This window comes from Pedobacter changchengzhani, from assembly GCF_004354365.1.
GTDB classification, from domain to species: domain Bacteria; phylum Bacteroidota; class Bacteroidia; order Sphingobacteriales; family Sphingobacteriaceae; genus Pedobacter; species Pedobacter changchengzhani.
This window is the reverse complement of the sequence record NZ_SJCY01000006.1, coordinates 1-57,671: the sequence shown is the minus strand read 5'-3', so window position 1 is coordinate 57,671 and position 57,671 is coordinate 1. Positions and strand designations below refer to the sequence as shown.

Below are 57,671 nucleotides of genomic sequence, written 5' to 3'. Positions count from 1 at the left end.
GTCTTTCGCTCTAAATGCCTTCCTACCAGGAGGCATTTAATTTTAGAAGCTGAATAAGCTTCTTTAAGGCTCGGATGGTGGAACTGGTAGACACGCAGGACTTAAAATCCTGTGCCCTCAACAGGCGTGCGGGTTCGATTCCCGCTCCGAGTACAGAAAAAATCGAAATTAGAAGCTACCCAAAAAGGTAGCTTTTTTTTTGCCACAAATTTTGGGTTTTTGGGGGCGAAAAAAAGGGATCAAGCAAAAAAGTTGGGGAGGAAAAAGATTTGATTTTTTTGTAGAAACAATAAGCTTTGGAATCTATCTTATTATCCTTGAACTGCCCGAAGGCTTGAGTAACTATTGCCAAAAATAACGCAACCCAACTTAAAAAAAAAAAGGCCTCTAGTTATAAACTAAAGACCTTTAAATGGTACCCCGGAAGGGACTCGAACCCCTGACCCTCGGTTTAGAAAACCGACGCTCTATCCAGCTGAGCTACCGAGGCTCATTTTTTAATGAGTTGCAAATATAGAAGTTCTATTGAATAAGAAAAAATATATTTCAACTATTTTAGCGTAGAAACGTAACCCATTTACAATCAATTATTTAATAACTTCATTGTAGTTTTTAAGGGTAAATTTCATCCAATTGTAAGCCCAAATTACGCATCTTCACCATTCCATTCGTCGTCATCTGCGTGTTTTACCTCGTCATGTACCGATGTTAAATTTTTAAATTCATCATGGTGGTAATTTCTTTCCGGATTTTCGGGCTGTCTATCGGCCACTACATTATCTCTACTATGGTGCTGGTGCGGTGGCGCAGGTAAGTCATCGTGAATAACCGATGGCTTTAGTATTGTCTTGCTTTTAGTCGGTTCATCTTCCATCATAATAAATTAACAAGTGGTATGGCAATCGGTTTTTAATTTGATGTTTAAAGCAAAATTCAAAATTACATCGGTAAATAAATTCAACACTAATAATTCCCTGTAACGCCAAGTTCTAACCCCCTAAGCTCGGCTAAACCCCTTAACCTGCCAATTGCAGAATACCCTGGGTTAGACTGCTTTTGAATATCATCGAGCATTTGGTGGCCATGATCTGGACGGAAAGGAATAGCGATAGTACGCGTGGCGTTTTCTTCGGATAAAGCCTTCATAATTTCATACATATTTACATCACCACCTAAATGATCGGCTTCGTAAAAACTGCCATCTTCATCTTTAGCTACGTTGCGCAAATGAGCAAAATATACCCGACTTTTTACAGCCTCAAAAATCTCTAAAGCATCGTTATTAACGCCAGCACCTAAAGAACCTGTACAAAAACAAACGCCATTAAAAGGCTGGTCAACTGCTAAAAGTAGATCATTAAAATCTGCTAAAGAACTTGCTATTCTTGGTAAACCTAAAATTGGGTAAGGTGGATCATCCGGGTGAATGGTCATTTTGATGCCTTCTTTTGTGCATACATCTGCAATAGCCGATAAAAAATAAAACAAATTCTCTTTTAAGCCCTGCGTACCGATTATTTTGTACTCTTTTATACTATTGCGCAAGGTTTCTAACTCTATTTCCTTTTCGTTAGGGATGCCCATTAATACGTTAATTCTTAAATCATCAAGCTGAGATTGGTTTAAGGTTACAAATTTATCTTCGGCACGTTTTAATATCGAAGCTGAATAATCTGCCTTGGCATCATCACGTTTCAAAATATAAATATCGAAAATAGCTAGATCTATCCAATTAAAATATAAGGCCTTAGATCCGTCAGTCATTTCCAAATCCAACTGGGTACGCGTCCAATCTAAAACAGGCATAAAGTTATAGCAAATGGTTTTAATGCCTGCCTGCGCTAAGTTTTTTAAAGATGTTTTATAGTTTTCGATAAATTGATCGGCATCTGCCCTTCTGGTTTTTATGGCTTCGTGCACGGGAACGCTTTCTACTACCGACCAAGTTAATCCGGCGTTTTCTATTATTGCTTTCCGCTCTAAAATATCAGCCAAAGGCCAAATATCGCCATGCGCAATATGATGGAGGGCGGTTACAATACCAGTTGCGCCCGCTTGCTTTACATCTTGTAAACTTACCGGATCGTTAGGCCCGTACCAGCGCCAAGTTTGTTCTAATTTATTATATTTTGTGTTCATATCGGTATAATCAATTATATGGTTTAATTTTTACTGAACGAATTTAATGATATACAATCAGTTTTAATGCTTATTTTTCTCTCAACTGATAAATTATTTCAAAAAGCGATTTCAATCGTTTGAAATTATTCATGTTTTTTTGGTAAAATTGCGTAGAGATGGAAAAGTTAAATAAGCATGTACCGATAACCCTAAAATTTTTGGCCGAAAAACTAAAAATGTCGGTTTCTACCGTATCAAAAGCTTTAAACAACTACCCTAGCATTAACGATTATACCAAGAAAAGAGTGCTGGAGTTGGCAAAAGAATTAAATTTTACGCCAAACAAATCTGCAATAAACTTAAAGGATCGAAAAACCAGAATTATTGGCATTATTTTGCCTAATCTGTTGGATTATTTTTTCAATCGAAGTATTTATGGTATTGAGCAGTTTGCCATGAAGCATGGTTATAACGTTATTATCAGTCAATCTCACGATGAGTTTGAAAAGGAAGTGACACTGGCTAATATGCTGTTAAAAACATGTGTTGATGGATTAATTGTAGCCATATCGCAACACACGCAAAATTTTGATCACCTAGATCAATTTGAAAGAATGGGTACACCTGTTGTTTATTACACACGAAACCCGAGTTTTAATTTGAATTGCCACAAAGTTTTTGGAAACGGTTTTCAAGGCTCTTATTTAGCTACAAAGTTTTTAATAGATAGAGGCCATAAAAAAATAGCGTATTTGGGTGGACCAAAAATGATAAATTTTACCCACGATCGTTTTAAAGGTTATATAAATGCATTGAATGATGCTGGGATTTCGTTTGAACAGAACCTAGTGGCTTACACAAATTTTGATAACGAACATACTATTGAAGCGATTAAAAGCCTTTTTGTTGACACCAACGAAATGCCCACGGCGCTTGTTGCTTATAAGGAGCCAATACTTTTCGATGCGCTAAAGTACCTAAAGCAAATTGGCCACCCGCGGTTTAGTGAAATAGAATCGGTAGGTTTTGGAAATACACCGTTAATTAATTATTTGGCTGATCCGCCAATTGCATCTATCGAAGAAAATCCGGAAGGCGTTGGTGAAAAAGCGATTGAATTGCTGTTAAAATTAATTGGTAAAGAAATTGAAATGGAAGATTACCAAAAAGTAATGGTTAATTGCAAATTAGTAATTCATTGATATACAAAACATTGATTAAAGTTATTAACATAAATTTTTAACGGAGGTTTTTAACGGGATTAAATAAGCGCTATCTTTGATTTCAGCATGGCACTTTATTTTTCATCTATAAATTCGGGCAGTAACGGCAATTGTTATTATGTAGGTAACGATACAGATGCGGTGCTGATCGATGTAGGTATTTCCTGTAAGGAAGTTGAAAAAAGGATGAATCGTTTAGGTTTATCCATAGATAAAGTAAAAGCAATTTTCATTTCGCACGAGCACAGCGACCACATTAAGGGTTTAGAAGTTTTTGCAAATAAATATAATTTACCAGTTTACATTAACAACGCCACTTTAAAAAATAGCCGTTTAAGTTTAAGTAAAGATTTTACGTTTTCTTTTAACGAAAGCATTATAGAAATTGGCAATTTAAAAGTGCACGCATTCTCTAAATTTCATGATGCCGCCGATCCATATAGCTTTGTGGTAGAATATCAAGATTATCGCGTTGGTGTTTTTACAGATATTGGCTCAGTTTGCCACAAATTAATTAAACACTTTAAAATTTGCCACGCAGCCTTTTTAGAAGCCAATTACGACACTAAAATGCTTGAAGAAGGGCGATATCCTTATTTTTTAAAACATAGAATTACTGGTGGGAAAGGTCATTTATCAAATGATGAGGCTTTACAACTTTTCAGAAACCACAGCGCTTCTTACATGAGTCATTTGCTGTTAAGTCATTTATCGAAAGATAACAACGAACCTACATTGGCAGAAAACATGTTTAAATGCGTAGCCGGCAATACCATGGTTAGCGTTGCTTCGCGATTTAAAGAAAGTCCTTTATATTTTTTAGGCGTACAGGAAAATCATTTTCTGGCAGTGGCTCAACAAGAAGTTATTCAACTTAATTTATTTTAGAAATGAGGCTGTCTCAAAACAACAAATTGAGAACACATAATGGAATTAAATTTGGCGTTATCGTCATGCTCAGCTTGTTCAGATAGCTATCGGAAGGGTAGCCTAATGCTTCAGCAGGAAGCTATTTCGTAGCCTTTCCACAGCATTACGATTCCCGTTTTCACCTGCTTGCAGCAGGCAAGCGGGAATGACGGTTTCGCAAAATATTATTCTGAGAATGAGATTCCAAAAATGATTATGAGACAGCCTCATTGGTTTCACAACCTAATTTTTTGACTTTTATAATGCCTTAACTGAAATTAACGGCAACGATTTTATTTAATGGTGCTTAAAAGAGCTTTTATCTGAAAAGATTAAGCTCTTTTTTTATATTTCTTACTTTTTTAGAACAAGCGGAGTCTTTCGCTGAAGTTTAGCGTTGTATTTCCCGAGAAGTCAGGACGTGCTGTTCCTCGCCAAGACGACCGATTAGACCATCCTCGCGAGGAAGATTGACGAAGCAATCTCATTCAGGAAGGCGTTTAATCAAGTTTAATTATCGAGATTAGGTTTTAAGCAACGTTTTGTCGAAGAATCTAAGCAATAAATTTTACTACCCATTTCTTCTAAACTTAATTTAGATCGCAATTGAATAATAAACACGCTAAATATCGAAGCAAAATCACACCGCAATTTTAAATAAAATAAAATATTTATAATAAAATTACACCAATAAAAAAGCCTATTTTTGATTACCCTAAGATTTAAAAATTTGACAAAGACAAGCGTCTAAACCAAATTATTCAAAAAAATTATATAATCTTATCGAATTTTTCGTCCGTCGAAATTAGTGCTAAAATCAGATTCTTCTCGGAATCAAAAAAAAATATTTCAAAGCAAAATCTAATCTTCACTAAAAAAAACATCATGAAAATTCTTTTTATTCCGCTTATTATATGCGTTATAAGCGCATGCAATCAAAGCAAATCGACCAACCAAGCACAAAGTGAAAAAGAAAATATAGGCAATTTAAAGCACGTTACACAGCAGTTAGTTGCCCCGCCCTATTTACCAAAATATGATCAAATTGCTTCTGGAGATCCTGTAGTGGTAGATGTGAAGTTGACTATAGCGGAGAAGAAATTAGAAATTGCACCCGGTGTTAAAATATGGGCACTTACGTTTAATGGTTCTGTTCCCGGCCCTATGATTGTTGTTCATCAAAATGATTATGTGCAACTCACACTTATTAATCCTTCAACCAATTCACTTACACACAATATCGATTTTCATGCGGCAACAGGTGCAATGGGTGGTGGAGATTTATCTTTAGTTAATCCCGGACAACAGGTTACCATAAGATTTAAAGCGACAAAAGCAGGCGTTTTCATCTATCATTGTGCTCCGGGAGGAATTATGGTGCCTTTACACGTAACCTCTGGCATGAATGGCGCAATTATGGTTTTACCCCGTGAAGGATTAAAAGATGAAAAAGGTAATGCTGTACACTATGACAAAGCTTTCTACATTGCCGAGCAAGATTATTATGTACCCAAAGATGCTAATGGAAAATATAAAGAATACGAAACACCCGGTGCTGGTTTCGATGATATGACGAAAGTGTTTAAAACCTTAACCCCAACGCATTTGGTATTTAACGGTGTAACAGGTGCGTTAACGGGAAAAAATGCGCTTACCGCAAATGTAGGCGATAAAGTATTATTTATTACCTCACAAGCAAACAGAGATACCCGTATTCATTTAATTGGCGGACATGCAGATTTAGTTTGGCTAGGCGGTTCCTTTAATGATAAACCTGCAACAAATTACGAATCTTGGCCAGTTGTTGCAGGATCTGCCGTAGCTGCACTTTACCAATTCAAAGAACCAGGAATGTATGCCTACCTAAATCATAATTTAATCGAAGCGTTTGCTTTTGGGGCTGTCGCTCAAATAAAAGTGAAAGGGAATTGGGATGATAATTTGATGAAACAGATTACTAAACCTGAAAAGATAAATTAGTTTTTGATTGGATGCTTCTATCTATAGTCACTTCTACGGCTACCAAAGGATACTTTTGGCATAACAAACAAATCTCTTAATTTGAGTAATTAACGATAATCAATTACCCAATGCTCCTTAATAAACTACACCCAGAGGCTGCCTTTTTAATGCAGCCTCCTCTTTTTTGTTAACGAATTTGACTAACGCATATTTACTATTTTACAAAAATACTATTTGCCAACTTTTCAGATACCGTACATTCTTTATCATCGATTAAAATAATTAAAGAATTATCAAACGAAATAATTTCCTTAATATAAATTTTCGATCCTATAACGATGGAAAGTTGATTTAGATATTTTAAAAATGCTGGAGAAGTGTCTTTAACAGATACAACTTTACAAGTATCACCTTGTTTTTTATCGGCTAACAGAATTTTTGAAACCTCAGGAATATTTCCATTAGCTTTTGGAATTGGATCTCCGTGTGGATCGAATTGCGGAAATTCTAAAAATTTATCCAATCGATCTGCCAATTCGGGGTTTTTGATGTGCTCTAACTGCTCCGCCATTTCATGCACTTCATCCCAAGTATATTTTAACTTTTCAAAAAGAAAAACTTCCCACAACCTATGTTTCCGAACAATGTTTATAGCTAGTTTATTTCCTTGTGGCGCTAATTTAGCGCCAATTTTCTTATCGTAGCTGATTAATTTCTTCTCTTTCAGCTTTTTAAGCATATCAATAACAGAAGCTGCATTCACTTCCATTTCATCGGCAATTGCCGTAGCAGAAATTTTATCCAAATTATTTTGAGCTAGTTTGAATATTGCTTTTAAGTAATTTTCTTCTGTAAGTGTTTGCACTATTTTATCGTTTCCACAAACATAATCAATTACTTTGTGTTTAAAAATTAGACTAGCCTAATTTTAAATGTATTATTAATAAAATTAAATATATACATTTGACAAAATTTAAAAACTTATATGAAACAAATACTTATACTTTTATCACTATCATTAGTAACGCTCACCTCCATGGCACAAACCGGAAATTTATCTGGCCATGTTAGTGCTGGAGAAATCATGTTGCCTTCTGCCACTATCGCCATCCAAAAAACTAAAATGAAAACTTCTTCGGATAGTTTAGGTCATTACGATTTTTATAAAATCCCTGTGGGCACTTATAAAATTTCGGTATCAACTGTGGGCTACAGAAGAGCCGAGCAAACTATAACCGTTAAAGAAGGTGAAAACAACATTTTAGATTTCAACCTTATTTCCAATGATAATTCCTTAGATCAGGTGGTTGTAACCGGAACGAGAACACCAAAAAGAAGAACAAATTCGCCTGTTATTGTAAACTTAATTAACAGTAAAACTTTAGATCAAGTGGTTGCAACCAGTTTATCTGAAGGATTGCGGTTTCAACCTGGATTACGTGTTGAAACCGATTGCCAAACTTGTAATTACTCACAATTAAGAATAAATGGTTTACAAGGGGGTTATTCTCAAATCTTAATTAATAGTAGAGCGATTTTTAGTCCCTTAATGGGTCTTTACGGAATGGAGCAAATCCCTACAAACATGATCGATCGAATTGAAGTTGTACGTGGCGGGGTTTCTGCACTATATGGCTCAAGCGCAATTGGTGGCACTGTAAACGTGATTACTAAAATCCCTACTTCAAATACGTATGAGTTTACAAATACCTACCAACTTATTGATGGACAGGCATCAGACAATTTAATTACCGGAAACTTATCGTTGGTTAACGAAGCTAGAAATGCAGGCGTAAGTGTATTTGTGAACAATAGAAACCGAGATCATTATGATGCCAATGGCGATAATTTCTCGGAACTGCCTCAATTAAAAGACAATACTTTTGGCGCAAATTTTTTCTTCAAACCAGCAAAAAACCAAAAACTCGAACTGAGTTTGAGTAGTATTTACGAATACCGTTTTGGCGGCGAAAATGTGAAAAAAGCAGCCTATTTAGCACAACAATCTGAAGAAAGAATGCACAACATTTTAATGGGGAGTGCTGATTATTCGATAAGTTTTAACGATGATAAAAACTCGCTAAGTTTCTATTACGGCGGTCAAAAAACCGATAGAAAGCACTATACAGGAATTATCCCTGATGGTGATATTGAGAAACAAGCATTTTTCGCTAATCCGCCTTATGGTACTTCAGATGTAATTACACACCAAGGTGGCGTACAGTTTAATAATAAATTTAAAAGGTTTTTAGGTGGCGAAGCAACCCTTACCGCTGGTACGGAATATGTGTACGATGCCGTATTCGACGAAATTGAAGCCTATCACTATGAGATAGACCAAAAAACAAAAAATATTGGTGCTTTTGTTCAAAATGATTGGGACATCACACCAAAATTAAATTTTTTAGCAGGGTTTAGAGTAGATAAACACAACTTAGTAGATCATGCAATTGTAAGTCCGAGGTTATCATTGCTTTATAAATTTAAAGAAAACACTCAATTTCGATTAGGTTGGGGAACCGGATTTAGAGCGCCACAAGCTTTCGATACCGATTTACACATTGCTTTTGCAGCAGGTGGGGTTTCTCGTATTTCGTTAGCGCCTGGCTTAAAAGAAGAAAAATCGAACAGCTTTACAGGTTCTGTTAATTATGATAAAGCATCAGAACATTTTATTGCAGGGTTTACCTTAGAAGGATTTTACACAAAATTGAAAGATGCTTTTTTCCAATTCCCTTTGGGTGAAGATCAATTTGGAAAGATTTTCGAAAAAAGAAATGGCGATGGCGCAACTGTTAAAGGGATAACGATTGAAACTAGAGCAAATTTTGATTATGTGGTTCAAGTTGATGCAGGCTTTACCATTCAATCTAGCCAATTTAACACGCCGGTAGTAAACATTGAGGGCTTAGAAGCAAAAAAAGAATTTTTGCGTGCGCCTAACCATTATGGTTATGCAACCGTAGCCTATACACCCACAAAAAATTGGAGCATAAGTGCTAATGCAGTTTACACAGGTACGATGTTACTCTCTCACTTTGCTGGCGTAGGCACAGGCCAAAATGTGGATGAATATTTTACTACACCAACTTTTACAGATTTAAGCTTAAGAGTAGGACACACATTTAACTTAACCAAAATTGAAAGCGGTATTGAGGTTTTTACAGGCATGAAAAACATTTTTAATTCGTACGAAAAAAACTTTGATTTAGGAAAAAATAGAGATAGTAATTTTATTTACGGTCCGAATTTACCCCGAACAGTTTTCATCGGATTAAGATTGAAATCAATTTAATAATATAAGTTATGAGAAATTTATGCAGCTTATTTTTTCTGTTTATCTGTGCTTTAGTCGTGAATATTAATCATGTAAATGCACAAACTATAAAAGAGATTAATTGGATAAATTTCTCACAACTTAATGATTCGTTAAAAGTTAAACCCAAAAAAGTTTTTATAGATTTTTATGCCGATTGGTGTACGTATTGTAAAGAAATGGATAAGACTACCTTCAAAAAAGATGAAGTAATCGATTTGTTGAATCGAGAATATTATGCGGTAAAAATGAATGTTGAAACCCGAGACACGATAGTTTTTGGCGACCAAATGTTCGTGAATAAAAGACAACATAAAATTAATCCCATACACGAAATTGCACAACTGATGGCTGGTAGAAGCGACAAACCATTTTCTTTACCTGCTTATGTGGTGTTGGATAAGGATTTTGTTGCACAAGCAAGGTATTTTCAGTTTTTAGACGATAAAGCATTGGTAAATATTTTATCCGATTCGAACAAAAAATATTTAGGAAGTAAATAAAAAAACAAATATGTCGTATTCAGAATTTAAAAATACAGAAAGAAATTGGAGTAATTTAACTGAGAAAGGTAATTTGCTCTATCAACAGGGCGAACATAACGCTGCCTTGCAGTTTTATCAACAAGCACTTTTTTTTAGCGAAAGCATGATTAGAAATGTAGAAGATGCAGAAAATCTGAATATCCAGATTGCTTCGCCATTTTTTGTTTCTTGCTTAAATATTGCCAACAACTATTGGATAATTGGCGATTTAAAAAAGGCGGGAGAATATTTCTTCTACAATGTTTGGCATTTAAAAATGCTGAGTATGAGAGATGGTATTTCACCAGCAATGTACCAGCAAGCCATTAAAAATTGGGAGAAGGCGATATTAACCTTGGTAGATTTTCATGATAAAACCAATCAACCACTAAAAGTTGATTTTTTAAAAGATGAAACTTATGAAATGATTAAGCAAACTAGCGCAAAATTAGTGAATAAACAAATCCATTTAAATTAAAATGGGTCAATTTGCAAATAAGCCTATTTTAAAGGTTTCAATCTGGTTAATATCTGCAATTATTTTGGTGTTGAATCTATACTTACTATACGATACGTTTTTTTAATAAACACAATAAATAATCTAGATGGTTTTATTGGGAATAAATTGGTTACTAAGTACTTAACTAATCTATTCCCTATTCTCCGCTCTTGTTCTTTTTAGAAATCTCTTTTGGTGTTTTATTATACTGCTCCTTAAAACATTTCCTAAAATAATCAGTATCACTAAAGCCAACCATATAGCCAACTTCGCTAACGCTATAATTTCCAGTTTCTAAATATTGGTGTGCTTTTTTAAGTCTTACCGACCGTATAAATTCTATTGTAGTTTGATTGGTTAAGGCCTTAATTTTTCGGTATAAAGTTACCCGGCTCATAAAAACTTCTTTACCTAGTTCTTCTACACTTAGCGTAGGTTCGGCCATGTTGTTTTCTATGTATGCCATCACTTTGTCTAAAAAAAGCTCATCGGGCAACGTAATTGCCATATTTGTTGGTTGCAACGTAACCTCACGTTTATATCTTTCTCTAAGCTGTTGGCGCGAAGCCAATAAATTCCACACCCTTGCTTCTACCACTTTAATACTAAAGGGCTTAGTTATATAATCATCTGCCCCGGTTTCTAAACCTTCTATTTTGTACACTAAAGGCGTTCTGGCAGTGAGTAAAATGATCGGAATGTGACTTGTGCGGTTATCACGCTTTAAAGTGCTGCACAAAATGGTGCCACTCACTTCGGGCATCATCACATCACTAATAATAATATCCGGTAAACTTAAAATCGCTTTCTCAATTCCTTCCTTCCCATTAACGGCAGTCAAAACCGAAAATCTATCTTCAAAATGCGAAGTTAAGAAACGCATCACTTCATGGTTATCCTCAACAATTAACAAAATCGGTACCTCACCGTTTCTGGCTGAAATAACTTCTTCTCGCGTTGCATCCAATAAGGCTGAAGAAATTGGCGCGTCATCCGCTAACTGATAAGCCTCAATGTTTTCGCTATCTTTATAGTCGGCAATAATTTCATCCTCCCGAAGGTGATTTTTACCCAATGGTACTTTAATGGTAAAACGTGTTAATCCTGCTCCGCTCCCATTTTCTTCTGTACTTTCTGCCGTAATACTACCGTGATGTAATTCTACTAATGCTTTGGTAAAAGTTAATCCGATGCCAGAACCATACCTATTATATCCATCTTTGTCATAATGGCTAAACTGATCGAAAATTTTATCGATATTCTCTTTAGGTATGCCTAAACCATTATCTTCAACAATTATAGATACGAAGCCAACGTTACTATCTAGTTTATCTTCCTCAATATAAATGGTAATCGCACCACCCGGTTTAGTAAACTTTAAAGCATTTGAAAGCAAGTTATAGGTTATTTTTTCAAACTTATCCCTATCAAACCAAAGCCTCACACTTTTTTGAGTAGATTTTGCCGTCAATTTTATTTTTAAATGGGTTGCGTACGAATCGAAAGCAAAAGCAACTTCTCTTACAAAGCGTACAATATTTCCCTCTGAGGCTTGAAGAAGCATTTTACCACTCTCAAATTTTCTAAAATCCAACAACTGATTAATTAACCGCACCAAATGCTCGCCATTTCGCTTCATCAGCATCAGCTGATTTTGCATTCTATTGTTACCTGTATTGCTATCTAACAATTTTTCTAGCGGAGAGAGAATAAGTGTTAATGGCGTTTTAATTTCGTGAGATATATTGGTAAAAAAGTTAAGCTTCCGTTGGTATAAATCCAAGTCATTTTCCCGTATTCGAGATTCTAAAACCAGCTCATTTTTCAGCGATGCTGTTTTTAAAGAGTAAGAATAATAGAGATAAAGTAGGCCAACGATAACGATTGCATAAGCCAAATACGCCCACCAACTTTCGAACCACGGTGGCAACACCACAATTTCTAATGTTGTTGGGGTTTCATTCCATACGCCATCATTGTTGGCAGATTTTACTTTGAAAACGTATTTTCCCGCGTTTAAGTTGGTGTAGGTCGCAATCCGCTGATTATCTACATAATGCCAATCATCATCTTCAAACCCCTCTAATTTATACGCATAGCTATTTTTGCTTGGGTTGATGAAGTTTAAGGATGCAAACTTTAAACTAAAGAAAGCTTGATCGCTCGACAAGGTTATTTTCTTTGTTTCTCCAATAGTTTCTGTAAGTGGTGAGTCTTCGGTTAATTGATTTACAATTTTATTTTTGATTAACAATTCGGTAAGCACAACCTTTGGCTTATAGGTGTTTTTTATAATTTTGGAGGGAAAGAAAGTTGTCAACCCGTTAATTCCTCCAAAAATTATTTCTCCGTTTTTGGTTACTGCAACAGCATTAGCTGAAAATTGATTGCCTTGCAAACCGTCTGAAATGGCATAATTTTTTACTGAATACATTTTCGGCGATAGCGGAAAAGCAAAGTTTTGTAGTGCAACCTCCGACAGACCTCGGTTGGTGCTTACCCAAATATTACCAGCTTTATCTTCTGTTATTGCATGTATAAAATCGTTAGATAATCCATTTTTTGCAGAGATTGAATAGAATTTGTTGGTTTTTTGATCCAAAATATTGAGACCACCACCTTTAGTACCCAGCCAAAGTCGGTTTTTCGAATCCCTAAAAATTGCATTTACCGCATTATTGTTAATACTAAAAGGGTTATTGCCATCATACTCAAAGTGCCTAAAATCACCAGCATTGGATAAAAAATTTAATCCATTTTCGGTACCAATCCACAATTCATTATTGGCGGTGCTTAGTAAACTAAAAATGGTATTACCGCTTAATTTACCTTTTTGTTTCACATAATTGGTTGAGCCGCCATTTTTATCTAGCAAGACCAAACCTTGTCCATCGGTTCCCACCCACAACCCTTTTTCGTTTCTGGTAATCGCAAAAATTTGTCGATTTGCGGTTTTGCTAATTCGAACTAAATTTATTTCTTTTGTTGCGCCAGTAGCAATATTTAAAGCCACCAAACCATCATAAGTACCTATCCAAATGGTATTTTCGCCATCTTTAAAAAGAGATTTTATAATATTATGTTTACCGCCAGCAATATTAATTTTTTTGTAAATACCAGCTTTTCGATCGATAAAATTTAAACCGCCACCTTCTGTTCCCACCCAAATTTTCCCATCATTAGTTGCTATAACTGCGCCAACAACAGGAAAATTTAAGCCTGGATTATCTGCGAGTTGCTCACTTATCGTGGTAAAATTTACGTTTTGTGGACTATACATATTCAAGCCGCCAGAAAAAGTACCCAACCAAAAATTGCCAGCATTATCGCTCATAATATGCCGAATGGAATTATGACTTAGGGAATTATCATCATACTTATTATATTGATAATTGGTAACGGTTTGGGTATTGGTTTGTAGTACACTTAATCCATCTCTGGTGCCAATCCAAAGTTCTTGATCTGATTTAAAGAACAAATCTCTAATTACGTTCCCAGCTATACTATTTTTTTGTAAAGGATCGTACCTATAATTTATAAATTGCTGGTTGTTAACATTATAACGAAATAAACCTTCGCCATCGGTACCGAAATAATAGTTACCACTTTTATCTTGTTTTATTACTTTAACGGATCCATTACGCAACTGCAAATTTGCTTCTATTGCAGGTGGTAGGCTTAAATACGTTTTCTTTACGGGATCAAAAAGCCTCAAATCGTTGCCAATACTAATCCATAAATGATGTGCTGTGTCTTCGAAAATTGTTCTAACTTTATTTAAATCGGCAGGGTTTTGAATATTGTTGCTGTAGAAATTGGTTAGCCTTTTCGAGGTTCTATCATAAAGCTTAAAACCACCTAAAGTACCAATCCAAAAATTACCTTTAAAATCTTCTAATAATGAAGTTACAAAATAATCTAATTCGCCACTTTTACCGCCAACCACCGGCACCCGAACAAAACGATTTTTACTTTTATCGTAAAAATTTAATCCATTAGCAGTACCAACCCAAATAGTGCCAAATTTATCTTCCAATAAAACGTTTATTTTACTGCTATTTAAGCTATATTCATTATTATTTTCGTGCTTATAAATCGTAAAATCATAACCATCGAATTTATTTAAACCATCTTCCGTCCCGACCCAAAGAAACCCTTGCCGATCTTGAATGATAGAAAAAACGGTATTTTGAGATAAACCATCGTTTGTGCTATAGTGTTTAAAAGCCAACTTATTTTGTTGGGCAAAAACATTAAAGTTTAACAATAGTAATCCTATAAAAAAGTAGAAAAACTGATAACGAAAAAGTTTCATAAATAGGCCAATCTTAATTTAGATTGCGATTAATTAACAAAAGCCTACAATTTAAGTATTTTGTGAGTTAAAACTAATAAAGACTGGGTTTAATTAGATTTTGTTATCAATATGTTACCCAACCAACTCTCTGCTAGTTTTGGCCATGCTTCTGCTGCAGGGTTTCCTTTTCTTAAACCATAACCATGGCCACCTTTTGGCACTACATGAAATTCGAACGGCAGTTTTAAATCTATCAAAGCTTGGCCCAAAGGGAACGGCGCTTTAAATTGATCGTCGGCCGCTGCAAAAATAAAAACTGGTGGTGTTTTTTCAGTAGGCACCACCTCTGGAATTAATGCGCCCGTTTGCGTTTTCATAGAACCCGGGTAAATTAGCAGGGAAAAATCTGGGCGACAAGACACAGAATCCACCAAATCTATATGTGGGTACGAAACTTTATTATACCCTGTTGTGGCACGCGTAGCCAAATTACCTCCCGCCGAAAAACCCATCACACCAATTTTATTTGAATCTATTTCAAGTTTTGAAGCCATACTTCGCACCAATCTTACGGCACGCTGCACATCTTGAAAAGACCCTAAAGTTTTCATAGGTACACGATATTGTAAAACCAAAGTTAAGTAACCCCGATCGGCAAAATAATGCGCAACTTCTTCACCTTCTATATCAAGCGCTAAATATTTATTACCACCGCCCGGACAGATAATAATTGCTGCACCATTTGCCTTAACGGTTGGTTTAAAAACTTGCAATAATGGGTCGGTAATATTGCTAATTCGGTGCACATTGCCATTTTTATTTGCTAAATATTCTTCAGCAGCATGTTTAGGCTGTGTTTCGCCTGGTACTTCATTTGGCCATAGTTTTATAACTTGTGTTTGTTGCGCAAAACCGTAAAGAAAACTTGCGTTGAGTAGGATAAGGAAAAGAAATTTTTTCATAATTTTTACCAATTGTCTGTTCTAAAAGATGAAGCCGGAAGACCGTCGTTATTGAAGATTTCGGCTACTGCCCAATCTTTAAACGCATAACGTACCGCTACTGGGTTTTTAACAGTTTCATTGCTTACCGTTATTTTATTTGCCAAAATTACAGCTTGCGCAGGATAGAATTTTTGATCCTCGCCAGCAATTTCCATTTGCGTAATTGGCTTACGATAAGAAGTGAGGTAGTTGCCATTTCCAAATGTTAAAATCGCTTTATTGCCCTCTATTTTCATAGATTTGTAGGCTGGTGAGCGGAAGTTTATGCCTTTAATATCATAAGTTTTTCCCAATGCCCAATACGCTGTGCGCAAAGCCAAAGTTGTTTTATCCATGTAATGAATATCGTTTTCCATGCCCACATCCATAGCCACTATTAAACCAGAATTGGCCACCTCATTACTTGTATTTAATTGTGCTTCTCTAATTTTTGTGCCACTTCTGGTCACGTCTGATGAGCCAAATGGTGCAATCTGCACAATATAAAATGGTAAATCGCCCATGCCCCAAGCCGATCGCCATTGTTTAATCAATACTGGTAATAGTTTGGCATATAATTCTGGCTCATGCCTGTTCGATTCTCCTTGCAACCATACAAAACCTTTAATATTTAAGCCAGCAATCGGCGCAATCATTCCGTTATATAAAGTTGTTGGCATTTTTGCTGTTGGTTTTTCGGCATCCGCTCCCATCGGAAGTTTTACTTCTGGAAAAGGCTTCAAACTTTCTGCGTCCATCCAGCTCTCTATCATGGTACCTCCAACCGACGAAACAATTATACCAACAGGAACTTTTAATTTCTTTTGTAGAATATCTCCAAATTGATATGCCAAAGCACTAAAATTACGTGCACTTTCGGAGTTAGATGGCAACCACGCGCTTTTAGAATCGGCAACCGGTGTTAAACTTACAGCTTTTGCAACATTGTATAACCTTAACTTATCATTATCAGCATTGAGAATTATTTGTGCTGCATTTAATATTGGCGAAGAATTGCCACGCAAAGCCATTTCCATATTGGATTGACCTGAACAAACCCAAACCTCCCCTATCAATACATCGTTTAAAGTTAGTTTTTCGCCATCGTTAATCACTATATTAAAAGGGCCGCCAGCTTTGGGCGTGCTCACCTTAGTTTTAAAAATACCCTTTTGGTCGGTTTTAAATGTATAAGTTTTTCCGTTCCACGATGTTGTTAAACTAACCGCAGCACTAATTTTTGCAGTGCCCCAAATCCAAACGTCAGCTTGTTGTTGCAAAACCATGTGGTCGGCAAAAATGCCGGGGAGCACTATTTTCGCATCGCAACTTAAGGCAATACAAATTGAAAGTACAATTGTGTAAATAAATTTATGAATTCTCATTTCCTTATGGCAATTAATCAATAACTAAAATTAAAAAAATCTAAGTGTTTAAAACACGGCAATTGAAACATTTTTACTTGATAGATGTAACAGCAATTTTAATAAAAACGCATAGAAAGCTTTGTAATGGATATTCTAATCAAATGCAATGTATAAATGCTTTATCTGTCGTGTATTTAAGTAGTGCCTTAAAAGTATTTTGCAACATCAAATATCACTCAAAATTATGAAGTTCAAACACTTTCTGCTCTCCATAGCAATCAGTTTTACTTGTAGCAATATTTATGCCCAAGAAACAGTTTCGGTACGAACTCAATTTTCGCTAAACGACAATTGGAAATTCAGTCCAAAGGGATTGGAGTTTGCAAGTACAATTACGGCAAATGATAAATATTGGAAGAGAGTAGATTTACCTCATACGTGGAATGCTACCGATCCTTTTAATGACGATGCAACGTATGTGCGTGGCATTAGTTGGTATAGAAAAAGCTTGGTACTTAATGAATCATTAAAAAATAAGCGTCTTTTTATTTATTTTGAAGGCGCGAACCAAGTTACAGATGTATATGTAAATAATAATTTTGTAGGACAGCACAAAGGTGGTTACACGGCCTTTAATTTCGATATCAGTAAATATGTGAAGTTTGATGGATCGGAAAATGTGATTGCCGTGCAGGTTAACAATGCTGCCGATTTTTCCATTCCGCCACTTTCTGTTGGCTATGCAATGTATGGTGGTATTTATCGCGATGTTTGGTTAATTGCAAACGAGCAGGTTCATTTTAATTTCGCTGATCATGGCAGTACCGGCCTTTTTGTTGCTACGCCAAAGGTTAATAAAGATATGGCTTTGGTAGAAGTAAAGGGTACTGTTCAAAATCAAAGTAATGCAAATGCTGATTTTGAAATTGCAAATACACTTTACGATGCCAATGGAAATGTAGTCGGCAAGCAGAAAAGCACATCCGAAGTAGTAAGAAATAGTAGTTCAACCTTCTCAGTTACGTTGCCAACAATTAGTAATCCCAAACTTTGGAGTCCAGAAACACCCTATTTATACACTTTAATTACTCAAATTTTAGTAAATGGAAAAGTAACCGACCAATTGTCCAACAAAGTAGGTTTTAGGTGGTTTAGTTTCGATGCGAATACTGGCTTCTCATTGAATGGCGCAAAATATATTTTAAAAGGCACCAATAGGCATCAAGATTTGAAAGGAAAAGGTTCGGCATTAACCAATGAGGACCATTACCGCGATTTGAAAATTATAAAAGACATGGGTTGCAACTTTTTACGGTTGGCGCATTACCCACAAGACCCCGAAGTGTTGCGTTTAGCAGATCAAATGGGTTTACTTATTTGGGAGGAAATACCGGTAGTTAACAACATGAACCCAACGCCAGAATTTACTGCAAATGCGCAATATATGGCTAAAGAGATGATTAGACAACATTACAATCATCCCTCAATTATTCTATGGGGATCAATGAATGAGGTTTTATTGTGGAGTCAGGGCAATGAGCGTATCCAAGTGCAAGAAGATACAGTTTACCTTAACCAAGTGCATAAATTTGCCGTTACGATGGATAGCACGGTTAGAAAAGAAGATGCTAGCAGATATAGTACAATGGCGATGCACATGAGTGGCGATTATGATAAAATTAAGCTTCCGCAGATACCACAGGTTGCTTCGTGGAATATTTACAATGGTTGGTACGGTGGTAAAGTAGAAGAATTTGGCCCTACTTTTGATCAAAAACATAAAGATAATCCAAATGAAATTTTATTCGTGAGCGAATACGGCGCCGAAAGTGATTTACAAATTAATGCCGAAAAACCGCAACGACTTGATTTTTCTGGTGCTTACCAACGCTATTTTCACGAATCTTATTTGGCACAAATTAAACAGCGCCCCTATTTAGCGGGCACTGCAATCTGGAATCAATTCGATTTCTCTCAACCCAATGTTGGCGGCACAATGTCGCACCTAAACCACAAGGGCATGGTAACTTGGGATAGAATTAAGAAAGACGTTTATTACCTATACAAAGCAAATTGGAACCCCGAACCGATGGTTTATATCGCGACAAGAGATTGGTTATCTCGTGGTGGAAAACCAAATGCAACATCGACAATTGATGTGTATTCGAACTTAAAAAATGTGGTATTAACGGTAAATGGCAAGAAATATCCAGCCCAAAATGGCAATGAAGTAAATAAAATAAGCTGGCAAGTTGCATTAAAAAACGGTGAAAATGTTATCCATGCAAGCGGGAATTTAAACGGTGTAAATTATTCCGATCAAGTGATAATAAAATATAAAATCTTTAACAATACGTTTGATGATGGATTTACCAATATGGCTATAAACGTGGGCAGCAACACACAATATTTTGATGATAGTGAGCAAATTTGGATTAACGATCAACCCTATACTAAAGGCAGTTATGGTTACATTAAAGGCAATCCTTCAAATTTGAGTATTAAATCTTTAATTACCCATACAAATGATACCCCATTGTATTACAGTTATTTAAATAATTTAAGTGGTTACCGTTTAGATGTTAAGCCTGGAAGATATGAAGTTGAACTTTGCTTTGCCGAGCCGAATAAAATTAAGCGGGGAGAAAGAGTTTTTAACGTATCCATTAATGGAAAACAAGTAGAACTGGAATTTGATCTCGCTAATGAAAGTGGATTTGCCGTTGCCATCAATAAAAAATATATTGTAGATACGAATGGGCCAATCGATATCGTTTTTACACCAATTAAAGGTGAGCCGATTTTAAATGGTTTAAGAATAGTGAAATTATAATTGAAATACCTACTTAAAGAATTAACATGAAGAATATATTTTTAATTGCGCTAATTTTATGCAGCAATATATTATTTGCCCAAGATAAAAATTTAGCTTTAGGAGGAAACGTAACTGCTAATTCTGAAAATCCATTATTCCCAGCGAAGAATGCAGTTGATGGCATTATAAACAGAAATTCTAAATGGATGTCGGCAGATGTTAAACCACCACATATTTTAGAGATCAGTTTTCCAAATTATTGCAACATCAACGAAATTATTATTTATACTGGCATCCCCGAAAATGAAAAATTGCCTGCAGAAATGGGTAAGGCAGCTGGGTTTTGGTCGGCAAAGAATTTTAAAATACAATATTGGGACGATGCCAACTGGACCGATATTCCTAATGCAGAAGTGCATGAAAATAGGTTGAACGAAGTAAAGTTTAAGTTTCCATCTCCGTTAAATACGTTTAGAGTGCGTATGGTTTGCGATGATGGTGAACCGATAAGCATTATGGAATTTATGGTGATGGGTACTGAAACCAAAAACGTCGCTCCAGTTTTAAATACAGACCTTTTAGCAAAGAAAGAAATTAGAACTGAAGACCAGCAAATTAATGTAAAAGTTGATTCAAAAGTTATCGGTAAAACCATGAAATATGTGGGTTATAACCAAGGATATTATATGCCAGGCAGCAACGCATCTGGCTGGATTGAATATTCTGGTGTAAACAGCTTACGTATTTGGACAACTCTAAATACTTATGTGCCTGTTACTGCTGTAGAAGTTGATAAAACCTTAAATTCGGTAATTGAGTTTGACCAACGAAAAAACGAGTTGAGGAAAAGCCCTGAAGCAAACAAATATTTGAAATGGGATGCTTTATTACCAATTTATAGTCAACCCGAAAAAAACAGCACCAATCCGATGGTTTTTAATTATGCGCTAACGGAGCTTAAAAGACTTAAAATTGATCCAGTAATTCAAATTGGCAACATTGATTTTAATGATACTTGGAGCAATAAATGGCAACAATGGCAACGTTTTTATGCATTGGCTTACTACGCCGCTAAAACGGGCGATGTAACGATGTTCGCCATGCAAAATGAGCCTAATCACCGTTTATCTGGAATGACGTTAAGTCAATGGATTTCGGGAATGAAAATTGTATCGGATGCCATTCATTGTGCCATTGCCGATGTAAATTTAAAATACAATAAGAATTTAAAAGCCGAAATGGTTGGCCCCGTTACCGCTGGCAATAACCCCGAATGGTGGAGAGCTGTGATGCAAGCAATTAAAACTGATTATCATGGCAAAAAAGTAAAGGATGATTTAATTGAAATTTTTTCTACTCACTCATATAATTCTCCGGCCGGAGGTTATACAAATCGCGTGAACGACATTAGAAAAATTATCGAAGACAGCCATCCAGACCACAAAGCTTTACCAATTGTTTTTACCGAGCTTGGCCGATGGATGAACTCATATTTAATCGATAAGGAAGAAACGATGGATTCGCCTTCTTTATTTACCGAATGGGCAGGAATTTATACCAATAATACACTTAACCAAGCGTATGGAATGTGGGCCTTTAAATTTTCGAATACCACTTCTGATGCATACAGCGAAGGTGTAAAATCTGGTCACCATTTTACGTGGCAAGGAAAACGCGTTGTAGAAGATGGTATGGTTAATTTAGCCGCCAATATGCCTGTAACTACTTTTAACGGAACAAACGGTAAATTTATTACCGATGGCGTAAAAACCGATAGCGCTGCGTGGACATCCGACGGAAATGAAAAAGAAAAATGGCTAGAAATTAATTTAAAACAAAGTAAAAACATCGGTAGTGCAATTGTATATACGGGTAGTGATGGAGGTGTTTACACTGCGCCAGACCGTATTAGAAATTTTAAACTACAATATGACGATAATGGAACTTGGGTTGATATAAAAGGTGGCACAGCAAAAGAAAATAAATTTGCGCAGCTTTACATGTTATTTAAAAGTACAGTTAAAACTTCGAAAATTAGATTTATAACAGCCGAAGCTGGACCAATAAAAGTTAGAGAAATTAAACTTTTTGATCCTAAATATAATCCTGATCCGAAACAAAAGGACTTCGACATATCTGGAATTCAGCGTACCGGAGAAGTTGTTCGGCTTTTTGCAAAAGGTTTCAAAAATGAACGCCCACTTTTTAAAACGAAATCGAACGTTGTTGATGAAAATTTCGATTCCATCACTTCGTTTGATGAACAAACCGGCAATTACTATATGTGGTTGGTGCAACGTGGAGAATATAAAGATCAGCTAACGATTGATTTATCAGCATTAAATATTGATGTAAATACTCCAATTAGTGCCGAAACCGTTAGTCCGACGGAATATGGATCGGTTACTGAAATGCCAACTTTGGATGCGAATGGAAGATTGAAAATCACTCTAGGAAACCAAAGTGTAACGTTACTTACCATCCCAACAAAGAAATTAACCAAAACTACACTTAGTGCAAACGCAGATGCTACGGTTATTGCAGATAAGTTTATCAACAAAAATTACGGAACCCAAAAAACATTAAATGTTCAGCTAAATGCTGGCTCACCAGAAAAGAATGAGGTTAGTTACATCCAATTTATCGGAAAAGATTTCGACCATACAAAGCGTGCTTTCTTAACCGTAAACGGATCTGTAAGTATTTTAGATAGACCTTTTAGGATTCATGTGTATGCAATTCCGAATACAAATTGGAAAGAAAATGAACTTACTTGGCTAAATGCACCTCTTTTGGATGGAAAGGAAGCTTTATTGAAAGCCGTTGGTACGAAAGCGTTTGTTGCAGGAGAACTGGCTTTCACTAAAACAAAAGAAAATCAGACTTTGGACGTAACCGATATTCTTAAAAAACATGTGAATACTTCAGTTACTTTTGTTTTAATTAGAGAAACTAGGCAAATGGGCGATGATGAGGATAAAGGAAGAGAACTGTCAATATCCTCAAAAGAAGGTCAAAATCCTCCGAAATTAGAAATCTGGAAATAGGGATTTTTCGGTAATTCGTCATTTCGACATTAGGAGAAATCTCTGAATTGGAATGCTCACGTGAAATAACCACCCCTCCCGACGCTAAACCCAACACACCCCCTCCTTGAAAATAAGGAGGGGAGTAAAAACAAAAATGACAATCTTTAGGTAATTCGTCATTTTGACATTAGGAGAAATCTCTGAATTGGAATGCTCACGCGAAATAACCACCCCTCCCAACGCTAAACCCAACACACCCCCTCCTTGAAAATAAGGAGGGGAGTAAAAAACAAAATCGACAATCTTTAGGTAATTTGTCATTTCGACAGTAAGAGAAATCTCTGAATTGGTTGTGCACGCGAAATAACCACCCCTCCCAACGCTAAATCCAACACACCCCCTCCTTGAAAATAAGTAGGGGAGTAAAAAGCAAAATCGACAATCTTTAGGGAATTTGTCATTTCGACATTAGGAGAAATCTCTGAATTGGTTGTGCACGCGAAATAACCACCCCTCCCAACGCTCCAAACCTACACACCCCTTCCTTGACAATAAGGAGGAGAGTAAAAAAGCGCGAGAAAAAATTATAATTCTCGTTCAGTTAGTACTTTCCCTTCAAATGTAATTCCCGCCCATCCATTCACCATAAACTGCCTAATGTTCTGGTGATCTGTTCCATCGGGATTAGCAAGAACTGCTTGATAGTGCTCGCCAAATAAACTCAAAGTATCATCAACGTTTAAGTGATTTATTTTAGCAAATGCAAAAACCTTGGCGCTACCTTGATTTTGGGAAGATTCATTATAAACATTACCATTTCGAAATGCTGTGGGTTGGTGTTCGTAATACTTTTCGATGTGTGCAACTACGTCCGAAAATGTAGAAGTTTGCAACTTCAACGAAGCTAATAAGGTTTCTAATTTATTTTTCATTAGTTATCATTATGATTAGCGAAAGTAATACAACTGTATCATTAACCAAATTTAACCTTCAATTATTTAATAATTATAGTAACAAACACCGCAGAAATTTTAATTTTTACTTTAAATTTGATTATGACTTTCGAAAATACATTCCCAATACTTAACAGGTTTACCTATTTAAACACTGCATATTCCGGACTGCTATCTATCGAAACCGCAAAATGGAGGCATGACCATGATGCGCTTTTTTTAAACGGAGCAAGTAACTTCAGAATTGAAAATGGTTCTATTCTCGATGAATTAAGGTCTACACTTGCTCGATTTTTTATTACTGAACCAGCGCAAGTATATTTAGTACCAAATTTTTCATTCGGTTTTAATACTTTAATTGGAGGATTAACCAATTCGCACAGGTTTTTATTATTGAAAGAAGATTACCCAAATATCAACAACGAGGTAATAAGTAATGGTTTTCCGTATTTCGAAGTCGAAATAAATGACGAATTAGAGGCCGAAATTATCGATGCCATTCATCACTTTAAACCAACCATTTTTGCGCTGAGTTTAGTCCAATACATTAGCGGTTTCAAAATCAATTTAGAATTTATTAAAAAGCTAAAATCAACTTACCCCGATTTATTAATTGTTGCTGATGGAACACAATTTTGCGGTACCGAAAAGTTTTCTTTCGAAAATTCTGGTTTAGATGCGCTAGTCGGTTCGGGTTATAAATGGTTGTTAGGCGGTTATGGAAATGGTTATGTACTTTTATCAAACCAAATGAAAAAAGCACTTTACGAAGCGCGCGCTAAAGTTGTCATTTTAAACAACCTTTACGGCAAAGACTATCTTTCGATGCGTTTTGAACCCGGCCATTTAGATACTTTAAATTTCGGGACACTAAACGAAGGCATTAAATATCTAGAGTCAATCGGCATAGATTATATAGAAAAGCGCATTCAAGAGTTGTCTCAAAAAGCAAGAATGGAATTCTGCACTCGAGGGTTACTCACCGAAAAAAATTCAGATGCAGATACACAATCACCTATCATAAATTTGCCAATTAGTAAACTGACCGATGCAATAGAAAACGAAAAAATCCTGTGCTCGCAAAGAGGAACAGGATTAAGGTTTGCCTTTCATTTCTATAATACCGAAAAGGATTTAACAAAACTTTTAAGCGTTATAGATCAATATTTATAACTACTCACTTACCTTCCAAATGGTATCTACAAAATAATTTTGATCGTCAAGGAAATTCTGAGTCATATTAAAACCAGAAAATTTAGCCAATTTTTCAACCTCTGCTAAAGCATATTTTTGAGAAATTTCCATGAAAATATATTCGTTTTCTTGGAAATGGATTACTTTATCATTTATTGTTACAGTTTGTGCTGCTAAACTAATCAAGTAACTTTTACAAGCGCCTGATTGCGGATCGTAACACGCATAATGATCAAAATTATCGACTTCAAAATCGGCTTGCAATTCTCTATTCATCCGTGCCAATAAATTTAAATTGAACGATTTGGTTATCCCATTTTTATCATTGTAGGCAGCTAATATTTGCGAAGGATTTTTCTTTAAATCGAAACCTACGAGCAGTAAATCATCTTTAGATAAATTTTTGCGAAGTTTTTCGCAAAAAAGCTGTGCATCTTCCACACTCATGTTCCCAATATTCGCACCCATAAAGAGCACAACTTTTCGTCTGTTAGAATATTTATTTGCTTGAGATAGCATTTCGAAATAATCTCCATTAAAGCCCTTTATTTTGAGTTTTGGAAGTTGTAAAGGCAAATTTGCTTCTAAATCTTCAATAACATGCGCAGAAATATCAATAGGAAGGTAACTAAAATCCAAATCTCTGTTTATCAATGCTTTTAAAAGGTGGATAGATTTTGTCGCATCGCCTGCACCAAGTTCAATCAAATCAAAGGCTTCATCGCCTTTAGCAATCGCTTCGCAAATTGCAGCCGATTGGCTAACGAATATTTCCATCTCTGCATTTGTAAGATAATACTCCTCCATTTCCATAATCTGTTGAAAAATGGCATCACCCCTTTCATCATAAAAATATTTCGAACTTAGCGATTTCGGTTCAGCAGTTAATCCAACAATTACATCATTAAAAAACTGTGTATTAACCGCCGTCGGCTTTTCTTGTATCAATGTATTCATAAAATAAAATTATCTAGCCAATCTAATTCCTGTAAACTGCCATCTTAAATGTGGATGAAAAAAGTTTCTATACGTTGGGCGACTGTGGTTTTTTGGCGTAGCAATTGATGCGCCACGCAGTACTTTTTGGTTAACCATAAATTTGCCATTGTATTCGCCAATTGCGCCGGGTGCTTTAGAAAAACCAGGATATGGCAAATATGCACTTTCGGTCCACTCCCATCTTTCGCCCCACTTAAACAGATTAGAAGCTACTTCCCATTCAAATTCTGTCGGCAAACGCAAGCCTTTCCAACTTGCAAACGCATACGCCTCGTAGTAACTCACGTGCGTTAATGGATCGTCCATTTTTAAAGGAACTAATCCGTTTAAAGTATATTGAAACCAGTTTCCATCAATTAAATACCAATACATTGGCGCATTAATATGATTGGTTTTTACCCACGCCAAACCTTCTGTATGCCAATGATTAAAATTTTGATAACCACCGTCGTTCATAAAAGCTAAAAAATCTGCATTAGAAACTAAAGCCGAACTTATAGCAAATTCGCTTAAATAAACTTTGTGCCTATTCAGTTCGTTATCAAAACAGAAAGCTGTGCCATTGTATCCAATTTCGTAAACCCCTTCTTTTATAGAAATCATTTCATTAGGTAAATCATTTTTTAGATAAACCTCTTCGTGATTTTCTGAATATATCGGGAACAAAGGGTTGTTGCCCAAAATATACTTTATATCGGTAAGTAAAAGCTCTTGATGTTGCTGTTCGTGATTAAAACCTAACATTAAAAGTTCCAAAACCTCGTTAGAAATTTCAGAACTTAACAAAGTAACCATCGCTTCATCAACGTAATTTCGGTATTTGTAAACGTCTGCAACGCTCGGGCGACTTAAATTTCCTCGATCTGTTCTTACAACTCTATTGCCAATGGTTTCGTAATAACTGTTAAAAACGTAGTTGTACTGATCGTTAAAAACTGCATAATTAAAAGCGAACGGTTTTAATATAAAGGTTTCGAAAAACCAAGTGGTGTGCCCCAAATGCCATTTCGGCGGACTTACATCATCAATTGGTTGCACCACATAATCTTCTGTTTGTAGTGGTTCACAAATTGCTTCTGAATGTTTTCGTATTTTTAAGTAATCTTCAACCAAATTCATTAATTTCTATCTAAATATTTTTTCAAATCAGTAATCGTATTAACATTTATTTCGCCTGATTGTTTCCTGCGCATCATTAATGCATACGTATTATTAAAGCCGATGGGTTTTAGCCATTTAATTTTAAACTGTTTTTCAAACGCGCTACTCACATAATTATAGGTTAATTCTTTATCGCGCCCCACTTTTTCGATGGTTTTTGCATCTGGTTTTAAAATTGCCAATAATCCCGTTCCGGTATATTCTGGATAAAAATCTATTTGATCATTCATCAGTGCATCGAAACAAATTTTGGTACCGCCCAAGCCTGTTTTTGTCGAAACATCATAAGCCGTGTTACCTTTAATAAGCATCGAATACATTTCGGCTAAAATGTATTGTTCGCCAAAAATTTTAGACCCAATTTTTACTACGCCTAATTTTACATCTCTTGATGGTTTGTATAAGCCAATCTTCACTAAAAAATCTTTTGCCACTTTCTCTGGTGTTTGATGGAGATAATCGGTTTTATAATTCAAATCCGTCATAACAGAATCGGTAATTTTACCAGCCAATAAATTAAGCGTACTTTCTAATTGAGGAAATTTTGTTAACGCTTTTTCACTCACAATCGGCGCCGCGTAATACGGAGGAAAAATGCCCTTATCATCATTTAAAATCTTCAAACCGAATGCCTTGAGCCGTCCATCGGTAGAATAACCGCTTATTACATCAATTTCTTTTTCGAAAGCGGCTTTATACATTACCGCATCGCTGATGACAATGGTGTGGATTTTTAGGCCATATTTAGATCGTAAACCTAAATCTCCATCTTGTCTGCCCATAAATTCAGGTGTAAACCCAGCCGTTAAAACAGTGCCATAAGCTGATGGAAGTGCGTAAAAAGACGCTAATAAAACAATGATTATTGGAAAAATATAGAGTACTTTTTTAAGCTTTTTGAAATTCATTTTCTGCAATAGTGCAAGTAGATTATCTAACAAAATAGCCAACATAGCAGCCGGAATTGCGCCTGCTAAAATCATGTTAGTGTTATTCAGAGAAATCCCTCCGAAAATAAATTCGCCCAACCCACCTGCGGCGATATAAGATGCCAACGTTGCTACGCCTACGTTAATAACCGTGGCAGTTCTAATCCCCGCAAAAATTACAGGCATAGCCAATGGCAGTTGTACTTTAAATAAAATTTGCCATTTGTTCATTCCCAACGCTCTCGAAGCCTCGATAATGTTACCATCAATCCCAATAATGCCCGTGTAGGTGTTCCTAATGATGGGAAGCAGTGCGTAAATTAGTAAAGCTACAATGGCTGGCTTAGCGCCAATACCCAAAAGCGGAATCATAAAACCCAATAACGCAATACTCGGTATAGTTTGCAATACGCCCGCGAAACCTAAAATTGGGCCTGCAAATTTCCTTCTATTGGCAATGTAAATACCCAAAGGAAGACCAATCGCAACCGCAAAAAATAGGGAAATAAAGGTAAGACCAATGTGCTGAAAAGTTTGAGTAATTAACTTATCAGATTCTGCCGACATAAATTCCCACAAGGTTTGTCTATGTTCGTTCATTAGCTTGCGCGATTTGAAAGTGATTAAATGCCTGCGTTAAAACCTGAAAATCTATATCCCGCTTCTCTCCTTTTGTATTTGAAACCTGAAAACAAGAATGATCCGATTTCCGAATCATCTCCATACTATCCCAAACATTTATTGATGAAGATATTGAGGTGGTGCACGCTAAATTATTTAAACTCAAATACGGCCAAAGATCATTTAAGGATACAATTTTGAGTTCTAATGCCAACCTTTGTGCATCCAAAAATTGCTCAGCAAACTCATTTATAGGTCGGTATAATAAATCTTTTGGTGTGCCTATTTGAACAACTTTACCTTTATCCATTAACACAATGCGATCGGCAAGTTCAAAAGCTTCTTGCACATCGTGGGTAACCATAATGATGGTTTTATTTTGAAATTCGGGCAGTGCTTTAAATTCTTTTTGAATTTGGTTTCTGGTTACATTATCCAGCGCACCGAAAGGCTCGTCCATCAAAAGTAATTCGGTATCGGCAATTAAAGCCCTAGCTAAACCTACACGCTGTTGTTGCCCGCCACTTAGTTGATTGGGATACATGGTTAAACTGGCTTCGGGCAAATGCAGTTTATTTAAAAGTTCTTCGGTTTTTTGTCGTGTTATTTTCTTATCCCATTTTAGTAACTGTGGCAAAACACCAATATTTTGTTCAACTGTATAATGTGGAAACAACCCCGTATTTTGCATTACATAGCCAATTTTCCGACGTAAAAGTTCAGGTTTTTGAGCATTTATATTTTTTCCGTTGATAAAAATTTCACCCTGGTTTGGCTCAATTAATCGGTTAATCATTTTTAAAGTGGTCGTTTTTCCGCAACCACTTGTACCCAACATAATTAAGTTTTCACCTTTCTTAACTTCAAAAGAAACTTTATCAACTGCTAAAGTTTGTCCGAAGTTTTTAGTTAGATTTTGTATTTCAACCATCCGCTAATCTTCAAGTTTCATAAAAAGGTTATTTAGCGCTTCAGAATAGGTTGGGTGTGCGAAAACGCCATATCTAATCTGCTCATAAGTAATTCCACCCTGCATTGCCATTTGCAAAACGCTCATAATTTCTCCACCTTGATCTGCCAAAATAGCAACTCCCAAAATTCTCTTCGATTTTGCATCCACCACAGCTTTCATAAAGCCAAGTGTTTCGCCAGTTTCTACAGCCCTACCAACAACATACATTGGGAGAACCGCAACCTTATAATCCAATTTCTGTTTCTTCGCTTCGTCTTCCGTAATCCCCACTCTACCCAATTGAGGATCGGTAAAAACACAATATGGCACGGGCCGATTATCGGTTGTAAGGTTCGCTTTTTCGATAAGGTTTCGGTAAACAATGGTATAATCGTTATACGCAATGTGTGTAAAAGCAGGCCCACCTTTTACATCGCCGAGTGCCCAAATATTTTTAATATTGGTTTCCAATTTTTTGTTTACGAGAATGGTTCCTTTATCATCAACCTTAACGCCGCAATTAATTAAATTTAAAGCATCGGTATTGGGTTTTCTGCCCACAGCCACTAAAACGTGGCTACAAGTTATTTTTTTCATTTCGCCATTTACTTCCACATCAATGGTTATTACACCTTTTTTATTTTGCGAAACTTTAGCAATTTTAGTTTTTGTAAAAATATTTAAACCTTCATCTTCTAAAATTTCAGTTAATGCTTCCGAAACATCGTTATCTTCTCGGTGTACAATTCTGTTCGATTTTTCGAGAATAGTCACTTTACTTCCAAAACGACTAAACATTTGCCCAAACTCTAAACCAATGTAATTGCCACCAATAATTACCAAATGTTTTGGCACTTCTTCCAATTCGAGTATTGATGTAGATGTTAAATAGTCGATCTCCCGAATTCCTTCAATATCAGGAATAACAGTTTTTGCACCGGTATCTATAAAAATCCAATCGGCAGTTAATTTAGATTCAGCGCCATCATTTAGCTTAACGTTAATTTCATTTTTACTTATAAAACTAGCCTCACCAAATAAAAGCGTTAAACCCTTAGTTTCTTCAACGCCTCGCTGTGCCGATGCCCTAAAGGAGTCCACCAAATCATCTTTGCGCTTCATTATGGTTTTAAAATCTACTTTCGGCTGAAGGATTTCGACACCAAGCTTTTTTGCAATTTTATAGTAATGTAAAGCTTTTGCAGATGCAATTAACGTTTTTGTAGGCGTACAGCCATCGTTTATACAGGTGCCACCAATTAATCGTTGCTCAATTAAACAGGTTTTCTTTCCGGCTTTTGCCAGCTTTTTTGCTAATGGTGTACCTGCTTGGCCAGCACCTATTATTATTGCATCGTAGTGCTTCATGTGCAAATAAAATTTAGAATATTTTAATATTGAGCTATAAATGACCGCGGTTTATTCCTGTTTAGTTTAACAATTTATTAATTGATGATGAGTTTACAAATCCCAATCATCCGTTTTAAATGATGAAACAGGTAAACCATCGTTACCAAATAAATCGCCCACCACAAAATCTTTAAAAGCATACCTAACTGCAACAGGAACTTTTACCTCATCAGCAGTAAGCATCACATTACTTCCATCAATGGTAGCCTTTGCGGGATAAAATTTATGATCGGCCCCAGCCAATTCAAACAAATTTAAACCCTTGCTAAAATCTGTTAAACCATTTTGTACATTTTCAAAAGAAACCACTGCTTTATTTTTGTCTATAGTAAGCTTGTTAAAATTCGGGCTTCCATAACCAATACCTTTAACATTATAGGTTTTAGCTAAAGCCAAATATGCCAACCTTTCGCTACCAATTTGTTTATGCGAGGGATGAATAATTTTCTCTTCGCCAATATCCATTAATACAGCCATGCCACTGTTATTAATTTTTGACAAAGAATTTCTTTGTGCCTCTCTTAAATATGCAGAATTTGTTTTTGATGATAAATCATTAATTGTACTAGAATACTTAAAAGGCGCAATTTGTACGTAATAAAAAGGAAACTCGCCAATACCCCATGCTTTTCTCCAGCTACTTACCAATTTAGGGAACAAATCTTCATATTGTTTAGATCTGCCAAAGTTTGATTCGCCCTGATACCAAATTGCACCTTTAATAGTATAACCAATTATCGGGTAAATCATACCGTTATATAAGGTTGTCGGCGTTTGGGTCAGCTCTTTAATACTGTCCGTTTTAGCTGGTATTTTTATTTCGGGGAACGAGGTTAAATCTTCTGATGCCATCCAAGCTTCTATTGTAGAACCGCCATAACTATCATTTATTAATCCAATGGGAACATTTAAAATTTCGTTAAGCAGTGCGCCATAATAGTAGGCTGTTGCGCTAAACGAAGCCACATTTTCTGGGTTAGAAAGTTTCCATTGCGATGGTTTGCTATCATTTTGTTTTTCGGTAGTTGATGAACGGGGAACTGTATATAACCTCAAATTATAATTTTTCGACTTTAAAATTCCATTATTTGAACCAAGAATCGGCTGGCCATTATAGCCCATCATCGGCATCTCCATATTGGATTGTCCACCGCATAACCAAACTTCGCCAATTAAAATATCGCTTAAAATGAGTTGATCGCCATCATTAAAAGATATGCTGTATGGCCCGCCGGCAACGGGCGTTTTTACCTTTAAATGCCATTTACCAATATCATTTGCCTTAACAAAATAAGTTTGCTTATTCCAAGAAGTAATCACTTTTACTTGAGCAGATGGCTTCGCCCAACCCCATAAACTGGCTTCAGTTCGTTGCTGTAAAACCATGTGGTCGGTAAAAATAGCTGCTGGTTTAACTTTAGCATATAAGCTATTAGCTAAAATTAGCAATCCGAGTAAAATAAAGTTTCTACTAAATTTAATTAACATAATTGTGGATTAAAATTTTCATCAATAAAGCTAAAAAAATAATAAGCAAACTATAGGATAATTATTCTAGTCACAGTAAAAAACCCAATATGTTGATTGAGAAAATATTAAACTATTTTACAATTAGTTTAGTATTCGAAAGTGATTTATTAGAATTTGCTAGTAGAAAATATAACGTTTCCTGGATTTTCCACAATTGGATCATTCTCGGCAGTAATAAAAACCTTAATTGGTTTGTAAGGCGTTATAGCGCGCATTTCGGCTTTTAATAAACTAGAAAAATAGCCTGACGAACTTTTTAACTGACCAAGATTTTTTAAGCCATTTTCTTTGGTTTCCATCCAAACCACATAATATTTTTTTGATGGCGTTAACTTTGATGGTTCTGCTAAATTTACAATGTTGAAATCTAACTGATAATTTCCATTATCGTTTTTCGAAATTTTAACTTTTCCTTCAGCAGCGGGAACTACACTGGAGTTTTCAAAACGAACTTTTTTTGAGCATGCTGAAATGCTAAAAATTAAGACTAATGCTAATAGACTAAAAAAACTACTTTTTATAATTTTGTGATAATGATTCATGAATAAATAAATTTTGGAGTTTTAGGCTGATAAAACTGGTAGGTGATAATAAAACTAATCTCTAAATTGGAGGCAAGCGCAACTTAAAATATACAAAAAGAGGCAATCGCCTCTTTTTGTAGTTAAAAAACTAATCTGCGTTTCTCATCGCAAAATCAGCTTGTAAATCTTCTTTAAAGTTTTTAGCCTTATCTACCCACTCAGGTGCTTTTTCTTTTAAATCATCAACAATAGATTTTCCGGTAAGGTCATCTTTTTTAGTGATATATTTAATTGCACCGTAAACTGCGGCTCCAATTAATGCTGTTTTAAGTAATCCCATAGTTTTCCTTTTTTAATTAAATAACATGTTTTGCGCATTAAAGTTTTAAAAACACTTAAAATTTTCGGCAAATTATATCATACCATTAACACCTTATTGTATTGAATTTATTACTAAAATAATGATTAAGTTAAATTATGTTAAATTGAGAATTGAAATTTGTTAATCACAAATTAACCTGTACTTTTATCCCCTGAGAGCGTTAATTTAGATGCGGGGGTAGAACTTTATGTTCTTCCTCCGTTTTTTTTTGATCATTTTTAACGAGCGTTTTTGATAAAATCCCTCATCTATTCGCAAAGCAAAAAATATCTATTTCCCACACAATGTGTAAAAATATTTATTCTTTTAAAACCAATAAATCCTTATATTGTTATCACTTTAAAACAGACAAAAAAGTCCTGTGAGCGGGATATCCGCGGAGGGCAGGCACACCATAAATCTCTGAACCAGAAATTAGCAATAGGAAGAGGCACTTGTAAAGTTCTCTTCCTATTTTTTTAAACCTAAAATTTCATTTTTTGAATTCGCACGGCATTTAAAATAGCTAATAATGCTACACCTACATCGGCAAAAACTGCTTCCCACATGGTTGCAATACCACCAGCACCCAAAATTAAAACCAATGCCTTAACGGCAAATGCTAAGGCAATATTTTGAATAACAACATTTTTAGTGGCTTTTGCGATCTTTATTGCGGTTACAATTTTAGATGGTTGGTCGGTTTGTATCACTACATCTGCAGTTTCAATTGCTGCATCGCTACCCATCGCGCCCATTGCAATTCCAATATCACTTATGGCTAAAACAGGTGTATCGTTAATGCCATCGCCCACAAAAGCAATCACTTTATTGGTGTCTTTTTTAAGCTCTTCTAACTTTAACACTTTATCCTCTGGCAAAAGGTCTCCAAAATACTCATCAATTTTTAAATGTGCTGCTACTTTTTTTACAATAGAAGTTTTATCACCACTTAACATTACAATCTGTTTTATGCCATTTTCTCGAAGTTGCGCAATTGCCTGCACACCATCTTCCTTAATTTCATCAGCAATAATCACATAACCTACATATTTGCTATCAACAGCCAAAACCACAATTGCTTCATCTATTTTCTTTAATTCGCTATCAAATTGAATTTCAAATTTTTCGAGCAGTTTAACATTTCCTGCTAAAACCGATTTACCGTTTACCATGCCCTGCAAGCCCATGCCGGCAATCTCCTTAATTTCTTTGGCTTCAAAAACATGTTTAATATTTTCATAACCAATAATGGCTTTAGCAATGGGATGAGTCGATTTTGATTCTATTGCAACTAAGAACGACATAAATTCATCCTCATTAATATTGCTTTCTATCTTTTGAATGTTAAAAACGCCTTTTGTTAGCGTGCCCGTTTTATCCAATACAACGGTATTAACCTTCGTCATTAAATCTAAAAAATTAGATCCTTTAAATAAAATTCCGTGCGAAGATGCCGCACCTATTCCTCCAAAAAACCCTAAAGGAATGGAAATTACCAAAGCGCAAGGACAAGATATTACCAAGAAAACTAACGAACGGTAAAGCCATGTATGGAAATCGTATGCATTACCTAAAACTAAAATGGGTATAGTAACCAAAGCCAAGGCTAAAAAGAAAACAATTGGCGTATAAATTTTTGCAAACTTGCGGATAAAAAGTTCTGTCTTTGCCTTCCTTGAAGTGGCCTGCTGTACCATTTCCAAAATCCGAGACAATGCGCTATCCGCAAATAGTTTAGTCACCTTAACATCAATAACTTGTTCTAAATTAAGCATACCTGCTAAAACAATATCGCCTTTCAAAAGTGTTTTCGGTACGCTTTCGCCAGTTAGCGCAGCTGTATTAAAACTACCTTTATTAGAAACCAAAACACCATCTAGAGCAACTTTCTCCCCTGCTTTAATTTGAATGGTTTCATCGATATTTACTTTATCTGGCGCAACGCTAACATATTTATTGTCTCTAAAAACATTCGCAACATCTGCACGCACATCTAACAAAGATTTGATATTCCCCTTTGCCCTAGCAACAGCAGCCATTTGAAAAAGCTCGCCAATGGTGTAAAAAAGCATTACGGTTACGCCTTCGGGGTATTCTCCAATGGCAAAGGCACCAATTGTGGCTATAGACATTAAAGAAAACTCAGTGAAAAAATCATAAACTTTAAAGGTTTCCCAAACTTCTTTTAAAACAGGAATGCCAACAGGTAAATATGCCACTACATACCAATAAGGCTTAATAATTTGAAATGCAGCAAGCTTGAAAATATGTTCCAAAGCCAAGCCGATTATTAACATCGATAATGTAACTAAAGCAGGCAAGTAGGTTTTAAAAGTCGATGGATCTCCCTCGTGATTGTGATCGTGTCCGTCGCCGTTTTCATGATTATGCTCATTATTGTTTGACTGTGGTCTTTTTACACTGCAACAACTGTCTTCGGTATCGTGGTGATTACTCATTGTATTTTAAAGAAAAAGGAAGAATTATTAAAATTTATAATGCTGCACAAAAATAAGGTATTCAAAAAGATTTAAACGAGAACTTAAATAAGTTTAACAAAAGAGCTTATCAAAAGGTTGGAATTACCATCCTTAATCAGGTAAAAACCAGTAGCGAATAAATATCTATAAACGATTACACTAAATTAGTTTAACACTTGCACAATAAAATATGTTAAAAAATGTTAATTAAGATAGAAACATTAAAAAAATCATGAAACCATTAAAAACATTGTTTTTCCCGCTTGATTTATTGCGCCGTTTGGGTTTAAGTAAAATTTATTATTGGTTTAATAAGTAACCCTTATTAATATAAGATTATCATTTTATCGGCCTCCTATTTTGGAGGCTTTTTGTTTTTTAAATAATGCTTAGATAGATTAACATCCTATATTTGGAAAAACAATTCTTCAACATGAAAAATGCGCTTAAAACCATATTAATCCTTTGTAGTTTATTTATTACATCTATTTCGTTTGCTCAAAATGAAATGATAAGTTTAGAAAAGCTTATAAATAAAACGGATCCGGCGTGGCCGATTGTTAAATCATGGATAGACTCAGCCAAAAACAAAATTGATGTATTACCCGTCGATTCTGCAAAGGCAGATACAGCATTGTACGAATCGCAATTGAATACTTACAGCACATTAGGTTCGGTAATATACAATACAGGCGGTATTTTGGTAGATAACGGTTGGATTAGAATTTTAGGTTCGGGCAGTGAAAGATTAAACAGAACAGTGGCAGAATGGAACAAGGATAAAACCACGAAAAACTTTGGTGATAAACCACCCTATCTTCTAATTGCTGATGATGCTGTTGGTGGATTTTTTGCCATTAATTTGGGCGGTTTAGGAAAAGATATTAAAAACGTTTACTATTTAGAACCTAACACTTTAACTTGGCAACCGCTTGGTGCAGGTTATGGTGAGTTTCTTTTATTCTGCTTTGACAGTGATTTATCAAAGTTTTACAAAGGTTTGCGTTGGGAAAAATGGGACCAGTTTATTGCCAATTTAGATGGAAATAAAGTATATACCTTTCGTCCGTATTTATGGGAGCCAGCAACTAATATCGACAAATGTTCAAGAAAATTAGTTCCAATAGAAGAAATGTATAAATTTAACATAGAAAAATCGGAAGAGTTAAAGAATGCAGCAGTAATTAAAAAAGAGGAAATTAAAGAATAACTTTTACAGATATTTAGCCTGCAATTTTCTAGTTAATTTTGCCAAAACTAAGTTTCTAGATGCTGCTACCATACGGATTAATTCAAAATCGTTTAAAACAGCTAAGTTCGCAACTTGTATCCACTTTCGTTTTGCTAAATGATAGGCCTGTGCGATTCCATCCCTAGCTGTTAAAACATCAAAATCGTCAGGATTACATTTTATTGAAAACCTACTTCCACTTTCGATATCAATGATAACATAAATTTTTTCTTCGATCATAAAGCATAAATTCCCCCACTTCATCCCTTCAGTTGTACCAGGCAAACTCAAACAATAAGTTCTAAAAGATTCTATATCCATTTTAGATTAAGGATTAAAGAACAAAGATAAAAGACTTGAGGGGAAAAGCAGAAAGACTAAAGCAGAAAGACTAAAGCTTAAAGACCAAAGCTTAAAGCAGAAAGACCAAAGCTTAAAGTAGAAAGACTAAAGCTTAAAGCGGAAAGCTTAAAGCGTAAAGACTAGATGGAAAAAGCCCCTTTGGGGTTTGGGCATAAAACACCTAAAAATTCTCCATAAATTTATTGCACCTGCTAAAAGCCCCTTGGGGGTTTAGGCATAAAACACCTAAAAATTCTCCATAAATTTATTGCACCTGCTAAAAGCCCTTTTGGGGTTTGGGGATAAAACACCTAAAAATCCTCCTTGTATTTATTGCACCTGCTAAAAGCCCCTTTGGGGTTTGGGGATAAAAAATCTTGGGCTATCTTTACATCTTGATTGCTAAAATCTTTTAATTTAAAAAACTTGATGAACACCATTACACTTACAGCCGACGGATCAAATACGCTTTACAACGAAACTATTGGCGAGCATTACCACAGCAAACATGGTGCTTTACAAGAAAGTAAACACGTTTTTATTGATGCTGGACTAAAATTTGCGACCACGGATAAATCAGCAATTTCAATTTTAGAAGTTGGATTTGGAACGGGTTTAAACTTTATTTTAAGTTTAGATTATTGCACAAATAATGCAATTAAATTAGATTATACCAGCATAGAAGCATTTCCATTAACTGCAGAATTGATAGCACAAACAGCATATAACCAATATGTTCCGGCAACAATTTGGGATAGTTTTATTAACAATTATGACCAAGCATTAAAGCAAAAACAACCAATATCAGATTACTGCAACCTCGAAATCCCTCATATTACGCTATCAGCTTTTGCAACAAAAGAACAATTTGATCTAATTTATTACGATGCCTTCTCGGTGCAGCATCAACCAGAAATGTGGAGCGATGAAACAATTGCGCACGTGTGTACTTTCATAAAACCGGGCGGTGTTTTTGTTACTTATGCCATTACAGGAAAACTAAAAAGAGCTTTAAAAGCAAATGGTTTTACCATCGAAAAATTACCTGGCGCGCCTGGAAAAAGGGAAATGTTGCGTGCAATAAAGTGATGAGTGGTGAATCGTTTGGTAGCGGTTAAAAATTGACATATCTTCTACTACTTTTATAAAACTCAGAAAGGATAATTGTTGTTTATTCACCAAAATAATTTTACAATGGAAAAAAAGATTTTAGGCGGAACGGATTTAAATATTGCGCCAATTGTATTGGGCGGAAACGTATTCGGGTGGACGATAGACGAGCAACAATCGCACACTATATTAGATAATTTCGTAGCCGATGGTTTTAATTTCATCGATACTGCAAATATGTACTCCGTTTGGGCGCCAGGAAATAAAGGTGGAGAATCGGAAACCATTATTGGCAATTGGCTACAAAAAAGGAAGAAACGTAATGATGTCTATATCGCTACAAAAGTTGGTGGCGATTTAGGTTATGGAAAATCGCTAAAAAAAGATTACATCATCAACCAAGTAGAATATTCTTTAACACGCTTAAAAACAGATTATATCGATCTGTATTTCTCGCACTTTGATGATGAAACCACACCTGTTGAAGAAACTTTAGGTGCTTATGAAACCTTAATCAAGGATGGCAAAGTACGCTGGATCGGTGCCTCAAATTTTTCAGCTGCCCGATTGGAGGAAGCTTTATTATCATCTAAAAAAAACCAACTACCCCAATATCAAGTTTACCAGCCTGGGTATAATTTAATGGACAGACAAAAATTTGAAAGCGAGTATAAAAATATTTGTGCAGATTTTAACTTGGGCGTTGTCACTTACTTTTCGTTAGCGAGCGGTTTCCTAACCGGAAAATATCGCGATGAAAGTAAATTAGCAATAAGTGAACGTGGAAATGGTATGAAGAAATACCTAAACGAACAAGGATTTAAAGTTTTAAATGCGCTCGATGAGATTGCTGCACAACACCATACCAAGCCTGCATCTGTAGCTTTAGCGTGGCTAATGCAGCAACCTCAAATTACTGCGCCAATTGCAAGTGTTACAGGTTTAGAGCAATTAAAGTCGTTTACAGCAGCTGTTCGTATAAAGCTTACTGTTGGAAATGTTGCGTTGTTAAATAAAGCAAGTAGCTATTAAATTTAAATGGCAGATTTATAAAAATTAAATGGCATTTTTACAAAACAGAATTACACATTGATGAAAGACAAACTCTCTTTTTTACCAAAACTGGCACTCGTTCTGTTTTGTTTAATCAGTATAACCTACATTTTAATTTTAGGTCAGTCGTTATTGGCACCGCTATTTTTCTCTTTTTTAATGGCCATATTATTATTGCCTGTAGCCAATTATTTAGAGCAGAGATTTAGGTTTAAGAGGAGTTTTTCGACCATTGTTTCTGTCATTTTAATGATTGCCGTTATTGGTAGCATTTTATATTTCTTCGCCAACCAAATTAGCGATTTATGGGCCGATTGGCCATTATTAAAAAACAAGGCAAATGTTTCTTTCCACGAGTTGCAACACTGGATTTCTTCTACTTTTAATGTAAATGCCGAGAAACAACTTTCTTATTTAAACGATAGCACCGAAAAAGCTTTAGCAACTAGCGCAGCAATTGTTGCAACAACCTTGGCAACACTTTCTTCAACCCTAATGTTTTTAGGTTTTACCTTACTTTTTACATTTTTTATTTTAAATTATAGAAGAAAATTATTCACTTTTTTAGTGTCGGTTTTTAAAGAAGATTATAAAGAAAAAGTAGGTGAAATTGTTTCGCAAATTCAGTACATCATTAAAAAATACATCATCGGGCTTTTCTTGCAGATGCTAATTGTGACTACGTTATTGATGACCATTTTAAGTATTATGGGCGTTAAATACGCAATATTGCTAGGTTTAGTTGCTGGGATATTTAATGTAGTACCTTATCTAGGGATATTTTTCGCACTGTTAATTAGCTGTCTGATTACTTTTGCAACCGCCGGAGCAGGAAAAGTTCTACTCGTATTATTTGCATTTATTGGCGTACATGCTATAGATGGAAATATTTTGATGCCTTTAGTTGTAGGCTCAAAAGTAAAAATTAATGCATTAATTGCTTTTATTGGCATTGTTGTCGGCGAAATGATTTGGGGTATTTCTGGTATGTTTTTGTGCATTCCATATTTAGCAGTGGCAAAAATAATTTTTGATCGGGTTGATAATTTAAAGCCTTGGGGCATTTTAATGGGCGAAGGGCACAAACCAGAAAAGAAGCGACGCGTATATCGCATCACTAAAAAAATTAAGTTAGAGGAGCAAGAATAAAATGTCCGAAAACCGTTCACCACATATTCTTACCACTTCTGCCAACTTACTTGGTATTTGTTTTATCGTATTAACATCATTAAAAAAACTAAATTTATCTGATAACTCATTAATTGATGAATTTGCTGTTGTAGCAATCATTATTTTTATGACAAGTTGCATCCTATCTTTTATTTCGATGCGAAGAACGCGCTTGAAAAGTCAACAATTAGAAAAATTTGCAGATATAATATTTTTATCAGGACTGGTGGTTTTGTTTACCGCAACGCTATTAATCGCCTTTAACATCATCAGTTAAATTTGAAACCCTTAGTCATTTTACTGCTGTCGTTCGTGTGTTTATTATTAATTGGAAAATATACCGATAGCTACAAAAGCTCATTATTTGCGGGCAACTTTGCAATGAGTATTATGCTTCTTTTTACAGCGATGGGCCATTTTAAGTTTAAAACCAGTATGGCAGCAATGCTACCGCTATTTATCCCTAAAAAAACAAAAATTATTACTCTAACAGGTATTTTAGAGGTTTTATTTGCAATTGGTTTAAGTTTAGAAGTGACGAGATATTACACCGGATTAGCCATCATTCTATTTTTATTATTGATTTTACCCGCTAATATTTACAGTGCAAAAAATAAGATTAATTACGAAAATCTTTACAAAGCTGGTCCAGGCGTTAAATATTTATGGTTTAGAATTCCATTTCAATTTTTCTTAATGGCTTGGGTTTGGTATTTTAGCGTTCGATAAACAAGAAATTAAACCAAAACGGCGCTAAAATTTTATATTTTTTGCCGTGATATAAAAATAAAGAAATGCCTAACAATCCAATTCCAGCAAATGCTGGTAATCCAGCTGATGCTTTCAACCGGTTACTTACCGTTTTAGATACTTTGCGTACGCAATGCCCATGGGATAAAAAACAAACCATGGAAACCTTGCGCCATTTAACCATTGAAGAAACTTATGAGTTGAGCGATGCAATTTTAGAAGGCGATTTAAATGAAGTTAAAAAAGAATTAGGCGACGTGATGATGCATTTAGTTTTTTATGCTAGAATTGCCTCAGAAACAAATGATTTCGATATCGTTGATGTATTAAATGGTGTTTGCGATAAATTAATAAACCGCCACCCACATATTTACGGCGATGTTATCGTGCAAGATGAAAATGATGTTAAACGCAACTGGGAACAAATAAAACTTAAAGAAGGCAATAAATCTGTGTTAGCTGGCGTACCGTCATCATTGCCTGCATTGGTAAAAGCATCAAGAATACAAGAAAAAGCACGCGGTGTAGGTTTTGATTGGGAAAACAAAACAGAAGTTTGGGAAAAGGTTGAAGAAGAATTGCAAGAGTTTAAAAACGAATTTAATGTAACCGATCATACAGCCATCGATGCAGAAAAAGCAGAGGCTGAATTTGGAGATGTTCTTTTTTCGTTGATTAATTACGCTCGATTCATCAACATCAACCCAGAAAATGCATTGGAAAAAACCAATAAAAAGTTTATAAAACGCTTTCAGTATTTAGAAGAAAAAGCAAAACAAAATGGAAAAGCACTAGCCGATATGACGCTTACCGAAATGGATGTATATTGGAATGAGGCTAAGAAGTTGTAGATTAAAATTATCAAAATCGCAAATTTAATATGAATTTTGCGATTGTATTCGCAGAATTTATATTAAATTTGCGATTACATACTTATATCATGATTTCAAGAGCTATATCATCATCAGTTCAAAAACATTTAAAAGATGCAAAAGCCATTATTCTTTTAGGTCCAAGACAAGTTGGAAAAAGCACGCTATTGCAACAGCTTTCTAATAAATTTGCTCAACCTATAATTTGGTGGAACGGAGATGACGCTGATATTAGAAGCATATTATCAAATACAACATCAACATCGTTACGTTCTCTCTTGGGAAAAGCAAAGACACTAATTATTGATGAAGCACAGAGAATTGATAACATAGGTTTAGCTATAAAATTAATAATAGATCAATTAAAAGATGTAAAAGTAATAGCAACAGGCTCATCTGCATTTGAACTTGCAAACCATATAAATGAACCATTAACGGGGAGAAAATGGGAATATCAATTATTTCCATTTTCGTTTGGAGAGATGGTTGAAGAACATGGTGTAATAAATGAAAAAAGACTTTTAAATCATCGATTAGTATATGGCTACTATCCTGAAATTGTAAATAATCCTGGTGAAGAAGAAATAAGGCTTAAACAGTTATCTGATAGTTACTTATATAAAGATATTTTAACTTGGGAGAAAATCCAAAAGCCAGAAAAAATGGAAAAATTAATTCAAGCTTTGGCTTTTCAAGTTGGCAATGAGGTTTCTTACAGCGAACTCGGACAAATCACAGGTTTAGATAATCAAACAACAGAAAGATATATTGGGTTATTAGAAAAGGCTTTTATTGTTTTTAGGTTAGGTGCTTTAAGCAGAAATTTAAGAAATGAATTGAAGAAAAGCAGAAAGATATATTTTTATGATAATGGAATAAGAAATGCAGTAATAAACCAATTTAGTCCGGCAACACTTAGGCAGGATATTGGAGCACTTTGGGAGAACTTTGTAATTAGTGAGCGGGTTAAATTTCTTGCTTATAGCGAGATTAATTGCAATCAATATTTTTGGCGTACACATGCACAACAAGAAATAGATTACATAGAGGAGCGAAATGGATTAATGAAAGCTTATGAGATAAAATGGAATTCAAAATCAACAGCAAAATTTCCGAAATCGTTTTTAGAAGCTTATAAGAATGTAGAAACAAAAATAATCACACCAGAAAACATCACCCAATTTCTATTATAAATAAAACTCACCATCAACATAATACCACAATCCATTTTCTAATTTAAAGTTAGATTTTTCGTGCAAAACTGCTGTTTTCAAATGGCTATTTAAATAATACGCTTTAAATTCAACCACATCAAAATCTGCAAAAAGTATTTCTAACTTAACCCACTTTGTATTTTTAGCACTTTTTAAGTAGCTTTTTCTAGAATTTTCTCCTCTTTTGGTCGGAAAAGTAGTTTCATATAAATAATCTGCATTTTGAACTACAAAAGCAGTATATCTCGATCGCATTAAAGCTTCGGCGGTTGGCGCAACTTTCGTTTTAAGGTGGTAAGGCTCGCAACAATACTTGTAAGCTAAAAAGCTACCGCAAGCACAAATCGAATTATCCATAATTGAGTTTTAAAAAATAATCTCCACAACAAAATTAGGATTAAATATTACGGACGCTAAAATTTTAGTAAAATTGCATTAAATTATAATGAGATATTTTTTTCACATCGCCTATCAAGGTCAATATTTTAGTGGTTGGCAACGTCAACCCGATGCTAAAAGCGTGCAAGAGGTTATTGAACAGGCTCTTTTTAAAATCTTTAAAATAGCGATTCCAATTTATGGCTGTGGGAGAACAGATGCGGAAGTACATGCAAGTCAGTTCTTTTTTCATGTTAATTTGGCAAAAGAATTTGACTTTGATTTACTATTTCGTTTAAACAAAGTTTTGCCAGATAGCATTGCTGTTTTTGACATTGTAAAAGTTGAACCCAAAGCACACGCACGTTTTGATGCTGTGCAGCGTAAATACGATTACTTCATTCATACTTATAAAGACCCATTTTTAAGTAATCAAAGTTCTTTTTATCAAGAAAGTAATCTTGATTTAAATCAGATGAAATCGGCTGTAAACTTGTTAACAAAATATAAAGATTACCGTGCTTTTTGTACGCATCCAAATAAATACGAACATACTAACTGCAACGTAATGGAAGCAGATTTGCTCGTAAACGACAAAGAAGATAGAATCCGCTTCCACATTGCCAGCAACCGTTTTTTAGGTAAAATGATCCGTATTATTGTAGGTCAGCTAATAAAAATTGGCAAAGGCGAACTTAGTATTGATGAGTTTGAAAGCCATTTTATTAACTTAGAAATCGACAATGTAGTTGCTCCTGCTCGTCCTACGGGATTATATTTATCAAAAGTTACCTATCCGTATTTAAACCTTGCGCCACGTACCGATTTAGTTTCGGTAATGGAAGGAACGAGTTGGGTTTCGATTTAGGGTTTTTTACTGAAGATTTTACCACAGATAAAAAGGATGAGCACAGATATTAGGTGAAACAGCTGATCTTTTTTAACGGTAAACGAGCTTAGGGCGTTTTGCATTTAGCCGATAATAGCCATACTAGCCAAAGTTAAATAAACCCGATTGACGCGGTAAACGAACTTTTTCTGCGAAGTTTTTAGCAAAAAGCGGGGCTGATGAATCCGATGATTACAGGAACTTGCTTTTCTAATAAATCTCTCTATTTAAACCTAATTGCCTTTAATGGCGAAACTTTGCTAATCAATAGCGATGGAATAATTAGCACAACTAAACACACAACCACGGTAATTATGTTCAGCAATACCACATCAATAAAATGGATCTCGATGGGTACATAAGCTAAAAAATAATTGGTTTGGTTGAGTTTAAAAATATGGGTGTATTGTTGTAGAAAACCCAATCCTAACCCTAAAATATTACCGAAAAGCAAGCCAATTCCTATTAAATAGACCGCGTTAATTAAAAATATTTTCATAATACTAAAGTTACTCGAGCCGAAAGATTTTAACATTCCAATCATATTGGTTCGTTCTAAAATCATAATCAGTAAAGCAGTTACCATATTAATTACGCCAACAATTAGCATTAACACTAGCAATACGTTGGTGTTCACATCTAAAAGCGCCAGCCAAGTAAAAATATTTGGAAAATTTTCTCTAATGGAAAACGAACGAAGATTGGTTGGCAGATTATCAAAAATATCATCCGATACCGTTTTAAGATTATTGAAATCTTTAATTTTAATTTCAATACCGCCAATTTGATTGGATTGCCAATTGTTTAATCGCTTAACAATATTAATATCGCCCAAAACAAAACCTTTATCAATTTCTTCTACGCCAATATCGTAAACCCCAACAATTTTGAACTTTCTTTTACGAGGCGGATCCTGCACAAAATACATGATAAAACTATCGCCAGTTTTAAGCTTTACGCGGTTCGCCGTGTAGCTAGAAATTAAAAGCTCTTGCATCGCCTTAGCGCTATCGCTAAAATTTATCGTTCTACCGCTTATTAGATGATCCTTTATGTAAGCCCAATTGTAATTTTTATCTACTCCCTTAAAATTAATTCCTTCAATTTCCTTATTAGCCGAAATTATTGCCGGTTTAGTGGCTATTGGGTAAAAAGTTGTTATGTTAGGATTACTTTTTAATTTTTTTTGCGTTTCTGCATCCAAAATAAAAGGCGAATGCTCAAAAGAATTATTCAAATCGTACCGAATCACTTGAACATCACCCAAAAAGCCTCGAACTTTATCTTGAATTTCAGTTTTAAAACCTTTAATAATAGCAATCGACAAAATCATAACGGCCAAACTAAGCATCACTCCCGCTATCGCAATGCGAACAATGAGCTTTGAAAAAGTTCGTTCTGATTTAATGGCTATCCTACTGGCTATAAAATATTCGAAATTCAAATTACGTAGTTTTACTTGTTCGCAAAAATGAGGATTTGCTTTTATAATAAGACATTTTATTTGATAAAAAATTGTGCGTTGATCCTTCGAAAACCCAAAAATTAACTACATTTCAAACTTTTTTGCCTATAATGGTTGAAACTTGTTATCTTAAATCAAAATTTGAATTTATTGATATATGAACATATACAATCACTTAATATTATCTTTTTTAATTAGTTTTTCTGCATGTGGCCAGCAAAAAAAAGCAGTTAATGAAAAAATACAGCACCAAAAAATGGATGTTGTCACATCCGTACTGAAAACTGGAGCAGCGCAAACTGAAAAATATCTACCTCTGCTAACAGGTAAGCGTGTGGGCATGGTTGTTAATCCAACATCAATAATTGGTAATCAAACAGTTGTTGATAGTTTACTAAAAAGAGGCATTAAAATTGAAAAAATATTTGGTCCCGAGCACGGTTTTAGGGGTGATGCAAGTGCAGGCGTATCCGTAAATGATGCGGTGGATGTGAAAACTGGCATCAAAGCCATTTCGCTTTATGGCAAACACAGCACGCCAACTGCAGAGGATTTAAGTGACATCGACATTATGATTTTTGATATTCAAGACGTTGGCGTTCGTTTTTATACTTACATAAATACGTTGCAGTACGTAATGGAAGCTTGCGCAGCCAATAATAAAACGCTTTTAATATTGGATAGACCTAACCCAAATGGTTATTTAATTGATGGGCCAATTTTAGATCCAAAATTCAAATCGGGTATTGGTTTACAGCCTATTCCAATTTCACATGGTTTAACGGTGGGTGAATATGCGCAAATGTTAAACGGCGAAGGTTGGCTTAAAAATAGTGTAAAATGCAAGATAAACATCATTAAAATGGTCAATTACGATCATAATATGGATTATATTCTTCCTATCAAACCATCGCCAAACTTAAATACCCAGCAATCTATCATGCTTTACCCAAGCACCTGTTTATTCGAAGGCACTTATATAAATCTGGGCAGAGGCACTAAATACCCATTTACCGTACTTGGCGCACCTTATTTAAAAGACAAATACGATTTTTCTTTTACTCCAAAAAGTATAAAGGGAATGGCTGAAACGCCACTATTTCAAAACCAAACTTGCTATGGATTAGATTTAAGAAATTATAATGTTGCACTTTTAAAAAAAACCAAACAACTTAACATCAGCTGGCTAATTGAATTATATAATGCATCGCCAAGAAGAGAAGATTTTTTTAATAATAAATTGAGCAAAGAAATGGGCATAATAGAACGATTAGTTGGTGTAAAAGATTTTAGAGAACAGGTAATTGCTGGCAAAACTGAAAAGGAAATTAGAGCAAGTTGGGCACCCGGATTAAACGCCTACAAAACAATGAGAAAGAAATATTTGCTTTATAATTAGGCCGAATTTTAGGCGAATAATTGTGTTACTAAAATGTGATTATTTGTAAATTGAATTTATCACCCAAGCAGATTATTAAAACAATGAAGATTGAAAGTTTGTTACTAACATAGCATAAAAAAATGGACTAATAATTTGAATAGACCATTATTGCAGATTATTAAAAATTAAGATTATGAGCAACGGACCTAAAACCACAAACAATAATCCTGGTAGCAATTACGAAGAAGAGGTACCAAAAGGACGCGAACCATTGGACCATAAAACCGTTAGAAAGGAAAACGATACAGTGCCAAACCTGCCTCCAAAATCTGAAAATCCAGCAAAAACTAGAGAATTGGAAGAGCAACCTGTGCATTCAATTAAAGAAGCACCAAAAGAGCAGTAACACTTATCTCGGCTTTTATAAAAAAAAATGATCTTAATTTAAAAAACTAAGATCATTTTTTTTGGTAAATTATTTCGAATTTGCCCTTAAAAAAGAAAGCAAAACTTTCTCTTCATCTGCTAAGCTTTGTGTGGTACTCATTTTTTTAATATACTTTTCCAATTGGTTTTCCTCAAACGCAGTTATCAATAAAGGATAAACGTACGAACTTTTACATACTGCCCGTGTGTTGCCAAGTTTACTCGCTACGCAATCTAAAACAGAGATGACAGCTTTTTTCGAATTAAGTTTTTCGTCTTGATTAACGTTACATTTTGCAAACTGTTTTAAGGCCTCTAAAGTTCCTCCCCAGGTTCTAAAATCTTTTGCTGTAAAATCGTTTCCGGTAATTTCTTTAATATAATTATTGATTTTGCCCGAGTCAATCCCTCGATGTTCTTTACCATTTACATAGAATTGAAAAAGTTCTTGTCCGGGTATATCACGACATTGCTTTACCAATTTTGCCAAATTTCGGTCGTTAAGTAATACGCTTTGTCGAACGCCTTTTTTACCAATAAAATCCATGGTAATTTTAGCGCCGTCAATTTTAACATGTTTATCGCGCAAGGTTGTTAAGCCAAAAGAGCCGTAAAGTTGCTTATAACTCTCATTGCCTACACGGATTAAGGTCTTTTGCAAAACATCAACAGAAATTGCGAGTACTTTTCTTTCATCGAAATCTTTTCTTTTTAAATCTTTTGCCAAGGCCAATCTTGCTTTTGGCAACGCTTTACCAAATTCTAATAATCGATAATATTTATAATCAGATCGACGGGTTGTCCATTTTGTATGGTAGCGGTACTGCTTTCTCCCTGCGGCGTCAATTCCTGTAACCTGTAAGTACGCATTTGGCTTATTTGCAATCCACACATTTTGCCATGCTGGCGGAATAACCAAAGCTTTAATGCGACTTAAATGCTTCTCATCGGTTATTTTTTCGCCGTTTTTATCTTCATAGTAAAATTTTCCAGCATCGCCCTTACGGTAAAACCCGGGTGTGCGATCGGTTACATATACTAAACCGTGTTCTTTTACAACCTCTTTGCCCTGCACCATTTTTAAAGGAATTGGATCATTAATTTTTAGTTATTTTGTAAAACCTAACGAACTTACAATCGTTATTTTTTGAAATTAAACAACACTAATATGAAAATAGTTTTTATGGGTACGCCAGATTTTGCCGTTGCTTCTCTTGATGCTTTGGTTAAGGCTAATTTTGAGGTAGTTGCCGTTGTAACTGCACCAGACAAACCCGCCGGACGAGGACAAAAATTACAAGAAAGTGCCGTGAAAAAATATGCGGTGGAGCATAATATTCCAGTTCTTCAACCCGAAAAACTAAAAAATCCTGCTTTTTTAGCTGAATTAAAAACGTACCAAGCCGATTTACAAGTTGTTGTTGCTTTTAGAATGCTACCAGAAGTAGTTTGGGCAATGCCAGAAAAAGGCACAATAAACTTACATGGCTCACTATTGCCACAATATAGAGGCGCAGCGCCAATTAATCATGCTATAATTAACGGCGAAAAAGAAAGCGGTGCAACAACATTCTTTTTAACCCACACCATCGATACAGGAGATATTATTTTAAGCGATAGCGTTGCGATTGATGATGATGAAAGTGCTGGCGATTTACACGATAAATTAATGGATGTAGGCGCAAAACTTTTAGTTAAAACCGTCGCAAAAATTGCAAGTGGAGATTATAAAGAGCAACCACAAACCAAAAGTGACCATTTACAACACGCACCCAAAATTTTTAAGGAAGATTGTAAAATCAATTGGAACCATCCTGTAAAAAAGGTTTACAACCAAATTCGAGGTTTAAGCCCATACCCTACTGCTTTTACTTTTCTTAACGACAAAACACTTAAAGTTTTTAAATCAGAAATTGAAAATACAAAACCAGAAATAAAAACTGGAGAATTTTTAACCGACGGCAAAACTTTCCTAAAATTTGCAACGGCGGATGGTTTTATTAAGCTTTTGGATATTCAGTTTGAGGGCAAAAAAAGAATGTTGATAGAAGACTTTTTACGGGGAATGAGGTTGTGATATTCGATATTCAAAAATTCACAGGGTAATATGCTAAACCGAAAGGAAAACAGAAACTTCGATTTTATAAAATTAATTGGTAACGAAGTCTAAAATTCAAAAAAAATTCAAATTTGCCACATAAAATTGTATTATGAAAATTTTAATTGTTGAGGATGAAACTGAATTGGCGCAGAGTATTGCCGATTACTTATCAGAAGAAAACTACCTGTGCGAATTTGCCATCAACTTTAAACAAGCTTTAACCAAAATCGAAACCTATAATTATGATTGCATTTTATTAGACATTATGTTGCCTGATGGAAACGGAATGGCGATTTTAGAAGAATTAAAAAAGCAGGGTAAGCAGGATGGCGTTATTATCATATCTGCAAAAGATGCCTTAGATGATAAAATAAAAGGTTTACAATTGGGTGCTGATGATTATTTAATTAAACCGTTTCATCTTTCGGAACTTGCTGCAAGGATCTATTCACTTATCCGCAGAAAACAATTTGGAAATTCTAACACGTTTTTTCAAAATGAACTGCAGATTGATTTACTAGCCAAAACCGTTTTAGTAAATGGTAAAATTATCAATTTAACTAAAAAAGAGTTTGATCTTTTACTCTATTTTATTGGCAATAAAAACAGAATAATTTCTAAAAGTACACTAGCAGAACATCTATCGGGAGATTTTGCCGACATGTTAGATAACCACGATTTTATTTATGCGCACATTAAAAACCTGAAAAAGAAACTTAAAGAGGCGGGTTGCGATACCTATTTAAAAACCGTGTACGGTACAGGTTATAAATGGGAAGTATGAAAAAGTTATTAAACAAAACACTAAGAACGTTTGCCATTTATTCGCTATTTGTATTGGCAACAAGTGTACCTGCATACTATTATGTTGTTGATTTTATTTGGTTAAACGAACTTGATGAACACAATGAAATTATAGCCCATCGCATTGAAAATGGCTTAAATAAATTAAACCTATCGCAAGCAGAACTTGATCAAAGTATAATTTTATGGAATAAAGTACAGCCGGGAAGTAATTTAGAAAAAGCCGTAAATACATCAAATACCAAACCTCAAATTTACACCATTTCAAAGCAAAAACCTTTTAGCAATGTTAACAACCTAGGGCGTTTTAGGTGTTTAAAGAAAAATATTGAAATCCAAAAAGAGCCTTTTATTTTAACCATTGAAACAAATGTTGAGGAAACAGAAGAAACCGTTGTAGCAATTGCGATTATTACCTTCTTATTCTTCATCCTTTTAGTTGCGGGATTTTTGTTTTTAAATAGGCGATTATCAGTTCGTTTGTGGAAACCTTTTAGAGATACTTTAGCCAAGTTAAAAACCTTCAACCTTAATAATCAATCGATAATAACCTTCGAAAAAACCGATACGTTCGAATTTGAGGAACTCAACGATGCGCTTACTAAGCTTTTGCAACACAATATATCCGTTTACAATAGTCAAAAAGAATTTACAGAAAATGCTTCGCACGAATTGCAAACGCCATTGGCAATTATTAAAAATAAATTGGATTTATTGATCCAAAATGAAACGATAACCGCCAGACAATATCAAATAATTGAGGAAATAAATAGGGCATTAACTCGCATTACGCGGATTAACAAAAATTTATTGTTGCTCGCAAAAATTGAAAATAAACAATTTAATGCACACGAGAATATCAATTTCAGCCATTTGGCTAAAAGCTGTATAAATCAACTTAAAGAACACTCGGATAACAAACAAATAGCTGTACAAATAAACATAGCGCCCGATGTGATTGTTGATGGAAACAGAACATTGATTGAGATGCTGTTAAACAACTTGCTGTTAAATGCAATCCGCCATAATACACAAAACGGAACCATAACAATCGCAGTTAACCACCACCAACTTATCGTATCTAATTCAGGCAGTAAAGCACTAAAAAATGATGCCTTATTTAAGCGTTTTGCAAATTCCTCAAACGAAAAATTTGGTAGTGGCTTAGGCTTGGCAATTATAAAACAAATATGCATTCGCCATCAATGGGCTATTGGCTATCATTTTGATGGATCTGAACATCAATTCACTATTCAATTTTAAAACACTTAATTTTTTTATCCTTTTTAGGAATTACTTTTTGGTCATTCAGAATTTATTCAAAATTCGACTGCAGTTTTGCATTAAATAAAAATTTTAAAACGATGCTAAAAAAAACATTCATTTTTTCCGTAATTATTTCCACACTCTACACGTGTATTTCTTATGCACAAACTAACGTAACCATTTCTGGTTTGATAAAAGATAAGCAAACAAAAATTACTTTGCCGTACGTAAACATTGTTTTAAAAACCGAAAAAGACAGCACCTTTTTAACTGGCACGGTAAGCAATGTTGAAGGCAGATTTTCGCTACCAAACATCAAATCAGGAAATTATTTACTTGAAATTTCTTACATAGGGTACAAAAAACATAAACAAGCATTATTTGTTGGTAACCTGAGCGAATTTTTAGACATTAACGCCATAGAAATTGAGGAAAATACCACATCGCTAAACGAAGTTGTTGTTACAGCTAAAACAAATGAGATTAGCGAAAAGATGGATAAAAAAACATTCTCATTAAAAGATAACATCAGCCAAAACGGCGGTTCGGTTTTACAGGCCATGCAAAACCTACCGAGCGTAACCGTACAAGATGGGAAATTACAACTACGCGGAAACGATAAAATTACAGTCCTTATCGACGGTAAACAAACTGCAATTACCGGCTTTGGCAATCAATCTGGGTTAGATAATATTCCCGCGTCGGCGATAGAGAAGATCGAAATTATCAACAATCCATCTGCTAAATATGACGCAAATGGGAATGCTGGAATTATCAATATCATTTATAAAAAGAATAAAAAAGATGGTTTTAATGGGAAAATAGGATTTACAACTGGCGCCGGTGCATTATGGATTAAAAAAGAAAATTTGCCAACAATTACGCCTCAATACACTTTTACACCAAAAATAAATCCAACTTTATCGTTAAATTATAGAAAAAATAAGGTAAATATTTTCTTTCAAGGTGATTATCTCTACAACGAAACCCTTAACAAAAATGAGTTTTTGACACGAAGTTTTGATAACGGAAGTGTTATAAATTCACAACTAAAAAGAAATAGGAATACACACTTTACTACCCTAAAATCTGGTGTAGATTATACGTTCGACGATCAAAATACGTTAACCGCTTCTCTCCTTTTTGGGAACGAAAAAATAATCGATCGTGGAGACCAACCTTTTTTCAATAAAGATTTTTCGCAACGACAAAGACTTTGGCAATTTTTAGAAGATGAACTAAAAACAACTGTAATGGCCACGACAAGTTATCAGCATAAATTTAAAGAAGCCGGACATTTATTCAATGTGGGTTTTAATTACACTTTTCATAGGGAAGATGAAAAATATTTTTATGATAACTTTTTGCCAACTTCCAAAGGTACAGATGCTTTCAAATTATTATCAGACGAAAAAGTATATGATTTTAATTTCGACTACATAAAACCACTTAAATATGGAAGAATGGAAATGGGCATAAAACTTCGGAATAGAAATATACCTACAGATATGCTATTTATTCCTGGTATAAATTCGGTTTTAGATAATAACGCTGGCGGTAAGGCAACTTACAACGAACTTATACCGGCACTTTACGGAAATTATATTTTCGAAAATAATAATTGGGAAGCAGAGCTGGGTTTAAGGGTTGAATATGTAAAAATTCAATATGACGTAAACCCTAACCATAATGTATATAAAAGTGACGGTTACAATTACACGCAACCGTTTCCAAATCTTCGTATAGCCTATAAAATTAACCAAAACAACAAACTTTCTGTATTTTATACAAGAAGAGTAGATAGACCCAATGAGGTAGATATTCGTATTTTTCCAAAATATGATGATGCGGAAATTATTAAAGTTGGGAACCCTAATTTAAGGCCACAATTTACAAATTCGGTAGAGTTGGGCTATAAAAAAAGTTGGGGAAATGGAAACTTATATAATGCAATTTATCATCGCTTTGCTGATGGAACGATTACAAGAATATCGAGCAATATTGGCACAGATAATATCATATACGCTATTTTTCAAAATGTAAATAGAAGTTATAATACCGGCATTGAAACAGTTTTATCACAAAAAATATCAAAACTGTATGCATTCAATATTAATTTTAATGCTTACCGAAACCAGATTGATGCCTTTACAGTTGAAAACAAATACCCTGTACTAAATACATTTACAGCGGCCAAACAAAAAATAATATCAGGTAATATTAAACTTAATAACACCTTTCATTTTCAGAATGGAATTGATGCGCAATTAACCGCTGTCTATTTAGCACCAGATATTATTCCTCAGGGTAAAATAAACTCTCGGTTTTCTTTAGACCTTGGGGCTAAGAAATCGATTCAGAAAGGAAAAGGCGAATTATTTTTAAACGCAACCGATTTGTTAAATACTATGGTAATTAGAAAACAGGTAAACGGGCAAAATTTTAATTATGTGAGTGCTGATTACTATGAAACACAAATAGTTCGATTTGGTTATAGTTTTAAATTTTAATTAAAAAAATGGCTTTGAAAATTAATTCAAAGCCATTTTTTTTCAACTTCACATCACTACAAAACTTATCAGTTAAAATTTACTAGTGTTCTTCATGTCCATCTGCACCATGCGCATGACCATGAGTCAACTCCTCTGGTGTGGCTTCGCGAACACTTAAAATTTTACCGGCAAATATTAAGTTTTTACCAGCCATTGGGTGATTCAAATCAACAGAAATAGTTTGTTCGTGTACAGCAGTTACGCCAGCTCTAAATTGGTTCCCGTTATTATCCTGCAAAGGAATAACATCACCAACATTTGGCGCTTCAGCACCTTGCTCGGTAAACATAGAAATAGGTAAATCGGCAAATGCACCTGGATCTTTCTCTCCGTAACCATCTACAGCCGATAATTCAAAGCTATACTCATCGCCAACAGTTAAACCTGTTAAATGCTCTTCGAATTTTGGCAACATCATGCCAACACCGTATAAAAATACTAAAGCATTTTCTTCATCGGCCTTTTCAACAAAAACTTGTTGTCCTTCTTGGTTGGTCGTATGTAGTTCGTAAGTTAAAGATACGACCGTGTTTTCTGAAATATTCATCTAAATTGTTTTATTGTAAATATTTTAATGCTTCCCCAACAGAATTAACTGGCAATTGGCACATTTTATTTTGCAAATATCATCTAATGTGATTTTACGCTAATAGCGCAAAGATAATCTAATTATTAATTTAACAAAGAAAGTGTTTAAATCCTAAATAGGCAAAATACGCTGTAAATGTGGGCATGTATTTCTATTAGGTAATTTTCCGAAGTTAATTCTCAGCGGTTTTTCGGTTTAGATTGACTGATGATGTTTTGGGTATTGGCATAGTGGCCGATTTTGGAGCACAAATATTCAATTTTGCACAAAAGTTCAATTGAAAAACTGAACTTGAAATTAGCACGAAACCCGCCATATTGCCAAGCACCCATGTAAAAGCAGTAAATTTATATAACCAAAACCGCAAAATCATGGAAACACAAACTACTGCTTTACCAAATCTATTCATTGGCATCGACATACACAAGAAAACTTGGTCTATTCACATAAAAAGTGATATCAGCGACCACAAATCTTTTACCATGCCCGCAGAGCCGAAAATCCTATTTGACTATGTGGATAGTAACTTTCCTACCTATCAGGTAAACCTGGTTTACGAGGCAGGCTGCTGTGGCTTTAGTGCAGCCAGGTATTTTTTGCAACTTGGTTGGACAGTTACTGTGGTTAACCTTGCAGACATCCCGACCAGCAACAAACAATATTACCAAAAAACAGATCAGTTAGACTGCCGCAATCTGAGCAAACAGCTAGCTCTTGGTCAGCTTAAGGGAATACACATTCCTTTAGCAGAAGAAGATGAACTGAAAAGTCTTTTAAGACATCGGGCAGGAGTTACCCGCCAGCTTCGTGCTGCAAAAACCCACATCAAAAGTTTACTGCTCTATCAGGGTATCGTTATACCGCCCGAGCACGATAATGCCAACTGGACCAAGAGTTTTATTGCTTGGTTAAAAAATTTGCAGTGGCAAACTGTAAGTGGCAAATATTGTTTAGAAAGCAAGTTGCGCACTTATGAATTTATCTATGGCGAATACCTGGAACTGGCCAATCAGCTGCGCAGCTATTGTCGCAAACATTATAAAAAAGATTATTACCTTTTAAAAAGCATACCCGGAGTTGGAGGTTATTTGGCAGCAGCATTACTTGCCGAACTGGGAGACATTAGAAGGTTTAGCAATGAAGCTAGTTTTGCCAGCTATATTGGCATGGTGCCAATGATGCGCAGTAGCGGAGGTACAGAAAATGTATTTGGCATTACCCCACGCTGCCGTGGCCTGCTGCGCAGTTATATTATAGAAAGTGCCTGGGTGGCATTAAGGATAGATCCGCAGATGCAGCTCTACTACCGCACCCATATTGGTAAAAACCCAAAGAGCATCATCGTTAAAATAGCAAGAAAACTGTTAAACAGAATACTATCGGTAATTAAAACAGAAACGCCCTATCAAAACAATTATCAAAAAACATTGGTTATGACATAGAAAAAAGAGGAAAGAAATTAGAGAAGAATAGTTGTTAAAAGCTCATCAAAAAAACAAGATTCAGACTACAAAACATCGGTTGTGGAGCCTACGGTTGTCACATTGCCAAGCAGGTAGCTGTTTTTTAAAATCTTTAAAACCATACGGGTGCTTGTGGATAGCAATATACCACACATAGGAGCCTGAGCTTAATGATTATTGAGGTGTTTGAGGAGCATTAATTTAGCCCTCAAAAGCCCATTTATTGGATTACTAAAAAGAATTATTAACTTGGTTCTAAGAAAACTGCTTTACATAGGAACCGATGTTGTGTGCAGGCTAATTGCTTATCTTTTTAGTTTATTTTGTTGGGAGTGTAACTTGAACTGTGTCATTATCTAAATTAATGCTTCTCAGGAGCTACTGTTTTCTTTCAGTATTCGCTCACCAAATTTAATATAAAGTTGTGAAAATGCCAAGCCCCAATTATGGATC

46 protein-coding genes and 3 tRNA genes (1 of these 49 running past the window's edge) are annotated in these 57,671 nt (G+C 35.1%); 27 read left to right on the top strand and 22 right to left on the bottom strand.

Annotated features, from left to right (window positions below; all coding sequences use genetic code 11):
• Both EZJ43_RS10060 and EZJ43_RS10055 read left to right on the top strand, forming a co-directional pair.
• A tRNA-Gly gene (locus tag EZJ43_RS10060) sits at positions 1-10 on the top strand; it begins 63 nt to the left of the window's first position.
• Positions 11-68: 58 nt separating this feature from the next.
• Positions 69-153: transfer RNA gene (locus EZJ43_RS10055), tRNA-Leu, on the top strand.
• A gap of 260 nt (positions 154-413) precedes the next feature.
• Here the strand turns inward: EZJ43_RS10055 and EZJ43_RS10050 are convergent.
• The 3 genes from EZJ43_RS10050 to uxuA form a co-directional block, all read right to left on the bottom strand.
• A tRNA-Arg gene (locus EZJ43_RS10050) sits at positions 414-490 on the bottom strand.
• A 156-nt stretch (positions 491-646) separates the two neighbouring features.
• Positions 647-877, bottom strand: coding sequence for a hypothetical protein (locus EZJ43_RS10045; RefSeq protein WP_133262583.1), 231 nt, complete (start codon positions 875-877; stop codon positions 647-649).
• Positions 878-963: 86 nt separating this feature from the next.
• Positions 964-2,139 (bottom strand): mannonate dehydratase, encoded by a 1,176-nt coding sequence (gene uxuA, locus EZJ43_RS10040; RefSeq protein ID WP_133262582.1) that lies wholly within the window; start codon positions 2,137-2,139, stop codon positions 964-966.
• A 158-nt stretch (positions 2,140-2,297) separates the two neighbouring features.
• Here uxuA and EZJ43_RS10035 point away from each other — a divergent pair, with 158 nt between their 5' ends.
• The 3 genes from EZJ43_RS10035 (at position 2,298) to nirK (ending at position 6,233) form a co-directional block, all read left to right on the top strand.
• Entirely contained in the window at positions 2,298-3,323 is a 1,026-nt protein-coding gene (locus EZJ43_RS10035) for a LacI family DNA-binding transcriptional regulator (RefSeq protein ID WP_133262581.1), read from the top strand.
• Positions 3,324-3,410: 87 nt separating this feature from the next.
• Positions 3,411-4,232: an MBL fold metallo-hydrolase gene (locus tag EZJ43_RS10030; RefSeq protein ID WP_133262580.1), complete on the top strand. Its 822-nt coding sequence runs from the start codon at positions 3,411-3,413 to the stop codon at positions 4,230-4,232.
• 906 nt (positions 4,233-5,138) lie between these two features.
• On the top strand, positions 5,139-6,233 hold the full coding sequence (gene nirK, locus EZJ43_RS10025; RefSeq protein WP_133262579.1) for a copper-containing nitrite reductase: 1,095 nt from the start codon (positions 5,139-5,141) through the stop codon (positions 6,231-6,233).
• Positions 6,234-6,429: 196 nt separating this feature from the next.
• Here the strand turns inward: nirK and EZJ43_RS10020 are convergent, their stop codons facing one another.
• A complete protein-coding gene (locus EZJ43_RS10020; protein WP_133262578.1) occupies positions 6,430-7,080 on the bottom strand; it encodes a metal-dependent transcriptional regulator in 651 nt (216 codons plus the stop codon).
• Positions 7,081-7,200: 120 nt separating this feature from the next.
• Here EZJ43_RS10020 and EZJ43_RS10015 point away from each other — a divergent pair, with 120 nt between their 5' ends.
• The 3 genes from EZJ43_RS10015 to EZJ43_RS10005 are packed head-to-tail and all read left to right on the top strand — an operon-like array spanning position 7,201 to position 10,533.
• Positions 7,201-9,510, top strand: coding sequence for a TonB-dependent receptor (locus EZJ43_RS10015; protein WP_133262577.1), 2,310 nt, complete (start codon positions 7,201-7,203; stop codon positions 9,508-9,510).
• 11 nt (positions 9,511-9,521) lie between these two features.
• The gene (locus EZJ43_RS10010) at positions 9,522-10,034 is read left to right on the top strand and encodes a thioredoxin family protein (protein WP_133262576.1); all 513 of its coding nucleotides are present in this window, start codon (positions 9,522-9,524) and stop codon (positions 10,032-10,034) included.
• A 10-nt stretch (positions 10,035-10,044) separates the two neighbouring features.
• Positions 10,045-10,533, top strand: a complete 489-nt coding sequence (locus EZJ43_RS10005; protein WP_133262575.1) for a tetratricopeptide repeat protein — start codon at positions 10,045-10,047, stop codon at positions 10,531-10,533.
• A gap of 178 nt (positions 10,534-10,711) precedes the next feature.
• Here EZJ43_RS10005 and EZJ43_RS10000 read toward each other — a convergent pair whose 3' ends face one another.
• The 3 genes from EZJ43_RS10000 to EZJ43_RS09990 all read right to left on the bottom strand — a co-directional run bounded on the left by EZJ43_RS10000 (position 10,712) and on the right by EZJ43_RS09990 (position 17,219).
• On the bottom strand, positions 10,712-14,869 hold the full coding sequence (locus EZJ43_RS10000; protein WP_133262574.1) for a hybrid sensor histidine kinase/response regulator transcription factor: 4,158 nt from the start codon (positions 14,867-14,869) through the stop codon (positions 10,712-10,714).
• Positions 14,870-14,958: 89 nt separating this feature from the next.
• Positions 14,959-15,813: an alpha/beta hydrolase gene (locus EZJ43_RS09995; RefSeq protein ID WP_133262573.1), complete on the bottom strand. Its 855-nt coding sequence runs from the start codon at positions 15,811-15,813 to the stop codon at positions 14,959-14,961.
• A 5-nt stretch (positions 15,814-15,818) separates the two neighbouring features.
• Positions 15,819-17,219, bottom strand: coding sequence for a sialate O-acetylesterase (locus EZJ43_RS09990; protein WP_133262572.1), 1,401 nt, complete (start codon positions 17,217-17,219; stop codon positions 15,819-15,821).
• Positions 17,220-17,445: 226 nt separating this feature from the next.
• On the opposite strand from EZJ43_RS09990, the gene EZJ43_RS09985 reads away from it, so the two are divergent.
• Positions 17,446-20,034: a glycoside hydrolase family 2 TIM barrel-domain containing protein gene (locus EZJ43_RS09985; protein WP_133262571.1), complete on the top strand. Its 2,589-nt coding sequence runs from the start codon at positions 17,446-17,448 to the stop codon at positions 20,032-20,034.
• A 26-nt stretch (positions 20,035-20,060) separates the two neighbouring features.
• Positions 20,061-23,063 (top strand): discoidin domain-containing protein, encoded by a 3,003-nt coding sequence (locus EZJ43_RS09980; RefSeq protein ID WP_133262570.1) that lies wholly within the window; start codon positions 20,061-20,063, stop codon positions 23,061-23,063.
• Between the two features lie 566 nt (positions 23,064-23,629).
• Here EZJ43_RS09980 and EZJ43_RS09975 read toward each other — a convergent pair.
• Positions 23,630-23,977, bottom strand: coding sequence for a HopJ type III effector protein (locus EZJ43_RS09975; RefSeq protein ID WP_133262569.1), 348 nt, complete (start codon positions 23,975-23,977; stop codon positions 23,630-23,632).
• Positions 23,978-24,100: 123 nt separating this feature from the next.
• On the opposite strand from EZJ43_RS09975, the gene EZJ43_RS09970 reads away from it, so the two are divergent.
• A complete protein-coding gene (locus EZJ43_RS09970; RefSeq protein ID WP_133262568.1) occupies positions 24,101-25,171 on the top strand; it encodes an aminotransferase class V-fold PLP-dependent enzyme in 1,071 nt (356 codons plus the stop codon).
• On the opposite strand, the gene egtD is transcribed toward EZJ43_RS09970, so the two are convergent.
• The 9 genes from egtD to EZJ43_RS09925 all read right to left on the bottom strand — a co-directional run bounded on the left by egtD (position 25,172) and on the right by EZJ43_RS09925 (position 36,141).
• On the bottom strand, positions 25,172-26,149 hold the full coding sequence (gene egtD, locus EZJ43_RS09965; RefSeq protein ID WP_133262567.1) for an L-histidine N(alpha)-methyltransferase: 978 nt from the start codon (positions 26,147-26,149) through the stop codon (positions 25,172-25,174). It abuts the gene before it with no gap.
• A gap of 9 nt (positions 26,150-26,158) precedes the next feature.
• Positions 26,159-27,310, bottom strand: a complete 1,152-nt coding sequence (gene egtB, locus EZJ43_RS09960; RefSeq protein WP_133262566.1) for an ergothioneine biosynthesis protein EgtB — start codon at positions 27,308-27,310, stop codon at positions 26,159-26,161.
• Complete coding sequence (locus EZJ43_RS09955) at positions 27,310-28,881, bottom strand: ABC transporter permease/substrate-binding protein (RefSeq protein ID WP_133262565.1); 1,572 nt, start codon at positions 28,879-28,881, stop codon at positions 27,310-27,312. Before EZJ43_RS09955 ends, egtB begins: the two co-directional genes overlap by 1 nt.
• The gene (locus EZJ43_RS09950; protein WP_133262564.1) at positions 28,868-29,833 is read right to left on the bottom strand and encodes an ABC transporter ATP-binding protein; all 966 of its coding nucleotides are present in this window, start codon (positions 29,831-29,833) and stop codon (positions 28,868-28,870) included. Before EZJ43_RS09950 ends, EZJ43_RS09955 begins: the two co-directional genes overlap by 14 nt.
• Positions 29,834-29,836: 3 nt before the next feature.
• The gene (locus EZJ43_RS09945; protein ID WP_133262563.1) at positions 29,837-31,222 is read right to left on the bottom strand and encodes a mercuric reductase; all 1,386 of its coding nucleotides are present in this window, start codon (positions 31,220-31,222) and stop codon (positions 29,837-29,839) included.
• A 93-nt stretch (positions 31,223-31,315) separates the two neighbouring features.
• Positions 31,316-32,752 carry a sialate O-acetylesterase gene (locus EZJ43_RS09940; protein WP_133262562.1) on the bottom strand — a complete coding sequence of 479 codons (1,437 nt, stop codon included), beginning with the start codon at positions 32,750-32,752 and terminating at the stop codon, positions 31,316-31,318.
• A gap of 149 nt (positions 32,753-32,901) precedes the next feature.
• A complete protein-coding gene (locus EZJ43_RS09935; RefSeq protein ID WP_243718078.1) occupies positions 32,902-33,336 on the bottom strand; it encodes a hypothetical protein in 435 nt (144 codons plus the stop codon).
• Between the two features lie 130 nt (positions 33,337-33,466).
• A complete protein-coding gene (locus EZJ43_RS09930) occupies positions 33,467-33,658 on the bottom strand; it encodes a YtxH domain-containing protein (protein WP_133262561.1) in 192 nt (63 codons plus the stop codon).
• Between the two features lie 506 nt (positions 33,659-34,164).
• Complete coding sequence (locus tag EZJ43_RS09925) at positions 34,165-36,141, bottom strand: heavy metal translocating P-type ATPase (RefSeq protein WP_133262560.1); 1,977 nt, start codon at positions 36,139-36,141, stop codon at positions 34,165-34,167.
• Positions 36,142-36,595: 454 nt separating this feature from the next.
• Here EZJ43_RS09925 and EZJ43_RS09920 point away from each other — a divergent pair, with 454 nt between their 5' ends.
• A complete protein-coding gene (locus tag EZJ43_RS09920) occupies positions 36,596-37,372 on the top strand; it encodes a DUF2625 family protein (RefSeq protein WP_207924606.1) in 777 nt (258 codons plus the stop codon).
• A gap of 3 nt (positions 37,373-37,375) precedes the next feature.
• On the opposite strand, the gene EZJ43_RS09915 is transcribed toward EZJ43_RS09920, so the two are convergent.
• The gene (locus EZJ43_RS09915; RefSeq protein WP_133262559.1) at positions 37,376-37,714 is read right to left on the bottom strand and encodes an MmcQ/YjbR family DNA-binding protein; all 339 of its coding nucleotides are present in this window, start codon (positions 37,712-37,714) and stop codon (positions 37,376-37,378) included.
• Between the two features lie 450 nt (positions 37,715-38,164).
• Here EZJ43_RS09915 and mnmD point away from each other — a divergent pair, with 450 nt between their 5' ends.
• From mnmD to EZJ43_RS09880, 7 genes are all read left to right on the top strand, one after another.
• Positions 38,165-38,824, top strand: coding sequence for a tRNA (5-methylaminomethyl-2-thiouridine)(34)-methyltransferase MnmD (mnmD, locus tag EZJ43_RS09910; RefSeq protein ID WP_133262558.1), 660 nt, complete (start codon positions 38,165-38,167; stop codon positions 38,822-38,824).
• 105 nt (positions 38,825-38,929) lie between these two features.
• Positions 38,930-39,877, top strand: a complete 948-nt coding sequence (locus EZJ43_RS09905) for an aldo/keto reductase (protein ID WP_133262557.1) — start codon at positions 38,930-38,932, stop codon at positions 39,875-39,877.
• Between the two features lie 60 nt (positions 39,878-39,937).
• Positions 39,938-41,047, top strand: coding sequence for an AI-2E family transporter (locus tag EZJ43_RS09900; RefSeq protein WP_133262556.1), 1,110 nt, complete (start codon positions 39,938-39,940; stop codon positions 41,045-41,047).
• A gap of 1 nt (position 41,048) precedes the next feature.
• On the top strand, positions 41,049-41,345 hold the full coding sequence (locus EZJ43_RS09895; RefSeq protein ID WP_133262555.1) for a hypothetical protein: 297 nt from the start codon (positions 41,049-41,051) through the stop codon (positions 41,343-41,345).
• Between the two features lie 2 nt (positions 41,346-41,347).
• A complete protein-coding gene (locus tag EZJ43_RS09890; protein WP_133262554.1) occupies positions 41,348-41,797 on the top strand; it encodes a DoxX family protein in 450 nt (149 codons plus the stop codon).
• Between the two features lie 65 nt (positions 41,798-41,862).
• A complete protein-coding gene (gene mazG, locus EZJ43_RS09885) occupies positions 41,863-42,669 on the top strand; it encodes a nucleoside triphosphate pyrophosphohydrolase (RefSeq protein WP_133262553.1) in 807 nt (268 codons plus the stop codon).
• A 29-nt stretch (positions 42,670-42,698) separates the two neighbouring features.
• Positions 42,699-43,883 carry an ATP-binding protein gene (locus EZJ43_RS09880; protein WP_243718077.1) on the top strand — a complete coding sequence of 395 codons (1,185 nt, stop codon included), beginning with the start codon at positions 42,699-42,701 and terminating at the stop codon, positions 43,881-43,883.
• Here the strand turns inward: EZJ43_RS09880 and EZJ43_RS09875 are convergent.
• On the bottom strand, positions 43,878-44,261 hold the full coding sequence (locus tag EZJ43_RS09875; protein WP_133262552.1) for a YchJ family protein: 384 nt from the start codon (positions 44,259-44,261) through the stop codon (positions 43,878-43,880). The genes EZJ43_RS09880 and EZJ43_RS09875 overlap by 6 nt on opposite strands.
• Before the next feature lie 88 nt (positions 44,262-44,349).
• Between EZJ43_RS09875 and truA the strand changes: the two genes are divergently transcribed.
• A complete protein-coding gene (gene truA / locus EZJ43_RS09870; RefSeq protein WP_133262551.1) occupies positions 44,350-45,150 on the top strand; it encodes a tRNA pseudouridine(38-40) synthase TruA in 801 nt (266 codons plus the stop codon).
• Positions 45,151-45,394: 244 nt separating this feature from the next.
• Here the strand turns inward: truA and EZJ43_RS09865 are convergent, their stop codons facing one another.
• The gene (locus EZJ43_RS09865; protein ID WP_133262550.1) at positions 45,395-46,615 is read right to left on the bottom strand and encodes an ABC transporter permease; all 1,221 of its coding nucleotides are present in this window, start codon (positions 46,613-46,615) and stop codon (positions 45,395-45,397) included.
• A gap of 178 nt (positions 46,616-46,793) precedes the next feature.
• Here EZJ43_RS09865 and EZJ43_RS09860 point away from each other — a divergent pair, with 178 nt between their 5' ends.
• Both EZJ43_RS09860 and EZJ43_RS09855 read left to right on the top strand, forming a co-directional pair.
• Complete coding sequence (locus tag EZJ43_RS09860) at positions 46,794-48,035, top strand: exo-beta-N-acetylmuramidase NamZ family protein (protein ID WP_133262549.1); 1,242 nt, start codon at positions 46,794-46,796, stop codon at positions 48,033-48,035.
• A gap of 175 nt (positions 48,036-48,210) precedes the next feature.
• The gene (locus EZJ43_RS09855; protein WP_133262548.1) at positions 48,211-48,423 is read left to right on the top strand and encodes a hypothetical protein; all 213 of its coding nucleotides are present in this window, start codon (positions 48,211-48,213) and stop codon (positions 48,421-48,423) included.
• A gap of 69 nt (positions 48,424-48,492) precedes the next feature.
• Here the strand turns inward: EZJ43_RS09855 and EZJ43_RS09850 are convergent, their stop codons facing one another.
• On the bottom strand, positions 48,493-49,521 hold the full coding sequence (locus EZJ43_RS09850; RefSeq protein WP_133262547.1) for a DNA topoisomerase IB: 1,029 nt from the start codon (positions 49,519-49,521) through the stop codon (positions 48,493-48,495).
• 90 nt (positions 49,522-49,611) lie between these two features.
• On the opposite strand from EZJ43_RS09850, the gene fmt reads away from it, so the two are divergent.
• The 4 genes from fmt to EZJ43_RS09830 all read left to right on the top strand — a co-directional run bounded on the left by fmt (position 49,612) and on the right by EZJ43_RS09830 (position 55,124).
• Complete coding sequence (gene fmt, locus EZJ43_RS09845) at positions 49,612-50,520, top strand: methionyl-tRNA formyltransferase (RefSeq protein ID WP_133262546.1); 909 nt, start codon at positions 49,612-49,614, stop codon at positions 50,518-50,520.
• Positions 50,521-50,653: 133 nt separating this feature from the next.
• The gene (locus EZJ43_RS09840; RefSeq protein ID WP_133262545.1) at positions 50,654-51,328 is read left to right on the top strand and encodes a response regulator transcription factor; all 675 of its coding nucleotides are present in this window, start codon (positions 50,654-50,656) and stop codon (positions 51,326-51,328) included.
• On the top strand, positions 51,325-52,611 hold the full coding sequence (locus EZJ43_RS09835; protein ID WP_133262544.1) for a sensor histidine kinase: 1,287 nt from the start codon (positions 51,325-51,327) through the stop codon (positions 52,609-52,611). The genes EZJ43_RS09840 and EZJ43_RS09835 overlap by 4 nt, the downstream gene beginning before the upstream one ends.
• 101 nt (positions 52,612-52,712) lie before the next feature.
• Entirely contained in the window at positions 52,713-55,124 is a 2,412-nt protein-coding gene (locus EZJ43_RS09830) for a TonB-dependent receptor domain-containing protein (RefSeq protein WP_133262543.1), read from the top strand.
• An 82-nt stretch (positions 55,125-55,206) separates the two neighbouring features.
• On the opposite strand, the gene EZJ43_RS09825 is transcribed toward EZJ43_RS09830, so the two are convergent.
• Positions 55,207-55,713: an FKBP-type peptidyl-prolyl cis-trans isomerase gene (locus EZJ43_RS09825; protein ID WP_133262542.1), complete on the bottom strand. Its 507-nt coding sequence runs from the start codon at positions 55,711-55,713 to the stop codon at positions 55,207-55,209.
• A 413-nt stretch (positions 55,714-56,126) separates the two neighbouring features.
• Here EZJ43_RS09825 and EZJ43_RS09820 point away from each other — a divergent pair, with 413 nt between their 5' ends.
• Positions 56,127-57,197, top strand: coding sequence for an IS110 family RNA-guided transposase (locus EZJ43_RS09820; protein ID WP_133262541.1), 1,071 nt, complete (start codon positions 56,127-56,129; stop codon positions 57,195-57,197).
• Positions 57,198-57,671: the final 474 nt, after the last annotated feature.

Bases quoted from the DNA above. Each gene is read 5' to 3' on its own strand.
- EZJ43_RS10045 (WP_133262583.1), bottom strand. From the start codon at position 877: ATGATGGAAGATGAACCGACTAAAAGCAAGACAATACTAAAGCCATCG.
- uxuA (WP_133262582.1), bottom strand. From the start codon at position 2,139: ATGAACACAAAATATAATAAATTAGAACAAACTTGGCGCTGGTACGGG.
- EZJ43_RS10035 (WP_133262581.1), top strand. From the start codon at position 2,298: ATGGAAAAGTTAAATAAGCATGTACCGATAACCCTAAAATTTTTGGCC.
- EZJ43_RS10030 (WP_133262580.1), top strand. From the start codon at position 3,411: ATGGCACTTTATTTTTCATCTATAAATTCGGGCAGTAACGGCAATTGT.
- nirK (WP_133262579.1), top strand. From the start codon at position 5,139: ATGAAAATTCTTTTTATTCCGCTTATTATATGCGTTATAAGCGCATGC.
- EZJ43_RS10015 (WP_133262577.1), top strand. From the start codon at position 7,201: ATGAAACAAATACTTATACTTTTATCACTATCATTAGTAACGCTCACC.
- EZJ43_RS10010 (WP_133262576.1), top strand. From the start codon at position 9,522: ATGAGAAATTTATGCAGCTTATTTTTTCTGTTTATCTGTGCTTTAGTC.
- EZJ43_RS10005 (WP_133262575.1), top strand. From the start codon at position 10,045: ATGTCGTATTCAGAATTTAAAAATACAGAAAGAAATTGGAGTAATTTA.
- EZJ43_RS10000 (WP_133262574.1), bottom strand. From the start codon at position 14,869: ATGAAACTTTTTCGTTATCAGTTTTTCTACTTTTTTATAGGATTACTA.
- EZJ43_RS09995 (WP_133262573.1), bottom strand. From the start codon at position 15,813: ATGAAAAAATTTCTTTTCCTTATCCTACTCAACGCAAGTTTTCTTTAC.
- EZJ43_RS09990 (WP_133262572.1), bottom strand. From the start codon at position 17,219: ATGAGAATTCATAAATTTATTTACACAATTGTACTTTCAATTTGTATT.
- EZJ43_RS09985 (WP_133262571.1), top strand. From the start codon at position 17,446: ATGAAGTTCAAACACTTTCTGCTCTCCATAGCAATCAGTTTTACTTGT.
- EZJ43_RS09980 (WP_133262570.1), top strand. From the start codon at position 20,061: ATGAAGAATATATTTTTAATTGCGCTAATTTTATGCAGCAATATATTA.
- EZJ43_RS09975 (WP_133262569.1), bottom strand. From the start codon at position 23,977: ATGAAAAATAAATTAGAAACCTTATTAGCTTCGTTGAAGTTGCAAACT.
- EZJ43_RS09970 (WP_133262568.1), top strand. From the start codon at position 24,101: ATGACTTTCGAAAATACATTCCCAATACTTAACAGGTTTACCTATTTA.
- egtD (WP_133262567.1), bottom strand. From the start codon at position 26,149: ATGAATACATTGATACAAGAAAAGCCGACGGCGGTTAATACACAGTTT.
- egtB (WP_133262566.1), bottom strand. From the start codon at position 27,310: ATGAATTTGGTTGAAGATTACTTAAAAATACGAAAACATTCAGAAGCA.
- EZJ43_RS09955 (WP_133262565.1), bottom strand. From the start codon at position 28,881: ATGAACGAACATAGACAAACCTTGTGGGAATTTATGTCGGCAGAATCT.
- EZJ43_RS09950 (WP_133262564.1), bottom strand. From the start codon at position 29,833: ATGGTTGAAATACAAAATCTAACTAAAAACTTCGGACAAACTTTAGCA.
- EZJ43_RS09945 (WP_133262563.1), bottom strand. From the start codon at position 31,222: ATGAAGCACTACGATGCAATAATAATAGGTGCTGGCCAAGCAGGTACA.
- EZJ43_RS09940 (WP_133262562.1), bottom strand. From the start codon at position 32,752: ATGTTAATTAAATTTAGTAGAAACTTTATTTTACTCGGATTGCTAATT.
- EZJ43_RS09935 (WP_243718078.1), bottom strand. From the start codon at position 33,336: ATGAATCATTATCACAAAATTATAAAAAGTAGTTTTTTTAGTCTATTA.
- EZJ43_RS09930 (WP_133262561.1), bottom strand. From the start codon at position 33,658: ATGGGATTACTTAAAACAGCATTAATTGGAGCCGCAGTTTACGGTGCA.
- EZJ43_RS09925 (WP_133262560.1), bottom strand. From the start codon at position 36,141: ATGAGTAATCACCACGATACCGAAGACAGTTGTTGCAGTGTAAAAAGA.
- EZJ43_RS09920 (WP_207924606.1), top strand. From the start codon at position 36,596: ATGAAAAATGCGCTTAAAACCATATTAATCCTTTGTAGTTTATTTATT.
- EZJ43_RS09915 (WP_133262559.1), bottom strand. From the start codon at position 37,714: ATGGATATAGAATCTTTTAGAACTTATTGTTTGAGTTTGCCTGGTACA.
- mnmD (WP_133262558.1), top strand. From the start codon at position 38,165: ATGAACACCATTACACTTACAGCCGACGGATCAAATACGCTTTACAAC.
- EZJ43_RS09905 (WP_133262557.1), top strand. From the start codon at position 38,930: ATGGAAAAAAAGATTTTAGGCGGAACGGATTTAAATATTGCGCCAATT.
- EZJ43_RS09900 (WP_133262556.1), top strand. From the start codon at position 39,938: ATGAAAGACAAACTCTCTTTTTTACCAAAACTGGCACTCGTTCTGTTT.
- EZJ43_RS09895 (WP_133262555.1), top strand. From the start codon at position 41,049: ATGTCCGAAAACCGTTCACCACATATTCTTACCACTTCTGCCAACTTA.
- mazG (WP_133262553.1), top strand. From the start codon at position 41,863: ATGCCTAACAATCCAATTCCAGCAAATGCTGGTAATCCAGCTGATGCT.
- EZJ43_RS09880 (WP_243718077.1), top strand. From the start codon at position 42,699: ATGAATTTTGCGATTGTATTCGCAGAATTTATATTAAATTTGCGATTA.
- EZJ43_RS09875 (WP_133262552.1), bottom strand. From the start codon at position 44,261: ATGGATAATTCGATTTGTGCTTGCGGTAGCTTTTTAGCTTACAAGTAT.
- truA (WP_133262551.1), top strand. From the start codon at position 44,350: ATGAGATATTTTTTTCACATCGCCTATCAAGGTCAATATTTTAGTGGT.
- EZJ43_RS09860 (WP_133262549.1), top strand. From the start codon at position 46,794: ATGAACATATACAATCACTTAATATTATCTTTTTTAATTAGTTTTTCT.
- EZJ43_RS09855 (WP_133262548.1), top strand. From the start codon at position 48,211: ATGAGCAACGGACCTAAAACCACAAACAATAATCCTGGTAGCAATTAC.
- EZJ43_RS09850 (WP_133262547.1), bottom strand. From the start codon at position 49,521: ATGGTGCAGGGCAAAGAGGTTGTAAAAGAACACGGTTTAGTATATGTA.
- fmt (WP_133262546.1), top strand. From the start codon at position 49,612: ATGAAAATAGTTTTTATGGGTACGCCAGATTTTGCCGTTGCTTCTCTT.
- EZJ43_RS09840 (WP_133262545.1), top strand. From the start codon at position 50,654: ATGAAAATTTTAATTGTTGAGGATGAAACTGAATTGGCGCAGAGTATT.
- EZJ43_RS09835 (WP_133262544.1), top strand. From the start codon at position 51,325: ATGAAAAAGTTATTAAACAAAACACTAAGAACGTTTGCCATTTATTCG.
- EZJ43_RS09830 (WP_133262543.1), top strand. From the start codon at position 52,713: ATGCTAAAAAAAACATTCATTTTTTCCGTAATTATTTCCACACTCTAC.
- EZJ43_RS09825 (WP_133262542.1), bottom strand. From the start codon at position 55,713: ATGAATATTTCAGAAAACACGGTCGTATCTTTAACTTACGAACTACAT.
- EZJ43_RS09820 (WP_133262541.1), top strand. From the start codon at position 56,127: ATGGAAACACAAACTACTGCTTTACCAAATCTATTCATTGGCATCGAC.